This is a genomic window from Dactylosporangium sp. NPDC049525 (genome assembly GCF_040676755.1).
Taxonomy (GTDB): Bacteria; Actinomycetota; Actinomycetes; order Mycobacteriales; family Micromonosporaceae; genus Dactylosporangium.
In genome coordinates this window covers 331590-387925 of sequence record NZ_JBFAPO010000002.1, presented here as the reverse complement: position 1 = coordinate 387925, position 56336 = coordinate 331590, and the positions used below count along the sequence as shown (strand labels likewise).

At 74.4% G+C, this 56336-nt stretch carries 50 protein-coding genes (1 of these 50 only partly in view); 27 read left to right on the top strand and 23 right to left on the bottom strand.

All coding sequences use genetic code 11. The features are described from left to right. The 3 genes from AB0K00_RS06095 to AB0K00_RS06085 form a co-directional block, all read right to left on the bottom strand. Positions 1-231 carry the 5' portion of an alpha/beta hydrolase gene (locus AB0K00_RS06095; RefSeq protein WP_363516085.1) on the bottom strand. It extends 603 nt beyond the left edge of the window, so only the first 231 of its 834 coding nucleotides appear in the window; it begins with the start codon at positions 229-231; the stop codon falls past the left edge of the window. Between the two features lie 101 nt (positions 232-332). Further along, positions 333-1094 carry an aquaporin Z gene (aqpZ, locus tag AB0K00_RS06090; RefSeq protein ID WP_363516083.1) on the bottom strand — a complete coding sequence of 254 codons (762 nt, stop codon included), beginning with the start codon at positions 1092-1094 and terminating at the stop codon, positions 333-335. Positions 1095-1128: 34 nt separating this feature from the next. Continuing rightward, complete coding sequence (locus AB0K00_RS06085; protein ID WP_363516081.1) at positions 1129-1467, bottom strand: DUF3618 domain-containing protein; 339 nt, start codon at positions 1465-1467, stop codon at positions 1129-1131. A gap of 83 nt (positions 1468-1550) precedes the next feature. Between AB0K00_RS06085 and AB0K00_RS06080 the strand changes: the two genes are divergently transcribed. After that, entirely contained in the window at positions 1551-4334 is a 2784-nt protein-coding gene (locus AB0K00_RS06080; protein ID WP_363516078.1) for an ABC transporter permease, read from the top strand. 42 nt (positions 4335-4376) lie between these two features. On the opposite strand, the gene AB0K00_RS06075 is transcribed toward AB0K00_RS06080, so the two are convergent. From AB0K00_RS06075 to AB0K00_RS06060, 4 genes are read right to left on the bottom strand one after another with little or no spacing between them, the layout of a single operon-like run. Further along, the gene (locus AB0K00_RS06075) at positions 4377-6296 is read right to left on the bottom strand and encodes a response regulator (protein ID WP_363516075.1); all 1920 of its coding nucleotides are present in this window, start codon (positions 6294-6296) and stop codon (positions 4377-4379) included. Next, positions 6296-6736 (bottom strand): response regulator, encoded by a 441-nt coding sequence (locus AB0K00_RS06070; protein WP_363516072.1) that lies wholly within the window; start codon positions 6734-6736, stop codon positions 6296-6298. Before AB0K00_RS06070 ends, AB0K00_RS06075 begins: the two co-directional genes overlap by 1 nt. After that, positions 6733-7881, bottom strand: coding sequence for an ATP-binding protein (locus tag AB0K00_RS06065; protein WP_363516069.1), 1149 nt, complete (start codon positions 7879-7881; stop codon positions 6733-6735). Before AB0K00_RS06065 ends, AB0K00_RS06070 begins: the two co-directional genes overlap by 4 nt. Further along, positions 7878-9257 (bottom strand): hypothetical protein, encoded by a 1380-nt coding sequence (locus AB0K00_RS06060; RefSeq protein WP_363516066.1) that lies wholly within the window; start codon positions 9255-9257, stop codon positions 7878-7880. Before AB0K00_RS06060 ends, AB0K00_RS06065 begins: the two co-directional genes overlap by 4 nt. Before the next feature lie 279 nt (positions 9258-9536). On the opposite strand from AB0K00_RS06060, the gene AB0K00_RS06055 reads away from it, so the two are divergent. Both AB0K00_RS06055 and AB0K00_RS06050 read left to right on the top strand, forming a co-directional pair. After that, the gene (locus AB0K00_RS06055) at positions 9537-10841 is read left to right on the top strand and encodes a hemolysin family protein (protein WP_363516063.1); all 1305 of its coding nucleotides are present in this window, start codon (positions 9537-9539) and stop codon (positions 10839-10841) included. Further along, entirely contained in the window at positions 10838-11890 is a 1053-nt protein-coding gene (locus AB0K00_RS06050; protein ID WP_363516060.1) for a hemolysin family protein, read from the top strand. The genes AB0K00_RS06055 and AB0K00_RS06050 overlap by 4 nt, the downstream gene beginning before the upstream one ends. On the opposite strand, the gene AB0K00_RS06045 is transcribed toward AB0K00_RS06050, so the two are convergent. Then, positions 11868-13163 (bottom strand): PP2C family protein-serine/threonine phosphatase, encoded by a 1296-nt coding sequence (locus AB0K00_RS06045; protein ID WP_363516057.1) that lies wholly within the window; start codon positions 13161-13163, stop codon positions 11868-11870. The genes AB0K00_RS06050 and AB0K00_RS06045 overlap by 23 nt on opposite strands. Before the next feature lie 162 nt (positions 13164-13325). Here AB0K00_RS06045 and AB0K00_RS06040 point away from each other — a divergent pair, with 162 nt between their 5' ends. Next, on the top strand, positions 13326-13709 hold the full coding sequence (locus AB0K00_RS06040) for an STAS domain-containing protein (protein WP_363516054.1): 384 nt from the start codon (positions 13326-13328) through the stop codon (positions 13707-13709). Here AB0K00_RS06040 and AB0K00_RS06035 read toward each other — a convergent pair. Then, a complete protein-coding gene (locus AB0K00_RS06035; RefSeq protein WP_363516051.1) occupies positions 13673-14338 on the bottom strand; it encodes a TetR/AcrR family transcriptional regulator in 666 nt (221 codons plus the stop codon). The two genes, AB0K00_RS06040 and AB0K00_RS06035, sit on opposite strands and share 37 nt — an antisense overlap. Positions 14339-14757: 419 nt before the next feature. Here AB0K00_RS06035 and AB0K00_RS06030 point away from each other — a divergent pair, with 419 nt between their 5' ends. The 8 genes from AB0K00_RS06030 to AB0K00_RS05995 all read left to right on the top strand — a co-directional run bounded on the left by AB0K00_RS06030 (position 14758) and on the right by AB0K00_RS05995 (position 23609). Further along, the gene (locus tag AB0K00_RS06030; RefSeq protein ID WP_363516048.1) at positions 14758-15447 is read left to right on the top strand and encodes an alpha/beta hydrolase; all 690 of its coding nucleotides are present in this window, start codon (positions 14758-14760) and stop codon (positions 15445-15447) included. Positions 15448-15565: 118 nt separating this feature from the next. After that, entirely contained in the window at positions 15566-16924 is a 1359-nt protein-coding gene (locus AB0K00_RS06025) for an alpha/beta hydrolase domain-containing protein (protein ID WP_363516045.1), read from the top strand. Between the two features lie 65 nt (positions 16925-16989). Further along, entirely contained in the window at positions 16990-18387 is a 1398-nt protein-coding gene (locus AB0K00_RS06020) for a ferredoxin reductase family protein (RefSeq protein ID WP_363516042.1), read from the top strand. Positions 18388-18405: 18 nt separating this feature from the next. Continuing rightward, positions 18406-18891 (top strand): FMN-binding protein, encoded by a 486-nt coding sequence (locus AB0K00_RS06015; protein WP_363516039.1) that lies wholly within the window; start codon positions 18406-18408, stop codon positions 18889-18891. 39 nt (positions 18892-18930) lie between these two features. Next, positions 18931-19629 (top strand): response regulator transcription factor, encoded by a 699-nt coding sequence (locus tag AB0K00_RS06010; RefSeq protein WP_363516036.1) that lies wholly within the window; start codon positions 18931-18933, stop codon positions 19627-19629. Then, on the top strand, positions 19626-21035 hold the full coding sequence (locus tag AB0K00_RS06005; RefSeq protein ID WP_363516033.1) for a HAMP domain-containing sensor histidine kinase: 1410 nt from the start codon (positions 19626-19628) through the stop codon (positions 21033-21035). Before AB0K00_RS06010 ends, AB0K00_RS06005 begins: the two co-directional genes overlap by 4 nt. A gap of 178 nt (positions 21036-21213) precedes the next feature. Continuing rightward, positions 21214-22326, top strand: a complete 1113-nt coding sequence (locus tag AB0K00_RS06000) for a DUF3500 domain-containing protein (RefSeq protein ID WP_363516031.1) — start codon at positions 21214-21216, stop codon at positions 22324-22326. Then, positions 22323-23609 (top strand): hypothetical protein, encoded by a 1287-nt coding sequence (locus tag AB0K00_RS05995; protein WP_363516028.1) that lies wholly within the window; start codon positions 22323-22325, stop codon positions 23607-23609. Before AB0K00_RS06000 ends, AB0K00_RS05995 begins: the two co-directional genes overlap by 4 nt. Here AB0K00_RS05995 and AB0K00_RS05990 read toward each other — a convergent pair. Further along, positions 23599-24492, bottom strand: coding sequence for an EamA family transporter (locus AB0K00_RS05990; protein ID WP_363516025.1), 894 nt, complete (start codon positions 24490-24492; stop codon positions 23599-23601). The genes AB0K00_RS05995 and AB0K00_RS05990 overlap by 11 nt on opposite strands. Before the next feature lie 69 nt (positions 24493-24561). On the opposite strand from AB0K00_RS05990, the gene AB0K00_RS05985 reads away from it, so the two are divergent. Both AB0K00_RS05985 and AB0K00_RS05980 read left to right on the top strand, forming a co-directional pair. Further along, positions 24562-25434, top strand: a complete 873-nt coding sequence (locus AB0K00_RS05985; protein ID WP_363516022.1) for a LysR family transcriptional regulator — start codon at positions 24562-24564, stop codon at positions 25432-25434. 35 nt (positions 25435-25469) lie between these two features. Further along, positions 25470-26306, top strand: coding sequence for an alpha/beta fold hydrolase (locus AB0K00_RS05980; RefSeq protein WP_363516019.1), 837 nt, complete (start codon positions 25470-25472; stop codon positions 26304-26306). Here the strand turns inward: AB0K00_RS05980 and AB0K00_RS05975 are convergent. Continuing rightward, entirely contained in the window at positions 26282-28426 is a 2145-nt protein-coding gene (locus AB0K00_RS05975) for an MMPL family transporter (RefSeq protein WP_363516016.1), read from the bottom strand. The genes AB0K00_RS05980 and AB0K00_RS05975 overlap by 25 nt on opposite strands. Positions 28427-28622: 196 nt before the next feature. On the opposite strand from AB0K00_RS05975, the gene AB0K00_RS05970 reads away from it, so the two are divergent. From AB0K00_RS05970 to AB0K00_RS05960, 3 genes are read left to right on the top strand one after another with little or no spacing between them, the layout of a single operon-like run. Beyond that, positions 28623-29555: a septum formation family protein gene (locus AB0K00_RS05970; RefSeq protein ID WP_363516013.1), complete on the top strand. Its 933-nt coding sequence runs from the start codon at positions 28623-28625 to the stop codon at positions 29553-29555. A 59-nt stretch (positions 29556-29614) separates the two neighbouring features. Further along, complete coding sequence (locus tag AB0K00_RS05965) at positions 29615-30163, top strand: SigE family RNA polymerase sigma factor (protein WP_363516010.1); 549 nt, start codon at positions 29615-29617, stop codon at positions 30161-30163. After that, positions 30160-31605 carry a hypothetical protein gene (locus AB0K00_RS05960; RefSeq protein ID WP_363516008.1) on the top strand — a complete coding sequence of 482 codons (1446 nt, stop codon included), beginning with the start codon at positions 30160-30162 and terminating at the stop codon, positions 31603-31605. The genes AB0K00_RS05965 and AB0K00_RS05960 overlap by 4 nt, the downstream gene beginning before the upstream one ends. A gap of 87 nt (positions 31606-31692) precedes the next feature. Here the strand turns inward: AB0K00_RS05960 and AB0K00_RS05955 are convergent, their stop codons facing one another. From AB0K00_RS05955 to AB0K00_RS05940, 4 genes are all read right to left on the bottom strand, one after another. Beyond that, positions 31693-33069, bottom strand: coding sequence for an FAD-binding oxidoreductase (locus AB0K00_RS05955; RefSeq protein WP_363516005.1), 1377 nt, complete (start codon positions 33067-33069; stop codon positions 31693-31695). 79 nt (positions 33070-33148) lie between these two features. Then, complete coding sequence (locus AB0K00_RS05950) at positions 33149-36697, bottom strand: BTAD domain-containing putative transcriptional regulator (protein ID WP_363516002.1); 3549 nt, start codon at positions 36695-36697, stop codon at positions 33149-33151. A gap of 67 nt (positions 36698-36764) precedes the next feature. Next, a complete protein-coding gene (locus AB0K00_RS05945; RefSeq protein WP_363515999.1) occupies positions 36765-37772 on the bottom strand; it encodes a serine hydrolase domain-containing protein in 1008 nt (335 codons plus the stop codon). A 139-nt stretch (positions 37773-37911) separates the two neighbouring features. Further along, a complete protein-coding gene (locus tag AB0K00_RS05940; RefSeq protein WP_363515996.1) occupies positions 37912-39291 on the bottom strand; it encodes a phthalyl amidase in 1380 nt (459 codons plus the stop codon). Between the two features lie 111 nt (positions 39292-39402). Here AB0K00_RS05940 and AB0K00_RS05935 point away from each other — a divergent pair, with 111 nt between their 5' ends. After that, positions 39403-40248 carry an expansin EXLX1 family cellulose-binding protein gene (locus AB0K00_RS05935; RefSeq protein WP_363515993.1) on the top strand — a complete coding sequence of 282 codons (846 nt, stop codon included), beginning with the start codon at positions 39403-39405 and terminating at the stop codon, positions 40246-40248. Between the two features lie 3 nt (positions 40249-40251). On the opposite strand, the gene AB0K00_RS05930 is transcribed toward AB0K00_RS05935, so the two are convergent. Continuing rightward, positions 40252-40830 carry an MBL fold metallo-hydrolase gene (locus AB0K00_RS05930; RefSeq protein WP_363515990.1) on the bottom strand — a complete coding sequence of 193 codons (579 nt, stop codon included), beginning with the start codon at positions 40828-40830 and terminating at the stop codon, positions 40252-40254. A 150-nt stretch (positions 40831-40980) separates the two neighbouring features. Between AB0K00_RS05930 and AB0K00_RS05925 the strand changes: the two genes are divergently transcribed. The 3 genes from AB0K00_RS05925 (at position 40981) to AB0K00_RS05915 (ending at position 43874) form a co-directional block, all read left to right on the top strand. Further along, entirely contained in the window at positions 40981-42306 is a 1326-nt protein-coding gene (locus AB0K00_RS05925; RefSeq protein ID WP_363515987.1) for a caspase family protein, read from the top strand. A 7-nt stretch (positions 42307-42313) separates the two neighbouring features. Further along, positions 42314-43021, top strand: a complete 708-nt coding sequence (locus tag AB0K00_RS05920; protein ID WP_363515984.1) for a CHAT domain-containing protein — start codon at positions 42314-42316, stop codon at positions 43019-43021. 391 nt (positions 43022-43412) lie between these two features. Further along, a complete protein-coding gene (locus AB0K00_RS05915; RefSeq protein WP_363515981.1) occupies positions 43413-43874 on the top strand; it encodes a hypothetical protein in 462 nt (153 codons plus the stop codon). Positions 43875-43883: 9 nt separating this feature from the next. Here AB0K00_RS05915 and AB0K00_RS05910 read toward each other — a convergent pair whose 3' ends face one another. From AB0K00_RS05910 to AB0K00_RS05900, 3 genes are all read right to left on the bottom strand, one after another. Further along, positions 43884-44876 (bottom strand): aldo/keto reductase, encoded by a 993-nt coding sequence (locus AB0K00_RS05910; RefSeq protein ID WP_363515978.1) that lies wholly within the window; start codon positions 44874-44876, stop codon positions 43884-43886. Positions 44877-45030: 154 nt separating this feature from the next. Then, positions 45031-45423, bottom strand: coding sequence for a MerR family transcriptional regulator (locus AB0K00_RS05905; RefSeq protein ID WP_363515975.1), 393 nt, complete (start codon positions 45421-45423; stop codon positions 45031-45033). A 3-nt stretch (positions 45424-45426) separates the two neighbouring features. After that, positions 45427-46191 (bottom strand): serine hydrolase, encoded by a 765-nt coding sequence (locus AB0K00_RS05900; protein WP_363515972.1) that lies wholly within the window; start codon positions 46189-46191, stop codon positions 45427-45429. 100 nt (positions 46192-46291) lie between these two features. Here AB0K00_RS05900 and AB0K00_RS05895 point away from each other — a divergent pair, with 100 nt between their 5' ends. After that, positions 46292-47080 carry an endo alpha-1,4 polygalactosaminidase gene (locus tag AB0K00_RS05895; protein WP_363515969.1) on the top strand — a complete coding sequence of 263 codons (789 nt, stop codon included), beginning with the start codon at positions 46292-46294 and terminating at the stop codon, positions 47078-47080. 103 nt (positions 47081-47183) lie between these two features. On the opposite strand, the gene AB0K00_RS05890 is transcribed toward AB0K00_RS05895, so the two are convergent. Genes AB0K00_RS05890 through AB0K00_RS05875 form a run of 4 tightly spaced genes read right to left on the bottom strand, consistent with a single transcriptional unit; the run spans position 47184 to position 51381 of the window. Further along, positions 47184-48074, bottom strand: a complete 891-nt coding sequence (locus tag AB0K00_RS05890; protein WP_363515966.1) for a diacylglycerol kinase family protein — start codon at positions 48072-48074, stop codon at positions 47184-47186. A 30-nt stretch (positions 48075-48104) separates the two neighbouring features. Beyond that, a complete protein-coding gene (locus tag AB0K00_RS05885; RefSeq protein WP_363515963.1) occupies positions 48105-48893 on the bottom strand; it encodes an ABC transporter permease in 789 nt (262 codons plus the stop codon). Beyond that, positions 48890-50455, bottom strand: a complete 1566-nt coding sequence (locus tag AB0K00_RS05880; protein WP_363515961.1) for an ABC transporter permease subunit — start codon at positions 50453-50455, stop codon at positions 48890-48892. The genes AB0K00_RS05885 and AB0K00_RS05880 overlap by 4 nt, the downstream gene beginning before the upstream one ends. Continuing rightward, positions 50452-51381, bottom strand: a complete 930-nt coding sequence (locus AB0K00_RS05875; RefSeq protein WP_363515958.1) for an ATP-binding cassette domain-containing protein — start codon at positions 51379-51381, stop codon at positions 50452-50454. Before AB0K00_RS05875 ends, AB0K00_RS05880 begins: the two co-directional genes overlap by 4 nt. Positions 51382-51467: 86 nt before the next feature. Here AB0K00_RS05875 and AB0K00_RS05870 point away from each other — a divergent pair, with 86 nt between their 5' ends. The 5 genes from AB0K00_RS05870 (at position 51468) to AB0K00_RS05850 (ending at position 56226) form a co-directional block, all read left to right on the top strand. Beyond that, positions 51468-52130: a response regulator transcription factor gene (locus AB0K00_RS05870; protein ID WP_363515955.1), complete on the top strand. Its 663-nt coding sequence runs from the start codon at positions 51468-51470 to the stop codon at positions 52128-52130. Continuing rightward, complete coding sequence (locus AB0K00_RS05865; protein ID WP_363515952.1) at positions 52127-53197, top strand: ATP-binding protein; 1071 nt, start codon at positions 52127-52129, stop codon at positions 53195-53197. Before AB0K00_RS05870 ends, AB0K00_RS05865 begins: the two co-directional genes overlap by 4 nt. A gap of 445 nt (positions 53198-53642) precedes the next feature. Continuing rightward, positions 53643-54521, top strand: a complete 879-nt coding sequence (locus tag AB0K00_RS05860; protein WP_363515949.1) for a hypothetical protein — start codon at positions 53643-53645, stop codon at positions 54519-54521. Between the two features lie 8 nt (positions 54522-54529). Further along, on the top strand, positions 54530-55534 hold the full coding sequence (locus AB0K00_RS05855) for an LLM class flavin-dependent oxidoreductase (protein WP_363515946.1): 1005 nt from the start codon (positions 54530-54532) through the stop codon (positions 55532-55534). 107 nt (positions 55535-55641) lie between these two features. Continuing rightward, the gene (locus tag AB0K00_RS05850) at positions 55642-56226 is read left to right on the top strand and encodes a dihydrofolate reductase family protein (protein ID WP_363515943.1); all 585 of its coding nucleotides are present in this window, start codon (positions 55642-55644) and stop codon (positions 56224-56226) included. Positions 56227-56336 lie beyond the last annotated feature (110 nt).

Here is a 56336-nt window from a genome sequence, read left to right as displayed (position 1 = left end):
GTCCTCGACGAGCCGGTCGCACCGGTAGGTGGCCGGGTCGTCCGGTGCGGCCGACCCGCCGGTGCCGCGCAGGTCCAGCAGCACCAGCGAGTGCTGGGCGGACAGCCCGCCCAGGTCGCCGAGGTAGGCCGAGGCCCGCATCGGCCCGCCCGGCACGCAGATCAGCGGGCTGCCCCGGCCGACGCGGTGGTACGCGAGCCGGGTGCCGTCGGCGGCGTCGAAGACGTCCATCCGTCGATGCTAAGGGTTCACTTCGCCGCGATCGGGTTGACGGGAGCGCCGACGGCGCCGGTGACCGGGGAGCGGGGCGGCGGCGAGCTCGACGTCACCAGCTAGTCGACGTCCTGGGCCTCCGCCTGCGCCTCGACCGTGCCGGTGCCGCCGGTGACGTACCGGTAGCCGAACCCGGCGACGGCGGCGCCGATCAGTGGCGCGACCCAGAACAGCCACAGCTGCGACAGCGCGGCGCCGCCGGCGACGAGGGCCGGCCCGGTCGAGCGGGCCGGGTTCACCGACGTGTTCGTCACCGGGATGCTCACCAGGTGGATGACGGTGAGGGTCAGGCCGATCGCGAGGGGGCCCGTGCCGCGCGGCGCCCGGCGGTCGGTCGCGCCGAGGATCACCAGCGCGAAGATCGCTGTCATGAGGATCTCGGTCAGCAGGGCGGCACCGAGGCCGTAGCCGCCCGGCGAGCGCGTGTCGTAGCCGTTGGTGGCCAGGCCGTCGCGGGCGAGGCTGAACCCGGGCCGGCCCTCCGCGATGGCCAGCAGCACCGCCGCCGCGCCGAGGGCGGCGACCACCTGGACCACCACGTAGGGCAGGACGTCGGCCGTCCGGGTGCGCCGGCCGAGCCACAGCGCGACCGTGACCGCCGGGTTGAAGTGGCCGCCGGAGATGTGACCGAACGCGTACGCCGCGGTCAGCAGCGCCAGCCCGAACGCCAGCGCCACCCCGAGCAGCCCCGCCCCCACGTCGTCGAAGCGGGCGCTGAGCACGGCGGTGCCGCAGCCGGCGAACACCAGCCAGAACGTGCCGATCAGCTCGACCGCGAGTCGCCGGCCGAGCCCCGGCGCGGTGTCCGACGGTTCCTCCACCCGTCGACCTTGCCGACGCCCCGCGGCCGGAGCCTCACCCGCGGCGCGTGAACACCCCGACGATGCTGCCGGCGCCCCAGCGGGCCAGGGCGACCCCGATGCCGACGCCGTCCCGCGCCATGCCCCAGGCCGCGCCGGTCGCCTTCGTCGCGGCCGTGACGGCGGCACCGGTGGTCCTGGCGGCGACCGTGACGGCGCCGCCGGCAAGCTGGCGTACCGGCTCCACCCGCCGGGCCGCCGCCTCCTTGGCCCGGCCGGGCACGTCGAGCCGGGCGGTGAGCGCGTCGACGCTCTCCGCGAGCCGCGCCCTGGTCCGTGCGATGTCGGCGCGTAGCCGGGTCGCCTCGTCGTCCTGCTCGATCCGTGTCGTCACAGGTGCGCTGTACCCACCCGTACACCCATCATCACGGAAAATCTGGTCTTGCATTGCGACAATGTATGGGCGAAGGTGTGGACGTGATCCGATTCGTCTGGGCGCATCTTCGGGGGCGGGCGGGGCGGGCGGTGGCGCTCCTCGTCGGAGTGCTCACCGCCACCACCGGCTTCACCGTGCTGACCGGCGCCACCGCCACCGCGCGGCTGGAGGTCACCGGGGCCGTCGACGCCAACGTGCGGGCCGCATACGACATCCTCGTGCGTCCCAAAGGCAGCCGGCTACCGCTGGAGAACGACCGGGCGCTGCTGCGACCCAACGCGGTCTCCGGCATCTACGGCGGCCTGACCATGGACGACTGGGCGAAGGTCCGCGCCGTGCCCGGCATCGACGTCGCCGCGCCGATCGCGATGGCCGGCGCGGTCAACGCCGCGGTCGCCGCGCCGGTCGACATCACCGACCTCGTCGACCCGGCGCTGGACCGCCAGGTCATCCGGGTCGACCGGACCCTGCTCGCCGACCGCGGCCTCAGCCGGACGCCGGGCACCCCGATCTGGGTGTACGTGACGAAGCACGACGTCTCGTGGCCGAAGCCGACCGGCCCCCCGGACCTCGAGTTCACCGGCGGGGAGAAGATCCCGTTCCAGCAGTTCTGCGGCGGCAACTTCGGCGTGCTGGAGGAAGGCCGGCAGGTGTGCCCGTTCCCCGAGCAGGGCCAGATCACCGACGCCACCGGCCAGGCCGTGTACCTGGCCCGGCTGCGCCCGGACGGGCGGTTCGAGACGGACCTGTGGGGTGGGCCGCAGGCGCAGGACCGCCTGGTCATCTCCGTCGCGTGGCGCGAGCCGATGCTCATCGCCGCGGTCGACCCGGAGTCCGAGGACCGCCTCGTCGGGCTGCGCGGCGCGACCCAGGGCACCTTCCTGAGCGACGCGCCCGACCGCACAACCGACACGGCAGGCGGGATGCCCGCGAAGAAGATCGTGCCCGTCCTGGCCACCTCCCGCAGGTATGCGGACACCACCGCGTCGATCGGCCTGTCCCGGGCCCGGCTCGACACCGCGCTGCCGTCGGGCGCCCCCGGCGCCGTGCTCGCCGCGATGGCGGCCGCGCCGGCCACCCACCTGCGCGACGACCTCCTCGACACGGAGGCGGCCTACGAGCACACCACCGCCACCGAAATCGCCCGCGGCAGCGAGGGCTGGGGCTTCGTGTACGAGCACGAGTGGCTCCTGCAGGTCGGCGGCGTCACCTACCTGCAGGCACCCGACGGCGGCCTCGCCGCGGTCCCCGTGCCCTACGACGAGGTCGCCTACATCCTGCCGAACTCGTTCGGCTTCCCCGCACCCTGGCAGATCGACGACACGTCCTTCCGTACGGTGCGCAACGTGTCGGTGCGCGCCCAGGGCGGCCCGACGATGACCGAGTTCGGCGTCGTCGGCACCTTCGACCCCGCCAAGCTCACCACGTTCAACCCGCTCAGCCGCGTGCCGATGGAGACCTACGAACCGCCCCTGGTCGTCGGCGCCGACCAGCGCACCCGCGACCTGCTCGGCGACCGCCCCCTCGCGCCGAACGGCAACCCGGCCGGCTACCTGTCCTCGCCGCCGATGCTGCTGACCAGCATCGCCGCGCTGCCGAGCCTGCTCGCCGACACGCAGGGCACCGACAAGGCCGCGCCGCTGAGCGCCATCCGGGTCCGCGTCACCGGGGTGCAGGGCTTCAGCGCGACGTCCCGCGAGCGGGTCCGGCTCGTCGCGGAGGACATCTCCGCCCGCACCGGCCTCGACGTCGACATCACCTACGGCTCCTCACCCGCCCCGCAGACCGTGACGCTGGTCGCCGGCAAGTATCAGCGGCCCGAGCTGCGGGTCACCGAGCACTGGGTGAAGAAGGGCGTCGCGGCCAGCATCATCACCGCGATCGACCGCAAGAGCGCCGTGCTGTTCGTGCTGGTCCTGGTGGTGTGCGCGCTGTTCCTCGCCAACGCCGTCGCCGCCGGGGTCCGCGACCGGCGCACCGAGCTGGCGACCCTCGCCGCGCTCGGCTGGCCCGCACACCGGATCTTCGGCGTCGTCCTCGGCGAGGTCGCCACCATCGGCACGGTGGCCGGCCTCGGCGCCCTCGTGCTCGCCGGCCCGCTCGGCTCCCTGCTCGACGTGCGCACCACCTGGACGCAGGCGCTGCTCGCCGTGCCGACCGCGGTCGCGCTGTCGCTGGTGGCCGGCCTGCTGCCGGCGCTCGGCGCGGCCCGCGGGCGCCCCGCGGACGGGCTGCGGCCCGCCGTCACCCGCCCCCGCCGCGCCGGCCGCCCCCGCGGCCCGCTCACCATGGGCCTGCTCAACCTCGTGCGGGTCCCCGGCCGGACCGTGCTCGGCGCCGGCGCGCTCGCGATCGGCATCGCCGCCGCCACCGTCCTCGGCGCGATCACGTTCACCTTCCACGGCGCGATCGTCGGCACCCTCCTCGGCGACGCGGTGTCCCTGCGCGTCAGGGCCGTCGACACGATCGCGGTCGCGGCGACGATCCTGCTCGGCGCCCTCGCCGTCGCCGACGTGCTCTACCTGAACATCCGTGACCGCGCCGCCGAGCTCGCCACCCTCCGCGCCACCGGCTGGACCTCGGCGTCCCTGGCCAGGCTCGTCGCCGCCGAGGGCCTCGGCATCGGCGTGCTCGGCGGCGCGCTCGGCGCCGGCCTCGGCGTGGCCGGCGCCGCCTGGCTCGTCGGCGACCTGACCAGCGGCCTGCTCACCACCGCCGGGTCGGCCGTGGCGGCCGGCGCGCTCCTGGCCACCTGCGCCGCCCTGGTCCCGGCCGCCCTCCTGCAACGGCTCCCCACCGCCCAGCTCCTCGCCGAGGAGACCTGACCACCCTGACCGCGAGGGTCGGCCGCGCATCCGAGACGGGGCCTACGACAGGGTGCGGGTGCGGCGCAGGGCAAGCTGGAGCTGGTGGAGCAGTTCGTCGGTGGTGAAGGGCTTGCGCAGCAGCGGGTCGTCGGTCAGGGTCCGGCCGCCGGGCAGGCTGCCCGCGGTGTAGCCGGACATGTAGAGCACCGGCAGCTGCGGGCGCAGCAGGCGGGCGGCGTTGGCCAGCTGCGGCCCCGCGATGTCGGGCATGATCACGTCGGTGAGGAGCGCGTCGACGGTGAAGGCCGGGTCGGCGCACAGCTCGATCGCGGCGGTCGCCGAGGCGGGTGCGGTGACGCGGTAGCCGGCCCTGGTGAGGATCCGCACGACGATGTCGCGGACGTCCTCGTCGTCCTCGACGACGAGGATGTGCCCGCCGGGCTCGTCGGCGGCGGCGGGCACGACGTCGGCGGTGCCGGGGTCGGGGTCGGGCAGGTCCGCCGACGGCAGCAGGACCGTGATGGTGGTGCCGCGGCCCGGCAGGCTGTCGATGTGGATGTCGCCGCCGGCCTCGGTGATGACCCCGTAGGCGGTGGCGAGGCCGAGGCCGGTGCCGTTGCCGGGGCCCTTCGTGGTGAAGAACGGCTCGAACGCGCGGGCGACGACGTCGGCGGGCATGCCGCAGCCGGTGTCGGTGACGGTGAGGCTGACCGTGCCGGCGCCGGGCGCCGCGTCCGGCGCGGGCGGCGTGAGGTGGGTGGTGGTGACGGTGAGCCGCCCGCCGTCGGTCATCGCGGCGCGGGCGTTGACGACGAGGTTGACGATGACCTGTTCGAGCTTGCTGCGGTCGATCGTCGCCGGCGGCAGGTCCGGGTCGAGGTCGGTGGTGAAGGTGATGTCCTCGCCGATGGTGCGCTGCAGCAGCTGCTCGGTGTCGGCGACGACCTGGTTGAGGTCCAGGACCTCCGGCTGGGACGGTTCGAGGCGGCTGAAGATGAGCAGCTGCCGGGTGAGCGCGGCGGCGCGTTCGGCGGCGTGGCTGATCCGCACGATGTCGGGGTGGCTGGGGTGCGTCTCGCCGAGTGCCTCGGTGATGTCGCTGGCGTATGCGGTGATGATCGCGAGGAGGTTGTTGAAGTCGTGGGCGATGCCGCCGGCGAGGTGGCCGAGGGAGTCGAGCCGCTCGGCCTGGCGCAGCTGCTGGTCGAGGCGCTGCTGCTCGGTGACGTCGCGCAGCGTGCCCTCGACCGCGATCGGCTCGCCGGTCTCGTCGGTGATGAGGATGGCGCGCTGCTCGATCCACAGCTGCCGGCCGTCGGGGTGGTGGGCGCGCACGATCAGCGGTGCCGGGCGGGGGTGCAGCCACGAGGTCTTGAACGCCTCCCGGTCCTCCTCGTCGACGATCGCGACGAGCAGCGACGGGTTCGCGTACACGTCGGCGGGTTGATGCCCGGTGATGGTGGTGATGGCGGGGCTGATGTATTCCAGGCCGCGCTCCGGGCGCAGGCGGAAGCGGAAGATGATGTCGATGGCGTGTTCGGCGAGGAGGCGGAAGCGTTGCTCGCTCTCGCGCAGCGCCGCCTCGGCGGCCCGCCGCTGCCGCCGTTCGTCGGCGTCGCGCAGCTCCCGCTGGACCGCCGGCACGAGGCGGCTGGTGCGGTCCTTGAGGACGAAGTCGCTGGCGCCCGCCTTCATCATCGCGGCCGCCTTCTCCTCGCCGACCTGGCCGGACACGAGGATGAACGGCGCGTCGCCGCTGTGCTCGCGCAGCATCTGCAGCGCTTCCTCGGCGGTGAAGGACGGCAGGTTGTAGTCGGACAGGACCAGGTCCGGCGGGTGGGCGCGCAGCGCGGCGCGGAACTGCTCGGCGGTGGTGACGATGTCGACGGTGAGGTCGAGGCCGCCGCGGTGCAGCCGGGTCACGATGAGGCGGGCGTCGTCGGGGTCGTCCTCGACGATCAGGACGCGGGTCGGTGCCATCAGAGGCTGCCGGGGCGGGCCGGGACGGGTTCGTTGACCAGCAGCCAGTACCTGCCGAGCACGTTCGTGGCGTCGACGAAGTCGGCGAAGACGACGGGTTTGCGGACGTAGCTGTTGGCGCCGAGGCGGTAGCTCTCGGCGATGTCGCGTTCCTCGCTGGAGGTGGTGAGCACCACGACCGGCAGCGGCTGGGTCGCCGGGTCGGCGCGGATGCGCCGCAGCACCTCCAGGCCGTCGTACTTGGGCAGCTTCATGTCGAGCAGGATCAGCACGGGCCGCAGCGGCGCGGTGCCGTCGCCGGGCTGCAGCAGGTCGATCGCCTGCGCGCCGTCGGACGCGACCACGACCCGGTTGCGGATCTTGTTCTTCGTGAGCGCGCGCAGGGTGAACGTCACGTCGTCGGGGTTGTCCTCGACCAGCAAGATCACGCCGTCGTTCATGCCGGCAGTCCCCGCTGCGGCGCCAGGGTGAACCGGAAGACGGCGCCGCCGCCGACGGTGCCGTCGGCCCAGACCCGGCCGCCGTGGCGGGTGACGACGCGGTGCACGATCGCCAGCCCGATGCCGGTGCCCTCGAAGTCGCTGGCGGCGTGCAGCCGCTGGAACGGCTCGAACAGCTTGCCGGCGAAGCGCATGTCGAACCCGGCGCCGTTGTCGCGCACGAACAGGATGCCGCCCGGTTCGGCGCCGACCTCGACGGCGGCGTCGTCGCGTTTCGAGGTGAACTTCCACGCGTTGCCGAGCAGGTTCTGCAGCACCAGCCGGATCAGGTCGGCGTCGCCGGCGGCGGCGAGCCCGTCGGCGACGGACACCCGCACCTGCCGGTCCGGTTCGGCGGTGCGCAGCTCGGCGAGGACGTCGATGGCGATGGCGGTGACGTCGACGGTGCCGCGGTGCAGCTCGATGCGGGTGGCCCGGGACAGGTTCAGCAGGTCGTCGATCATCCCCGCCATCCGGGCCACGTTCGCCTGCAGGCGCTCCAGGTAGTCGCGGCCGTCGGCGTCGAGGCGGTCGCCGTAGTCCTCCAGCAGCAGCTGGCTGTAGCCGTCGAGGGACCGCAGCGGGGCCCGCAGGTCGTGCGACACCGAATACGCGAACGCGTCGAGCTCGCGGTTGGACGCGTGCAGCTCCGCGGTGCGGTGCAGGACCCGGTCCTCCAGTTCGGCGTTGAGCCGCCGCACCTGCTCCTCGGCGCGCTTGCGTTCGGTGATGTCGGTGGAGATGCCGCAGACCGCGTAGGCCGCGCCGTCGGCGCCGATCAGCGGGAACTTGACCGTCACGTACGTGCGCGGGCCGTCGTCGCCGGGCGCGACCTCCTCCATCTGCACCGGCCGCCCGCGCGCCGCCGCCTGCAGGTCGTTGGCCCGGAACTCGTCGGCGATCCCGGAGGGGAACAGGTCGTGGTCGGTCAGCCCGACGATCGTGTCCCGGCTCACCGCGAACAGCCGCTCGTATTCGCGGTTGACCAGCATGTACCGGCCGTCCAGGTCACGCATGTAGATGACCGCGGACGTGTTGTCGATCAGCGCCAGCAGCTGGTCGTGCCCGACCCGGGGGTCGTAGCCGGTGGGTGCGTCGGCGTTCACGACTCCCCCAGCGGGCGGCCCGCCGCGCCGCCGTCCCCGTCGTCGCCGGCCTCGCCGTCCTGGGCGTCGTCGTCGCCGGTGTCGTCGTCGGACGCGCGTGGCCGTACCAACGCCAACCCCGTCGTGAACCGCGCTTCCGCGGTGTGGCCGGCGCGCAGGGCGTCGACGCCGGCCAGGGACTCCAGGTCCGCCGTCGGCAGCCGGCGCAGCGCCGTCAGCGGGTGCCGCCCCCGGATCCTGGTCAGGCGCTCCAGCGCGGCCTCGTCCATGCCGGTGGTGCCGCGCCGGTTGGACACCACGCCGCTGTCGCCCACCCCCGAACGGTCGCGGTGGCGCTGCGGCGCGAACAGGTACTTCTTGGCGAGCATGAGGTGCACGCTGGACACCCGCGCGTGCGCCCGCAGCACCAGGAACAGCCCGGCCAGCGCCGGGCAGGACCCCAGCAGCGCCCGCAGCCCGGCGGGCGACTGGTGGGCGAGGTCGCCGACCGGCCGCAGCCGCGCCAGCAGCAGCTCGGGCAGGCCGGGCCGGTCCATGACCGTGCCGAGCCGGTCCCACTCCCCGGCGAGCAGGCCGGGGCGCAGCCGGGTGAGGTGCCCGCGATAGCCCGGCAGGTCGGTGCCGAGCAGGAAGTCGCGCTCGATGGCCTCCGGGTCCAGCGCGCCGCTCGGCGGCACGTCCCCGGGCCGCCAGTGCACGGCGAACTGGCGGAAGACGTCCATGAAGTGCCCGGCCCGCAGGCCGTCGGCCGGGGGCAGCGCGGCGAAGGCGGTGTTGAGCCGGCGCAGCGCGTCCAGCAGCTCGGCGGCGACCCCGAGGCGGTGCATCGCCTCGGCGCCGCACAGGTCGACGGTCTCGTCGGCGAGGGGCGTGAGGGCGAGGTTCACGGCCCGCTCGTAGGTCTCCGACAGTTTGATCAGCTCGAAGAACCTGATCTCGTCCCGTTCGCCGGTGTACGTGCGGACCAGCCCGTCGTCGAAGACGCCCGGCAGGGTGGCCAGCCGGGTGCCGCCCCACCACACCTCGCTGGCCGGCAGGTTCCAGCGGGTCAGGCAGGCGTACGTGTCGCGCTGCGGGTGGCCGGTGCCGCTCTGCCGGGCGAGCCCGGCGAAGTAGTCGAGGAACGGCACGGACGCCTCGCCGACGGTCAGGTCGAACGCCCCCTCGGGGCGCTGCCGGTGCGCCTGGTCCCGCTCCTGGAAGTGGCGGCCCAGGCCGGCACCGGCGAGGCCGAGGAGGACCACGAGCCGTCGCGCCTCCTGCGGCGTGCACCGCTCCGGGACCGCGGGCAGCGCCGCCAGCGCCGCGGCGACCGCCGCGGGGAACTCCCCCGCCGGCCGCCGCCTGGCGACGATGTCGCGGTTGAGCTCGGCCATCGGGCCGGAGACCCATGCCGCCAGCGCAGACTCGCCAGAATCTATACGCAACGCAGCCACATGACTACGTTCGGTACGCACATGATCGAAGTTACCATGCAGAGACGGCGGGAATCTGGCATCCGGATCCCCGCGCCGCATCAAGGCACCGCCCTCACCCGTCGCCGGTTCCCAGAAACCTCCCAGCGCGGGCTGCTAGTTTCGGGTCATGGACGGCTGTAGTACCGGGCCGGGCGACGCCCCGGCTCCCCTTCGTTCGGCCAGCGGTGGACCCCGGCCGTGTTGATCCTGATCGGTCTGTTCCTCATCGTGGTGCTGACCGCGGCCACCGGCTACTTCGTGGCCGCCGAGTTCGCCTACGTGGCCGTCGACCGCGCGAAGCTCAAGCGCGCCGCCGACGGCGGTGACGTGCCGTCACGACGGGCGCTGCGCATCACCGAGCGGCTGTCGTTCATGCTGTCCGGCGCGCAGCTCGGCATCACCGTGACGGCGCTGCTGGCCGGCTACGTGGCCGAGCCGTATCTCGGCCGCGGCCTGGCCGACCTCCTCGGCGTCGCCGGCGTCCCCCACGCCGCCAGCACCTCGATCTCCGTGGTCGCGGCGCTGCTGACGGCCACGGTGGTGCAGATGGTCCTCGGCGAGCTCGGCCCGAAGAACTGGGCCATCGCCCGCCCGGAGGCCCTCGCCCGCGGCCTGTCCAGGTTCACCCTGCTGTACCTGGCCGCGGCCGGCCCGCTGATCCGCATGTTCGACGCGGCGGCGAACCGGCTGCTGCGCCGGGTCGGCATCGAACCCATCGAGGAGCTGCCCGAGGGCGCCACCCCGGAGGACCTGGAACGCATCATCGCCGAGTCCCGCAGCGGCGGGCTGCTCGACGCCGACACCTCGCAGCTGCTGCAGCGCGGCCTCGCGTTCCGGGCCCGCTCCGCCGAGGAGGCGATGATCGCCCGGGTCGACGTGGTCACCGTCGCCGCGACCGACCCGGCGATCCGGCTCGTGGAGCTGTTCGACACCGGGCACACCCGGTTCCCGGTCGTCGGCGACAGCGTCGACGACGTGATCGGCGTGGTCGGCGGCGCCGACGTCGTGGCGCTGTCCGCGCAGGACCGCCACCGCGTCACGATGGCCGAGATCGCGGCGCCGCCGGTCCTGGTGCCCTCGACCGCGGCCCTGCCGGCGGTGCTGGAGCGGCTGCGCGCCGAACACCGGCAGCTGGCCTGCGTGATCGACGAGTACGGCGGCTTCGCCGGCGTCATCACCCTGGAGGACATCGCGGAGGAGCTCGTCGGGTCGATCCGCGACGAGGACGACGCACCCGAACCTGCGGCGGTACGCCAGCCCGACGGCTCGTGGCTGGTGCCGGCGCGCTGGCGGGTCGACGAGGTCGCCCGGACCACCGGCGTGACCCTGCCGGAGGGCGACGACTACGACACCGTGTCCGGGCTGGTGCTGCAGCGGCTCGGCCGGGTCGCGCGCCCCGGCGACACCGTCGACGTCGCCACCCCGGCGGTCCGCCTCGAGGTCGTCTCGGTGCATCGGCACGTCCCGGACACCGTCCGCATCGGCAAGCGGGTCAAAGCATGAGTACCGGATGGGCTCTGTTGCTTTCGGCGTTGCTGCTGGCCGCCAACGGCTTCTTCGTGGCCGCCGAGTTCGCCCTCGTGGCCAGCAAGCGCCACCGTCTGGAGCAGGCCGCCGCCGGCGGGAGCCGGGCCGCGGCCGCGGCGCTGGCCGGCAGCCGCGAGCTGTCGCTGATGCTCGCCGGGGCGCAGCTCGGCATCACCCTGTGCTCGCTCGGCCTCGGCGCGCTCGCCGAGCCCGCCATCGCGCACGTGCTGGACCCGCTGTTCACCGCCGTGGGCATCCCGGAGCGGTTCAGCTACCCGGTCGCGTTCGTCCTCGCCCTCGCCGTCGTGGTGTTCCTGCACATGGTGGTCGGGGAGATGGCGCCGAAGTCGTGGGCGATCACCGACCCGGAACGCTCCGCGCGGGGCCTCGCGCTGCCGTTCCGGGCGTTCACCCGCCTCGTACGCCCGCTGCTCGCCGTCCTCAACGGCCTCGCCAACGCCTGCCTGCGGCTGGTCAAGGTGCACACGCAGGACGAACTGTCGGCGGCGCACGGCCCGAAGGAGCTGATGATGCTGCTGGAGTCGTCCCGGCAGCACGGCACCCTGGCCCAGGACCAGCATCAGCTGCTCAGCCGGATGCTGCAGCTGCAGGACACCACGATCGCCCAGGTGATGACGCCGGCCGCGAGGATGGTCACCGTGCCGACCGGCGCGAGCGCCCTCGACGTCGAGCGCGCCAACCAGGCCACCGGCCGGTCCCGGTTCCCCGTCATGGATCCCGGCGGGACCGTCGTCGGCGTCGTGCACGTCCGCGACGCGCTCCGGGCGACCACCGCCGGCGTGCCGGCCCACGCCGGCGACCTGATGATCCCCGCGTTCACCCTGCCGGCCCGCACCAGCGTGCTCGCCGCGGTCCGGGCGATGCGGGAGTCCCGGGCGCAGCTCGCCGTCGCCACCGAGCAGGACACGACGGTCGGCCTGGTCGCGCTCGAAGACCTCCTCGAAGAGGTGATCGGCGAGTTCGACGACGAGACCGACCCGGTCACCCCCGGCCGCTCGACCTGACGCCGCTGTCGTCGTCGTTGTGCCGGGTGTACGGCGTGCTGCCGGCGCCGTGGTCGTCGCCGCGGCGGGTGTACGGCGTGCTGCGCCGGGCGGCCGCCGGGGACCACTCGGCCAGCACCAGCGTCGCGTCGTCGGCCGGCGCGCCGCCCTGGTGCGCGGCGACCGCGTGCGCCAGCCGGCGCAGCGTCTCCGGCGCGGGCAGCCCGGCACCGGCGTGCCGTTCGACGAGGTCGATGAGCCGCTTGACACCGAACTGGTCGCCGGCCGCGTCGCGGGCCTCGGTCACGCCGTCGGTGTAGAGCAGCAGCCGGTCGCCGCCCTCCAGGTCCTCCTCGGCGACCTCCACGTCGTCGTGGACGCCGAGCGGCATCCGGCGGCCGGCGGCCAGGTCCCGCACGACCCGCCCGGTACGCAGCAGCAGCGGCCGCGGGTGCCCGGCGTTGATGTATCGCAGCCGCCCCGCGTCCAGGTCGAGCTCGGCGAGGACGGCGGTCACGAACCGGCTGTCGGGGAACTGCTCCATCAGCGCCGTGTCTGCCGCCCGGGCCTGCTCGCGCAGGTCCCCGCCGGCCCGGCGGACGGCCCGCAGCGTGGACATCGCCACCCCGCAGGCCAGGCTCGCCGCCAGCCCGTGCCCGACCGCGTCGAGGATCACGATCCTGGCCCGCGCGCCGTCGATGGCGTAGTCGAACCCGTCGCCGCCGACGTCGTAGCACGGCTCCAGGATCGCGCTGATCACCATCCGCTCGCACGCCGACGTCAACGGCGGCAGCAGCTGCCGCAGCAGCTCCGCCGCCGGCGTCATCGGCCGGGACCGGCGCACCTGGGCGAGGAAGTCACCCTTGTGCGAGGTGACGGTCACCAGGTGACCGATCAGCCCGGCGAGCGTCTCGTACCGGGTCCGCAGCGACCCGTCCCGCAGCTGTGCCTCGTCGGCGGCGACCACGAACTCGACCACCCCGAGCCGGTCGGTGCCGTTGACGATCGGCACGCACCAGCCGTCGTCCCCCGTCGGCGCCGACGTGACCATCGCGAACGCCCGCCCGGCCGGCGTCGTGGCCAACGGCTGCGGCGCGGGCAGCGGATGCCCCGGTCGCGGCACCGGCCGCAGCGTGCGCTGCTCCTCGTCGACCAGGTAGATGGTGGCCCCGATCCCGAGCGGCGCCAGCGCCGCGTCCACCGCCGTGGCCAGCCCGTCGGGCTGGAACAGATGCGATCCGTCCAGGATCGCGCTGAACGCCTCCAGCCAGCGCCCTTCCACCGTCGCCGCCATGTCCCGCTCACCCCTCGGCAAACCAAACACGGTCGCGTCCGCGACCCACCTGTCACACCGGCCGCGCGCGTGCCACCCGCAACCGGTGTAACGGATTCCCATCCGCGCCGCACCGGAAACGACCCTCCTGCGGCGGCCCGGTGGTCCCGCTACGCTCGGGTCGTGGAGTTCTCCCTGGACCGCGACGAGTCCCGTCGCCTCACCGATGAGCGCGTCACCGTCGACATCGGCGAGCGCGACGGCGCCGCCGTCGTCGCCGTGCGCGGCAAGGTCTTCTACGACACCCTCGCCCCGCTCTCCGACGCCCTGGCTCAGCTGGCCGGCCGCCCGGCCGGCCGGGTCGTGCTCGACCTGTCCGGCGTGCCGATGTGCGACTCCAGCGGCCTCAACCTGTTCGTCCGGATCAGGGCCGACCTCGCCGCCACGGGCGGCTGGCTCCGCCTGACCGGCACCCGCCCCATGGTCGACAACGTCCTGCACATCACCAACCTCGACCGCATCCTCCCCGGCTACGCCAGCGTCGAGGACGCCCTCGCCGCGCCCTGACCGCCGGGGTCGGCCCCGGCGCCGAGCAGCTGCGTGTGGAGCGTCTCGGTGAGCCACGCCGCGAACGCATCCCTGTGCCAGCGCCGTTGCGTCACCAGGCGATGGTGGACGTCGGGCGCGGTGAACAGCCACAGCAGGTCCACGGCCCGGTCCTCGGCGACGGCAAGCCCGCCGGTCGAGGCGAGGTGGGCGGCGAAGCGCTCGTTGCCCTCCCGCCGTTCACGCTCGATCGTGGCGACGAACTCGTCCAGGTGCGCGTCAGTGGACTGCGCGCCGAGCAGCACCGCCAGCAGCGGCCCGGTCCGGGTGGCGAGGTCGGTGACCAGCACCGCGTACAGGGTGATTGCCCGCCGCGGGTCACGCTCGGCGAGCAGGCGCCTGGCGGTCACCCGCTCACCGATGGGCACGGCGTCGTCGTCGCCGGCGAGGACCCGGTCGTAGACCTGCTTGACGAGCGCGGGCTTGGAGCCGAACGCCTTGTACACCGTGGGCACCGCAACCCCAGCCCGCCGCGCGACGGCGGTGACGGTGGTGCCGGCATACCCGCCGTCGAGCAGCAACGTATACGCGGCATCCATGACCCGCCGCCGAGTCAACTGCGCATGCTCCTGCCGCAACGGTGACGTCATGCAGGCGCACTCTACTCGGTAGAGCAAACCTCCACCGAGTTGCATGGCGCTGTAATCAGCTGCGCCGCGCCGCGACGAGGACCGCGCCACACGACGAGGGCCGCGCCGCAACGAGGGCCGCACCGCAACGAGCGCCGCACCGCAACGAGCGCCGCGCCGCGATCATGCCGGCGCCCACTCAGCTTCAGCTGCGCCTCCTCCTGCCGCGACCACGCCAAGCCCTGCCACAACGGTGACGCAATAGCGACACACTCTACTCGATATAGTGAACCTATACTGAGTTGCATGGAGTTGTACTCAGGTGCGCGGCGCCATGACCAGGAGCCCCGCCATGCCCAAGAGCCGACCATGACCAGGAACCGCACCACGTCCAGGCGCCGCACCAGGATCAGGACCAGGGGCTCGCCGCGATCGTGCTGGTGCCGGGGCTTGCCGGCAGCGGGGACGAGTTCAGCGCGCAGGTCGCATGGTTCGGCGGAGGCCGGCCGGGTGACGCGCCGGGTGGTCCGGCGCGGCGGCGGGTCGTTGCCGTGGAGCCGTTCACCGGTGGGGATCTCAGCGTCGACGGGCAGGCCCGGCAGCTGGCCGCGCTCCTTGAAGGCCAAGGCGACGCACCGTGTGTCGTCGTCGGGCACAGTCACGGCGGCCTCGTCGCCCTCTCCCTCGCCGTACAGCGGCCGGAGCTCATCGCCGGGCTGGTGCTGCTCGACGTGCCGCTGCTGTTGCCGCCGCTGGCACGGGTCCTGGCCCGGCTGCCCCTGGCGTTGTTGCGGACCCCGCTGCGCAAGCCGCTGCTGCGGCGGTTCTTCCGGACGACGTTCCGCGAGGCAGACGGGTCGGCCTGGCGGGCCGAGGTGCTCGCCAGGCTGGACCGGGTGCCGGCGCACGTCGTGCGGGCCGTCGTCGGCGGGACGTTCACCTACGACAGCACCAGCCGGCTGCGGGCCCTGGCCGTGCCGGCGGTGTGCGTGCGGGCCAACATCCCCGTACGGCTGGACCGGCTGCCGGCCGCGGTGCGCCGGGTCGAGATCACCGGCGTGGGGCACTGGCCGCACGTGCACGCGCCCGAGGCGACGCACCGGGCCGTCGAGGCGCTGCTGTCGGGCTGACCCGCGCACCAGGCTCCGCCGTCGATCTCGACAAGAGCCGATCTCAACGCCCGCGTTCGGGGGTACACCGGCGATTCCACCGATGCCGGCGGCCGGTGGCCGGGCCAAGGTGGCATTCATGGCACCCTATGCATCGGCGCGCCTCGCAGTCGCCGTCACGATGGTCCTTGGCCTTGCCGCCGCAGCTGGGCCCGCCGCCGCGACCGGGCCCGCCGCGGCGGCCGAGCCGGTCAGGACACCGGTGGCCCGGGCGACGGTGATTGGCCCGCTGCCCGGCACCGTCCCCGGCGACCCGCGCTCGCCGGACGTGCGCGACACCTACCCGTTCTTCTCCACCACCGACGACCTCGCCGCCGCGGGCTACGTCGAGCAGGAGTTCGTCGTCTCCGGCGCCGCCGACGCGTACGACACCGCCGGCAACCAGGTCGCGACCGCCGTGCCGTTCCGGACCCGGGTCGTGGTCCGCCGCCCGGCGCACCAGGTGCGGTTCAGCGGCACCGCCCTGGTCGAGTGGCAGAACGTGACCGCCGGCTACGACCTCGACGCGCTCTGGGACGCCGACGCGATCACCCGCGCCGGGCACGCGTGGATCGGGGTGTCCGCGCAGCGGGTCGGCGTGGACCAGCTGCGTGGCTGGAGCCCGGCCCGGTACGGCGACCTGGACGTGACCGGCGGCGGGCGGTTCCCGGCCGACGAGCTGTCCTACGACATCTACGCCCAGTCCGCCGCGGCCGTCACCCGCGCGGCGATGGGCGGGCTGCGGGTCCGCACGACCCTGGCCGTCGGCGCGTCCCAGTCCGCGGCCCGGATGACCGTCTACTACCAGAGCATCCTGCCGAAGGTGGCGCCGGTCTTCGACGGGTACGCGTTCGTCGTCGGCACCGCGCCGACCCGCGCCGGGGCCGAGCCGGTGTTCCAGGTGCTGTCGGAGACCGACGTGCGGACCCCGCAGCGGCCCGCCGACACCGACGGGTTCCGCCGGTGGGAGGTCGCCGGCGCCGCGCACTCCGGGTGGCGGGGCCAGCAGTACCGGGCGCCGATCTCGGTGCGGGACCTGGGCGCGGCCCCGCAGTACACGTGTGGCTCGCCGCCGTTCAGCCGGGTCCCGCTGGACCACGTGGTGGCCGCCGCGTACGAGCACCTGGTGCGCTGGGTGCGGCGGGGCACGCCGCCGCCGGTCGCGCCGCCGCTGCTGTTCAACGCCGACGGCACGAAGACCCGCGACGCGCTCGGCCTCGCCGCCGGCGGGATCCGGCTGTCGCAGGTGTCGGTGCCGACGGCGCTGAACACCGGGGACAACACCGGCGAGACGTTCTGCCGCCTGTTCGGCACGCACCAGCCGTTCGACGCCGCGACGCTGGAGCGGCTCTACCCGCTCCGCACCGGCTACCTCGCCAAGGTCGTCCTCGCGGACCTGGCGAACGTCCGCGCCGGGTACCTGCAGCCCGCCGACGCCTGGCAGAACCTGATGGGCTGACGGTTCTTATGAAACCTTTAGCGTCGCCCGACGGTCCTTTCACGTGGCGGCCCGATCGTTAGGGCATGACGACGACAGCGGCGCCGGCGGCGACGAAGCGGGCCGCCGGCACGCCGTTCTGGTGGGCGGACGCCGCCAGCGCCGCCGCGGCGGTGAGCCTGCTCGTCGTCACCGCGTTGTGGGTCGGTAACGGCGGCGCGCAGCAGGTCATCGACGGCGGCGCCGGCGCGGTGTCGGCGGCCGGGCGGCTCACCGGCCTGCTCGGCTCGGACCTGCTGCTGCTCCAGGTGCTGCTGATGGCGCGGATCCCCCTCGTCGAGCGGGCGTTCGGCCAGGACCGGCTGGCGCGCTGGCACCGGTGGACCGGGTTCAGCTCGCTGCACCTGACGCTGGCGCACATCCTGCTCATCACGCTCGGCTACGCGGCCGCGGCGGACGCGAACGCCGTCGCCGAGTTGTGGGAGATGGTGGTCGACTACCCCGGAATGCTGCTGGCCACCGCCGGGACGGTCCTGCTGGTCGTGGTCGCGGTCACCTCGATGCGGGCCGCCCGGCGCCGCCTGCGCTACGAGTCGTGGCACCTGCTGCACCTGTATGCCTACCTCGGCGTGGGACTCGCGCTGCCGCACCAGCTCTGGACCGGCGCGGACTTCATCGACTCGCCGCTGTCCAGGGTGTACTGGTGGACCCTCTACGCCACGTCGGCCGGCGCGGTGCTGGTCTACCGGCTCGGGCTGCCGGTGTGGCGCAACGCCCGGCACCGGCTGACCGTCAGCCACGTCGTGCCGGAGGGGCCGGGGCTGACGTCGGTGTACCTGACCGGGCGGCACCTCGACGAGCTGCCGGTGCGGGCCGGGCAGTTCCTGCAGTGGCGGTTCCTGGACGGGCCCGGCTGGACCCGGTCGCACCCGTTCTCGCTGTCCGCGACCCCGCACACCGGGATCCTGCGCATCACCGTGAAGGATCTCGGCGACGGCAGTGCCCGCGTCGCCGCCCTGGCTCCCGGCACCCGGGCGATCGTCGAGGGCCCGTACGGGCGGCTCACCGGCGAGACGTACACCGGCGGCCCCGTCGTCATGCTGGCCTGCGGCATCGGCGTGACGCCGCTGCTGGCGCTGCTCGGCGAGCTGCCCTACGGCTACGGCGAGGCCACGCTGGTCTACCGGTCGCGCAGCGCGGCGGAGGTCGCGTTCCGCGACGAGCTGGACTGGCTGGCCCGGCAGCGTGGCGTGCGGGTCGTCCACCTGCACGGCCCGCGCGCCGACCGCCCGTCGTGGCTGCCGCGGGACTTGGTCGGCGCCGGGAACGGCGACGTCACCGCGCTGCGCCGGCTCGCGCCGCGGATCGCCGACGCGCAGGTCTACGTCTGCGGCCCGGACGCGTGGACGGAGGCGGCCCGTGCCGCCGCGCGTGGCGCCGGCGTCCCGGCGCGGCGCGTGCACACCGAACAGTTCGCCTGGTAACCGGAGAGGACCGCCCCGTTGCGACGGATCACCTTGTGGCTGCTGTCGACCCTGACCGCGGTGGTGCTGCTGTTCAGCTACCGCACCAGCACCATGGGCGCCGGCACCCCGTCCACCGCGACCGCCACCGGCCCCGGCTCGTCCACCGGCGGGAACACTGCTGGCGGGAACACCGCCGGCGGGAGCACCGCGGGCGGGAGCACCGCGGGCGGGAGCACCGCGGGCGGGACCGCCTACAACGGTTCGGTCGCGTCGACCCGCTGGGGTGACGTGCAGGTCACCATCACCGTCGCCGGCGGGAAGATCACCGGCGTGACCGTGCCGGTCTACCCGGACACCAACGGCCGGGACCGGCAGATCAACGCCCGTGCCCTGCCGATCCTGACCCGGGAGACCCTGGCCGCGCAGAGCGCCGACATCGACACCGTCTCCGGTGCCACGGTCACCAGTGAGGGCTACAAGACGTCGCTGCAAGCCGCCCTCGACGCCGCCCACATCTCATGACCCGGCGCGGTCGCGGTCGCCATGGGGTATAGCTGGCAGATGCGAATCCTGGTCGTGGACGACGACGCCGCCGTGCGGGACTCCCTCGCGCGGACGCTGCGGTTCGAGGGGTACCAGGTCGACACCGCCCGCGACGGGCAGGAGGCCGTGGACGCCGCGCGCGCCGACGAGCCCGACGCCATGATTCTCGACGTGAGCATGCCGAGGATGGACGGGCTCCAGGCGTGCCGGCGGCTGCGGGGTGAGGGCCTGCTCGTGCCGGTGCTGATGCTCACCGCCCGCGACAGCGTCGGCGACCGGGTCGCCGGGCTCGACGCAGGCGCCGACGACTACCTGGTCAAGCCGTTCGCGCTGCAGGAGCTCCTCGCCAGGATCCGGGCGCTGCTGCGCCGCTCGCTGCTCGCCGCGCCCGCACCGGCACCCGGCGCGCCGGAGACCCTCGCGTTCGCCGACCTGCGGCTGGACCCGGCGACCCGGGAGGTGTGGCGGGGCGAGCACCCGCTGCGGCTGACCCGCACCGAGTTCGCCATCCTCGAGGTCTTCCTGCGCCACCCGCGGCAGGTGCTGACCCGCGGGGTGCTCTTCGAGCTCGTGTGGGGTTACGACTTCGGCGAGGCGTCCAACAGCATCCACGTGTACCTCGGTTACCTGCGCCGCAAGCTGGAGGCCGACGGCAGTCCCCGGCTGCTCCACACGGTGCGCGGCGTCGGTTTCGTCCTGCGCGAGGAGCCGCTGTGAGGCGGCTGTTCGCGCGGTGGTGGCGCCGGCGCACCCTGCACGACCGGCTGTCGCTGCTGGTGACCGGGGCGGTCGCGGCGGCGGTGCTGACCGTCGCCGGGATCGCGTTCGCGGCGGTCTTCCAGATCCAGCGCCAGCAGCTGCAGTCGCAGCTGGACGCCGACGCGCGGTCCATCGCCGCGCAGCCGGACCAGTGGCGCGACGGCCCGCCGCCGGGCCCTGGTGGCCCCCGCCGCGACCCGCGGCACTGGCGCGACATCGGCCCCCGCTGGCAGGTCCTCGGCCGGGACGCCACCGTCGCCGCCGGCTCCACGAACGGGCTTCCCGTCACCGAGGGGGCCCGGCGGGTCGCGTCCGGCCAGACGCTGCGGCAGCAGGAGGAGGTGTACCTCGACGGGCGCAGCTACCTGATGCTCACCGTCCCGGCGGTCCGCGGCGGCGGTGCGGTGCAGGTGGCGGTCGACCAGAGCCCGGCGCACCGGACCCTGACCGTCTTCGGGCTGCTCATGGCCGCGGGCTGCATCCTCGGCATCGGCGGCGCCGCCGCGCTCGGCCGCACCGTCGCCCGCGCCGGACTGGTGCCGGTGCAGCACCTGACGAAGGCGGTCGAGGACGTCGCGGTCACCATGGACCTGAACCGGCCGGTCCCGATCCACGGCGTCGACGAGATCGCCCGCCTCGGCCAGTCCGTCAACACGATGCTCGCCGCGATCGGCGCCGCCCGCCAGTCGCAGCGGACCCTCGTCGAGGACGCCAGCCACGAGCTGCGGACCCCGCTGACCAGCATCCGGACCAACATCGAGCTGCTGCTGGCGGTGGAGCGGCAGCCGGAGCTGGCGCACCGCCTGCCGCCGGAGGAGCGGGCGAAACTGCTGCGGGACCTCGACGCCCAGGTCGGCGAGCTGGCCGCGCTCACCACCGAGCTGGTCGAGCTGGCCCGGGAGGAGACCACCCGGGAGCCGGCCGAGGACGTCGAGCTGACCGACGTCGTCGACGCCGCGGTCGACCGGGTCCGCATCCGCGTCCCGGCGGTCACGTTCACCACCGACCTGCGGCCCGTCACCGTGCACGGCCGGCCGAACGAGCTGGAGCGGATGCTCGTCAACGTCCTGGACAACGCCGCGAAGTGGAGCCCGCCGGGCGGCGTCGTGCACACCGCGCTGTCCCCCGACGGGGCCGGCTGGGCCCGGCTGGTGGTCACCGACGCCGGGCCGGGCATCGACGCCGACGACCTGCCGCACGTCTTCGACCGTTTCTACCGGGCCGTCGCCGCGCGCGGCATGCCGGGCTCCGGTCTCGGCCTGGCGATCGTCGCGCAGACCGCCGCCCAGCACGGCGGCGCGGTGACCGCCGGCCCGAACGACCCCGTCGGGACCGTCATCACCATCCGGCTGCCGTCCGCCTGACCAAGCCGGCCAAGCCCGGCCAAGCCCGGCCAAGCACCGCGGCGCCCCGGCGCGTTCCGGGCGGTCCACCGCCGCCCGCTGCTACCGTGTCCGGAAAAGAGCGGTAATGTCGCGATCAGGAGCTTTGACCGTGTTGCTGCGCCAACCCAGTCCTCGCCGGACGCGCCGGATGTGTCGGATGCGCCGCGCCGCGCCCGGGATCGCCGCCGGGTTGCTCCTCGCGCTCGCCGCCGGCTGCTCGTCCGGCGACGACGGCCCGACCGGCACCGCCGCCCCGGCCACCGCCACCGCCACCGCCACCGCCACCGCCACCGCCACCGCCACCGCAGCTTCGAGCGGCGCGGCGCCGTCCTCGGCGGCGAGCACGTGCGCCACCCCGCCGGCCGCCGCCGCGGGCCCGGACGCGGCCGCCGCGACCCTCACCGCGACGCAGGCGTTCCTCGGCATGCTCGACGCGACCCAGAAGACCGCGGTGCAGGCCGAGCGCACTCAGGAGAACCTGTCACTGTGGTCGAACCTGCCCGACCAACTGTTCAAGCGGGCCGGGCTGCGCCTGGACAAGCTGAGCGCGGCGCAGCGGGCGGCCGCCCAGAACGTGCTGAAGGCGGCGCTCAGCGACGAGGGCTACCAGCAGGTCACCCAGATCTCGACCGCCGACCACTCCTGGATCCGGGTCGTCGGCGCGCCTGCCGCCACCGGCAGGTGGACGGTCCAGTACGGCGGGCACCACCTGGCGGTCAACGTCACCGTGGCGGGCGCGGCGATGACCCTGGCGCCGACACTGTGGGGCGCCCAGCCGGCCTCGTACACCGCAGGCGGCACCAGCGCGGAGCCGTTGTGCGGCGAGACCCGGAAGGCGTTCGCGCTCATCGGCGCGCTCGACGCGACCCAGCAGCGGGCCGCGATCCTCACCGCGCCGGTCAAGGAGATCGCGCTCGGCGCCGGCCAGGACGGCAAGACCCTCGCCGCCGAAGGCGTCAAGGCCTCGACGTTCACCGGCGCGCAGCGGCAGCTGCTGCTCGCCCTGGTCGACGAGTGGATCACCCCGCTGAACCCGGGGCAGGCCGCCGCCAAGCTCGCCGCCGTCGAGCAGGACCTCGGCTCGGTCACGTTCGCCTGGCACGGGGCGACCACCATCGGCCGGCCGATCTACTACCGGGTGCAGGGCCCGACCTTCACCATCGAGTTCGCGCACCAGCAGGGGCAGGGCGCCAACGCCGGCGGGATCACCCACATCCACGCGATCTACCGCGAGCCCGGCAACGACTACGGCGCCGGTCTCAGCTCGTGACGCGCCGGCGCAGGGCGGTGGCGGCCGTCCTCGGCGGGTTCGCGGCCGGCGCCGTGCTGCTCGCCGGGCCGGCCGCCGCGCACCCGACCGACGAGGTCATCCAGCAGGCGTACCTGACCCCGACGACGTCGGGCCTCACCGTCGAGCTGGACCTGACCCCCAGGGTCCTCGTCGCGCCGGCGTTCGCCGCGGACGTCGACACCGGCCGGAACCGGGCGATCAGCGCGCAGGAGGAGGCGTGGTTCGTGGCCGGCGTCGCCTCGGCGCTCACGCTGCGCGTCGACGGCGCGACGGTGCCGCTCACCGTCACCGGGCACACCGTGGCGCCGTACCAGCTGCTCGCCGCGGCGGGCGGCGCCGTGACCATCACCCTCACCGCGCCGCTGCCGGCCGGCGCCCGCAGCATCGAGTTCCACGACGCGTTCGACCCGGGCCGCTCCACGGTGCAGCAGGACGTGCTCGTCGCGCCCACCGACCCGGCCGGCATCGACACGATCAGCCGCGCCGCCGGCGGACGCACGATCACCGTCACCCTCGCCGAGCCGGCCGTGGCACGGGCACCCGCGGCGGCCCGTACCCCTGCGGCAGGCGGCGGATCGGGGCTGCTGCGGGCGTTGCGCGAGCCGTTGAGCTCGCCGTGGGCCCTGGTCGCGCTGCTGGCCACGTGCGCGCTGCTCGGCGCCCTGCACGCGCTGACCCCCGGGCACGGCAAGGCGCTGCTCGCCGCGCACCTGGTGGGGACCCGCGGCACGCCACGGCAGGCGATCGGCCTCGGCGCGGTCATCACGGTCTCGCACACGGCCGCGGTGATCGCGCTCGGGGTGGCGGTCCTCGCGGCCGGCCGGTTCATCGCGCCCGGGGTCGTGGTGCCGGTCCTGGAGGTCGCCGCGGGTGCCGTCGTGGTCGTCCTCGGCGCGCGGCTCCTGCTCCGCCGCCGCGGTCACCCACACGACCACCCGCACCACCACGAGCCGGGCGGCGCGCTGATGGGCGTCACCGGCGGCATCATCCCGTGCCCCGAGGCCCTGAGCGTGCTGCTCCTCGCGATCGGCCTCAACCGCACCGCGCTCGGCCTCGGGATGATCGCGGCGTTCAGCGCCGGGCTCGCCGCCGTCCTGGTCGGGTCCGGCCTGCTCCTCGTCAGCGCCCGGACGACCCTGGAACGCTTCCGGGGCCGGGCGACCGGCCGGCTCGCGCGCTGGGTGCCGGCGGTGTCCGCGGCGGTGGTGACGGCGCTCGGCGTGACGATGGCGGTGACCGGCATGGCGCACCTCACGCGATGAGCGCGGGCCGGTCCTTCCACAGCACGACGCCGGCGCTGGCGGCCACGACGAGCCCGATCGCCGCGATCTGCGCCGGGTGCAGGTCCTGGCCCAGGATCACGAAACCGGCGAGGGCCGCGATCGCCGGGCCGAGGCTCATCAGCACCGCGAACGTCGACGTCGGCAGGCGCCGCAGCGCGGCCAGCTCGAACGTGTACGGCAGCACCGACGACAGCACCGCGACCGTCGCGCCGAGCGCGAGGACTTTCGGTTCGAGCAGCGCGCCGCCCGCGTCGAGAATGCCGGCGGGCAGGGCGAGGAGCGCCGCGACCAGCATGGCGAGGGTGAGCCCGTCCCGCTTCGGGAAGTTCGCGCCGGCCCGCGCCGACAGCATGATGTAACCGGCCCACGCCGTGCCGGCCAGGAACGCGCAGCCGACGCCGAGCGGGTCGAGCTGGTCGAAGCCGCCGCCGCCGAGCAGCACGACCCCGGCGAGCGCGAGCAGTGCCCACAGCCACGCGACCCGGCGGCGGGCGGTGACCACCGACAGGGTCAGCGGCCCCAGCACCTCCAGGGTGACGACCGGGCCGATCGGCATGCGCGCGATGGCGACGTAGAACGCCAGGTTCATCCCGGCGAGGACCGCGCCGAAGACGCCGACGAGGATCCACTGGCGGCGGGTGTACCCGCGCAGCCTCGGCCGCCCGACCGCCACGAGGAGTGCGGCGCCGATGACCAGCCGCAGCGAGACGACCCCGGCCGCCCCGGCGAGCGGGAAGAGCGTGGTGGCGACCGCCGCTCCACTGTGGACCGACGTCTGGGACGCGAGGACCCGCCACACCCCGCCGGTGCGGCCTTCGGCGGGCGTGTCGATCGGTGCGGGCACGGTCAGGACGTCGGTCACCCGCACGACGCTATGCACCGCGGCGGATCTTGTGAAATGCCGCTTCGCCGCTGGTTATGCTGCACACGCATGACCATCGAGCTGCGGCACCTCAGAGGGTTCCTCGCCATCGCGGAGGAGGGCAACCTCACCCGCGCGGCGGCCCGGCTGCACCTGACGCAGCCGGCGCTGACCCGCACCCTGCAGCAGCTCGAGGCGCACCTCGGGGTGCGGCTGGTCGACCGGTCCACCCACCACCTGGCGCTGACCCCGGCGGGCCACGAGTTCCGGCGCAACGCGGCCGCCGCGCTCGCCGCCGTCGAGCACGCCCTGGACCCGGACCGGTTCCGGGGGCTCCCGGTCCGGCTGGGGCACGCGTGGTCGGCGCTCGGGGCGTACACCACCTCCCTGCAGCGGCGGTGGAAGCGGGCGCACCCCGAGACGGTGCTGGAGGTGCTCCGCCTCGACGAGCGCAGCGCGGGGCTCGCCTCCGGCGCGGTCGACGTCGCCGTCCTGCGCGGACCGGCCGGCGAGCCCGGGGTGCGCGGCGTGCCCGGCGTCACCGTGGCCCACCTGATGCGGGAGCCGCGCCTCGCCGCCGTCGCCGACGACAGCCCCCTGGCCGGACGGGCCGAGCTGACCCTCGCCGACCTCGCCTCGCGCCCCGTCGCGCTGAACACGGTGACCGGCAGCACCACCCTCGCGCTGTGGCCGCCGGGCGCGGCGCCGTCCCAGGTCGTGCCCGTGAAGAACACCGACGACTGGCTGTCGGTCATCATCGCCGGCGACGCGGTCGGGGTGACCACCGCCGGGACCGCCGCGATGCACCCGAACCCGGCGGTGCGCTACGTGCCGCTCACCGACGCCCCACCCGTCGACGTGATCCTCGCCTGGCGCGAGCCGGTCACCCACCCCGCGGTCCCGGACCTGCTCCGCCTCGCCCACGACGTCGTCAGGCGCTGACGGTGTACCCCTCGACAGCTTGCGGAGGATGACGGATGCAGCGCTTCACCCCCGGCGGCGGGTGGCCGTTGCGCCGGCGGCGGCTCCAAGATGCGCCGGCGCGGGTCCTCACGTATGACGAGGCCGTGGCCGAAGCCGACGGGCACGGCGCGCTGCTGCGCACCCACGGGCGTCGCACCGCCCGGGCGGTGCTGATGCTGCACGGCTACACGCACGGCCCCGGGCAGGTCGCCGGGCTCGCCGAGCTGTTCTTCGAGCGGGGTTGCACCGTGTACGCCCCGCGAGCCCCACGGCACGATCCCGGCGAACCGGGTGCTCACCAGGGGTTCACGGCGGCGCAGCTGCTGCGGTACGCCGGCGACGCCCTCGACGTGGCGGCCGCCCTCGGTGAGGAGGTCGGGGTCGTCGGGGTCTCCGCCGGCGCGGCCCTGGCGACGTGGCTCGGCGCCCACCGCGGCGACCGGGTCGCGCGCCTGCTGCTGATCACGCCGCTGTTCGCGCCGCACGCGGGGCGGGTGCCGCCGGCGCTCCTGCGGGCGGCGACGGTGCTGTACGGGCTGCGCCTGCCCCCGGACCGGGTCAACGAGCGCGGCTACTCGTTCACGGCCGTCGCCCAGTACCTGCGGGTCGCGGCGAACCTCCCGGCGGCGCCGGTGACCGGTGCGCTGCGGCACGTGGCGGTCGTCACGTCGCCGGGCGACACGGTCGTGGACGCGGCCCGGGCCGAGGCGGTGCCGGCGTGGCTGGCCGCGGCGGCCGGCGCGACCTTCACCCACCACGTCCTGCCGGAGGGTGAGGGCCACGCCCACAACGTCATCGGCGCGCACGCGAGCGCGCTGAACGAGCGCTACCGCGACCTGTACGACGGCTGACGCCTCACCCGGCGTGCCGCCCCGGCGACCCCGTCGCAGCGTGCCGCCCACCGTCGTCCGCGGGCGCACCTGACGGCGGGCCGGGCGGGCCACCAGAACCGCTCGCCGAGCAGCAGCGCGATCGCCGGCACGACGACGGTCCGCACGACGAGGGTGTCCAGCACGACGCCGACGCCGACGATGACCCCGATCTGCGTCAGCACGATGACCGGCAGCACCCCCAGCACCGTGAAGACCGCGGCGAGCAGGATGCCCGCGGACGTGATGACACCACCCGTGGCGCCGAGCGCGCGGATCACCCCGGCGCGGGTGTCGCCGCGCGCCGCCGCCTCCTCCCGTGCCCGGGTGACGAGGAAGATGTTGTAGTCGACGCCGAGCGCCACGAGGAACAGGAAGCTCAGCAGCGGCACGCCCGCGTCCAGCGCCGGGATGCCGAGCCCGTGCCGCAGCACCAGGCTCGCGGCGCCGACGCTCGCGGCGAAGCTGACGATGACGGTGAGCAGGAGCAGCAGCGGCGCCACGACGGAGCGCAGCAGCAGCACCAGCACGAGCAGCACGACGAGCAGCACCAGCGGGACGACGACCCGGTTGTCGCGGGTGTACGCGTCACGCTTGTCCAGGTCCGCGGCGGGCGCCCCGCCGACCAGCGCGTCGCTGCCGGCGAGGCCGGCGAGGCCGGCGAGGGTCGACCGGAGCCGGCGCACCGTGTCGTCCGCGGCGGCGGTGCCGGACGCGGCCCGCAGGTCGACGCGGAGCTTGCCGAGCGTGCCGTCGTCGGAGCGTTCGGGCCGGGCGACCGCGGCGACGCCGTCGAGGCCCCGGACCGCCGCCACGGCCTGGTCGGTGGCGCCGGCGGCGACGATGACGGTCACCGGCTGCGACGACCCGGCCGGGAAGTGCCGGGCCAGGGCCTCCTGCGCGGTGACGGACTCGACCTTGGTCCGGAACTGCTCGGTCTGCGCCAGCCCGATCGACGTGCCGAGCAGGCCGGTGGCGAGGACGGCGAGGACGACCGCCGCGCCGGCGAGGACCCGGGCCGGGTGCCGCCCGACGCCGTGCGCGACCCGGGACCACAGCCCCCGGGTCGTCGGGTCCGGCTCGCCGAGGCGCGGCACGAACGGCCAGAAGATCCCGCGCGGGAGGCTGACCAGCGCGGCCGGCAGCACCACGAGCCCGAACAGCAGCGCCACGCCGACGCCGATCGCGGCGGCGACGCCGAGGGTCCGGTTGGCCGTGAGCACCGCCGCGAGCAGGGTGAGCAGGGCGAGGATCACGGTCCCGGCGCTGGCCACGACCGCCGGCGCCGCGCTGCGCAGCGCCATCGCCATCGCCTCCCGGCGGTCCGGCGTGCGGCGCAGTTCTTCGCGGTACCGCGAGATCAGCAGCAACGCATAGTCGGTGCCGGCGCCGAAGACCAGCACGGACACGATGCCACTGACCGAGGCGTCGGTGCGCTCGCCGACCAGCCCCGCGACCCACGGCAGCAGCTTCGCCACCACCTGGTCGCCGGCGCCGATGACCACCAGCGGGACGATCCACAGCAGCGGGCTGCGATACGTGATGAGCAGCAGCACCGCCACGATGCCGGCGGTGGCCAGCAGCAGCGTGACGTCGGCGCCGTCGAACGCGGCGGCGATGTCGCGCCCGAACGCGGGCCCGCCGGTCACCTGCGCGCGCAGCCCTTCCGGCAGCCCGGCCCGCACGACCTCGCGCAGGCGGTCCACGGTGGACGACAGGGCGTCGCCGGTGCCGCCGAGCGGGACGGCGAGCAGCGCGGCCCGGCCGTCGTCGGCGACCGCGGCCGGTGGCACCTGCCCGCCGGCGGCGGTGCCGGCCAGCGCGGCGCGGGCCCGCTCGACCGCCGCCCGGTCGGCGTCGGTGAGGGGCGCGTCGCGGCGTTCGTACACCACGACCGCGACCTCGGTGCGGCCGCTGGCGAACCGGTCGGCCAGCTCCGTCACCCTGGTCGACTGTTTGCCCGCCGGCAGGCCGTCGCCGGGCTCCGCGGCCGGCTGGGCGGGCGAGGTCAGGAAGACCAGCGCCGTCAGCCCCGCGGTGACGAGCAGGATCAGGACCGCGCCGAGCCGGCCGGTGACGGCGGCTGCCACTCGTGTGCCCACACGCATACCTCTCGAAGACCGAATAGTTCCACGATCGAACTTCTCCTGCCCTCTTGATACCCGCCCCACCCACATCGACGCAAGCATCGACGCAACGCTGCGCGCTCGCGGGATCACGGCCATTGACAACGCGGGATGCGGTGGAGACAGTCGTGACTTCCACCGTCCGGTGGAGCTCACGGGGGAACGAGAGACGATGATGACGCCTGCCCGACCGGCGATCGCTGCCGTGCTCATCGGGATGCTGCTCGCGGTGTCCGGGTGCGGCCTGCGCGCCGCCGGCACCGACGGCAACCTGGTCGACGACTGGACGCCCCTCGGCGCGCCGAAGTTCGACCTGCCCAGCGTCGGGACGTGCCTGAGCAGCCCGTCGAAGACCCCGTTCGACCCGGTGTTCGGGCGGGCCGACCCCATCGAGTGCGACCGCGGGCACACCCTCGAGGTCGTCCTCATCGGCACCGTCGAGGGCAACGCCGCGCAGGCGACCGAGCCGCCGGCGCCCGGCAGCGAGGCCTTCCAGGCGGCGTACACGGCCTGCGGCGCGGCGGTCAAGGACTACGTCGGCGGCGAATGGCACGACGGCATGCTCGGCGTCAACGTGCAGCTGCCGACCCGCACACCGTGGACCGGCGGCCTGCGCTCCTACGTCTGCTCGACCTTCGCGTTGAGCAGCGCCTACGGCGTCATGTCCTTCAGCACCGGATCGCTGAAGGGCGCGATGGCCGGGGACGCGCCGAAGGCGATGCGCTGCATGGAGGTCAACGGCACCAAAGCGTCCGACGGCTGGTGGGACAAGCTCAACGCGCTGACCCCGATCGACTGCGCGCAGCCGCACGAGGGCGAGTTCGCCGGCACCGTGGAGGTGGGCACCGCCGGCGGCGCGATGCCCGCCGCCGACGTCCTGCGCAAGTCGACGCTGGACCGCTGCTGGACCCTCGGCGCCAAGTTCGTGGGCCTCACCGAGTCCCAGTTCGACGCCCGCACCGAGTTCGGGGTCTCCTGGGACGGCATCGACAAGTTCCAGTGGGACGCCGGCGACCATCACGTGCGCTGCTTCGTGCTGACCGGCCCGGGCAAGAAGACCCGCGGCACGATCAAGGGACTCGGCAAGAAGCCACTACCCATCTGAGCGGGCCGCGACCCGCGCCCCTCCAAACGCGGCGGCGTTCGCGTGTCAGAGGTGTGGAGGTGGACGTGGACGCAGAGGAGTCGTTCCTGGCGTACGTGCGGGAGCGGATCGCCGCACTGTCGCGGATCGCGTTCCTGCTGACCGGGGACCGGCATCTGGCCGAGGACCTGGTCCAGGAGACGCTGCTGCGGGTCGTCGGGCGGTGGGCGCGCATCGCCGCCGGCGGCGACCCGGACGCGTACGTCCGCCGGACCCTGTATCACCAGCACGTGTCCGCGTGGCGGCGGCACCGGGGCCGCACCGTGCACCTGGACGCGCAGCCGGAACGGCCACCGGACCGGGCCGGCCCCGACGAGGCGGGCGCGGTCACCGACAGCGTCGCGGTGCGGGTGGCCCTCGCCACCCTCGCCCCGCGGCAGCGGGCGGTGATCGTGCTGCGGTACTTCGAGGACCTCACCGAGGCGCAGACCGCCGACGTGCTCGGCTGCCGCGTCGGCACGGTGAAGAGCCAGACCCGCGACGCGCTCGCCCGGCTGCGGGCGGTCGCGCCGGGGCTGCTGAGCGAGACGGCCGACCCGGAACCCAGCCGAGCGGAGGCACGCCGATGACCCGCGCACACGCACCCGGTCTCGCCGGCCGGCTCACGGCGGCCGCGGAGGACATGCCGGCCGCCCGCGTCCCGGACGACCTGTGGCGGCGCGGGCGGCGGCGGCACCGGACCCGGCGGGCGCTGCGGGTCGCGGCCGCGGCGGCGGTCGTGCTGCTCGTCGCGCTGACCGCGTTCGCCGGCGGCCGATGGGACCGGCAGGCGGTGCCCGCCGCGCCCGGCGCCACCGTCCCGGGGCGGCTGCACCAGCCGTGGCCGTGGCAGGCCAGCGTCGCCGGCGATCCGCGCGGGCCGGCCGCGGTGCTGGTCAGCGGCGGCGGCACCTTCCAGACCCTGGACACGCCGGGCACGTTCGGCAGCCTCATCGGCGTGGTCGGGCGGGACGGCTCCTACCGGATGCTGCGGTACGGGTACACCTACCTGCAGGCGGGGCAGGACGTGCTGCTGTCACCGGACGGCCGGTACGTCGCCGGGCACGGCACCTACGAGCACCTGATCAGCTCCGCCGACGGCACCGTCTCCGTCGTCGACCTCAGCACCGGCAAGGAACGCCGGTATCCGGGCGCGGACGTCGTCGACCCGGTCGCGTGGAGCCCCGACGGCCGGCGGCTGCTGATCAACCGGTACGTCGGGTACCAGCCGGCGGCGGCGGGCAACAGCGAAGCCTTCGACGGGCACGACACCACGACCTTCGACTCCGGCGCACTGTGGCTGCTCGACCTCGACAGCGGCGCCACGACCCGGCTGCTGGACATCGGGCGCGCGGTGCCGGGCCCGGCGGCGTTCGCCCCGGACGGCCGGACCGTCGCGGTGCAGCTGGGCCGGGACGTGACGCTCGTCGACGTGGCCACCGGCGCCCGGCGGGTCCTCACCACGCTGCCGGCGGGCGCGCGGCTCGGCGGCGCCGGGGCGTACACGGCCGACGGCGCCGGTCTCGGCGTGTTCACCGTCGTCGCCGGGTGCACCGCCGACTGCACCAACACGGCGCGCAACGCCCGGTCCTGGCGGCTGACGGTGCTGTCCAGCGCCACCGGTGCGCCCGGCGCCACCTTCGCGACATTCGGCGGGGCGAGCGCCAAGCTGGCCGGTTGGCAGCGCGACGGCACCGCGGTCGTGGTCCGCTACGTCGACGAGACGTCGCCCTACGAGGACCCGGCGTACAGCCCACCGGACGCCTACCGCGAGGTGTCCGATGTGGACCTGCTCGCCCTCGACCCGCGCGGCGGCACGAAACCGTTGCTGGACAAGCCGACCGGCATCGTCTGGGACCTGGACGTGGCGGCGGACCTGGTCGCGGCGGGCGCGTTCGGCGGCCCGTCACCGGCGCCGGGGGTGTTCCCCCTGGCCCGGTGGTTCGCCGCGACCCTGTTGGTCCTCGGGTGTGCCGTGACCGCGGCGGGGTGGCTCAATGTAGTGCTGGTCCGCAGACGCCGCCGGGCGTGACCGTCGGCGGGAGGCCGGGCCCACGCGGCGCCGCCCGGGCGTGACCGTGGGTGGAAGGCCGGCGCCACGCGGCGCCGGCCGGAGCCGTCAGGCGAGGATCGCCTGGTTGGTGGAGAAGACGTTCGTCGGGTCGTAGGAGCGCTTGACCCGCAGGAGCCGGTCACGGTCGGCCGGGGGCCAGTTGGCCTGCAGGGCCTCCGGCCCGGCGCCGCCGGAGAAGTTCATCAGGACGCCGGGGACCGCGGCGTCGCCGGCCGCGGCGAGCACCGCGCCGGTCACGGCGTCGACGACGGGGACCAGGTCGGGCACGCCGAGCCCGATGACGAACAGCGAGTACTCGGCGTCGCGGCCGGTGACCGCGTTCGGCACCGCCGGCGGGCGACCCAGCGCCCCGCCCAGGTGCCGCAGCTCGACCATGATCAATGGCACGTCGACCTGCGGGCCGGCGGCGGCGAGGAGCCCCTCGACGGTCGACGCGGTCAGCTCGCCGAGCAGCACCCCGCGCTCGCGGGTCGGGGTCGGGTCGACCGGGTCCTGGTGGATCGCGTCGACCGCCTGGTACGGCATCTCGCCGACGCCGCCGAGCAGGGCGGGCGCGGCGGACAGCATCGGCGCGAGGAGGCGCTCGGCATCGGTGGCGGCGCCGAGGTACGCGACCCGCAGGTGCACGACGAACGCGCCACGCAGCGGCTCCGGCAGCTGCGGCAGCGGGGGCAGGCGCAGCATGGCCAGGGACGTGTTCATCAGCTCCGGCAGGCCCGGCGCCCACTGCCGGTAGGCGTGCAGGACCTCCGCGGCGTGGGTGGCCGGGAAGTAGATCCCGCCGCCGGTGAGGACCGGCACCTCGAACAGGTCGAACTCGATCGCGGTGACGACACCGAAGTTGCCCTTGCCGCCGCGGACCGCCCAGAACAGGTCGCTCTCGTGGCCGGCGTCGACGGTGCGGGCCACGCCGTCCGCGGTGACGATCTCCACCGAGCGGACGTGGTCGGCGGCGAATCCGAAGGTGCGCCCGAGCGGGCCGAGGCCGCCGCCGAGGGTGTACCCGACGACGCCGACCTGCGACGAGGAGCCGTTCAGCGGCGCCAGCCCGTGCGGTGCGGCCGCCTCGATGACCTTCGACCAGCGCACGCCGGCGGCGGCGCGGGCGGTGCGGGCGGCGGGGTCGACGGTGAGGTCCTGCATGCGGTGGGTGGTGATCAGGACGCAGTCGACGGCGGGGCGGACCGCGCCGTGGCCGGTGGACTGGACGGCGACCGGAAGGCCGTGCCGGCCGGCCCAGCGGATCGCGGCGGCGACGTCGGCGGTGCTGGTGGCGCCGACGGCGACCAGGGGTCTGTGCGGGTTCGCCACGTTCCAGACGGCGATCTCCTCGGCGAAGCCGTCGTCGGTGGGCAGCAGCACCGGTCCGTGCACGGCAGTGACCAGTTCGGCGGCGGCGGACGGGGTGGTGGATACGGTCATGGGTGGTCCCCTCGGGTGGGGCGCCCGCTGAGGTCGGGGCGCCGTGGACCCACCGTGCGCGGTGGCACTTGGCGGCCGGTTAAGACCCGCTTGGCCGCCGCTTCAGTGCCGCCAGCGCCGTGACCTGCGCCACGCTGGCGGCCTCGAGGTGGGCCGCGCCGAGCCGGCGGTGCGCCTCGAGCGCCAGCGTTGCATGCGTTCCGGCGTCGTCGAGGCGGCCGAGGCGCTGCGCGAGGGCGGCGAGGGCGTAGCGCATCGAGCCCCACGACGCGCACCCGGTGCCGACCGTCGACCAGTGGTCGGCGAACGGGAGAATCTCCTCGTACAGCTGCGCCGGGTCGGGCGTGCCGAGCCGCGCGGCGACGAGGGCCCACTGGAACGCGACGAAACTCCAGCACCACAGCATGTCCCGGCCGGTGCCCCAGCGGTCGATGAGCCGCCGGGCGAGGTCCTCGTCGCCGGACTCGCAGGCGGCCAGGACCGCGGTCGGGCGCAGCAGCTCCAGGTGCGGCTCGTCGGCGCGGCGGACCAGTTCGTCGAGCAGGTCGGCGGGTCTGTGCTGGAAGTGGCGGCTGGTGTACAGCAGCGCCAGCCGGATCCACTGGGTGCCCCAGAGACTGGTGTGCGCCTGCAACGCGAACGCCTCGTCGACGAGGCGCTCAGCGTCGGCCCACCGACCGTCGAGCATGGCCCGGCCGGCCCGGGCGTAGGTCACCTGCGCGGCGAGGACACCGGTACGCAGTTCCTCGCCGAGCCGCACGGCGCGGGCCAGGTCGGCGTCGAACCCCGCGACGTCCCCGGCGGCCATCGCGCTGAGCATGCGGTGCAGCCGTCCGGTCAGCTCGACGGTGCGCGGCAGCCCGTCGATCGCGAGCAGTTCGTCGACCGCGGCCCGGCGCCGCTGCTCGCGGTGCGGCACCCACGCGACGTTCCAGTAGTTGTTGAGGGTGCGGGCGAGCACGTCCGGGTCACCGGTGCGCCGGGCGAGCGCGACGGCCTCCTCGGCGTGCGCCTCACCGGCCGGCCGGTCCGGGCTGTGGTACAGCTCGACGGCGAGCGTGCCGAGCAGGACCGCCCGCCGGTGCGGGTCGGTGCCGTCGAGCCGGGCCAGCTGGTCGCGCAGGATGCCGATCATCCGCTCGTCCACGACCAGGTACGGCCGCCACGTCCACAGCGTCACCCCGCCGAACAGGGTCGCCGCGTCCATCGTGAGCCCGTCGTCGCCGAGCTGCCGGGCCAGGGTGAGCGCCTCGTCGAGGACCGCGCGGGTGCCGGCGAGGTCCCCACCGGCGCGCCGGGCGACGCCGAGCTGGACGAGCAGCCGGCACCGGTCGGCGGTGGCCCCGGGCCGGGTCGGGTCCAGCGCGCCGAGCGCCGATTCGAGGTACCCGGCGGCCTCGTCGTACGCCAGCTGCGCCATCGCCAGGTCGGCGGCGCGGCGCGCGTAGCGCACGGCCCGTCCGGCGCCGCCGAGCCGTGCCGCCATGGTGAAGTGGTGCACGAGTCGGCCCAGCAGCGCCGGGTCGTCGGGCCGGTCGAACGCTTCGAGGGCCTCGCCGACCCGCAGGTGCAGCCGGGAGCGTTGCAGCCGGGTGAGCGTGCCATACAGGGTGTCGCGCACGATCGCGTGGGAGAAGCGGTAGTCCCAGCCGTCCGGTACCTCCGTGAGCAGCCCCGCCACGACCGCGGGCTCCAGGGTGCTCATCACCTGCTCGTGCTCGCCGTCGGTGCTGGCCTCCAGCAGCAGCAGCTCCACGTCACGGCCGATGACCGCAGCGGTGCGCAGCATCGCCTGGGTGGTCTCCGGCAGCCGGGACACCCGCCGGCCGACGACGTCGCGGACGCTCTCGGGCACGTCGAGGTCGGCGACCGCCTGCGCGGTGCCCCAGCCGCCCGGGTGTTCGCTGGTGAGCAGCCGCAGCAGTTCCTTGAGGTAGAACGGGTTGCCGCCGGTGCGTTCCAGCAGCGCCAGGACCACGTCGTCGGGGGCGTCGCCGTCGAGGTACGCGGCGACGTCACCGGCGGTGAACGACCCGAGCCGGATCCGGTCGGCGCCGCGCTCGTTGGCGAGCAGGGCCAGGGCCTCCCGCAGCGCCGGGTCACCGTCGGCGAGCTCGGGGCGCAGCGTGCCGAGCAGCAGGATCGGCAGCCGGTGCAGCGCCGGGGCGAGGTGCGCCAGCAGCTGCAGCGACGACGCGTCGGCGACGTGCAGGTCGTCGACGACCAGCAGCAGCGGCTGCTCGGCCGCGCACTCGCGCAGCGTGTCCGCGACCGCCTCGTGCAGGTGGAACAGCGCGGTGCCGGGCTCCTCGGCCCGCCAGCCGCTCTCGCCGCGCCCGGCGAGCACGTCCAGCAGGTGCCGGCGGGATGCGGTGTCCGGCAGCGCCCGCAGGATCTGCGCCCACGGCCAGAACGCGGGGGTCGCGTTGGCCTCGACGCACCGGCTCCAGGCGACCCGCAGCCCATGACCGCCGGCGAGCGTCGCGGCGCGCTCGGCGAGCAGGGTCTTGCCGAGGCCTGCCTCCCCGACGACGAGCACCACCCCGCCCCGGCCGGCGCGGGCCAGGGCGAGCCGTTCGTCGATGTGGCGCTCCTCCCGGTCGCGGCCGACCAGCGCGACCTCGGCGCCGTAGCCGGCGTCGAACCCACCCTCCACGCCGCGAACGAAGCCACGGTCCGGGCCACGGTCCGAGCCACGGTCCGAGCCACGGTCGGGGTGACCGGTCGGCCGTGGTGCGGCCGGGCGATCGGTCGTGGCCGGGCCCGGCGGGACCTGCGCGATCGGTCCACGGTCGACGTGCGGCGGGTGGATCCGGCCGGGCTCGACGGCGCCGCGCCGCGCGAGCTGATCGTGGGCAAGGGCCGGGTCGTGCCGCAGGATCGCCGCCTCCAGGGCCCGCAGCTGCGGGCCGGGTGGCAGCCCCAGCTCCTCGTCGAGGACCGTCCGGGCCCGCCGGAAGGCGGCGAGGGCGTCGGCCTGGCGGCCGTCGCGGTACAACGCGAGCATCAGCTGACCCCAGGACCGTTCCCGGAACGGATGCCGGTCAAGCATGCCCTGCGCCGCCGCGGCCGCCGCGGCGTGCCGCCCGGTGGCGAGGTGGACCTCGACGAGATCCTCGACGGCGCTGTCGCGCACCTCGCCGAGCTGCGCGGCGGTCGCGGCGGCGAACTCCTCGTCGGCGAAGTCCGCCAGCGGCGCGCCCCGCCATTCCCGCAGCGCGGCGGTGAGCAGCACCTCCGCCTCGTCGAAGTCGCCCGCCGCGAGCCTGGCCCGGGCGGCCTCGGCGCCGTGGGTGAGGCGCAGCGCGTCGACCTGCCCGGCGCCGACCGCCAGCAGGTACCCGGGATCTCTGGTCACCAGCACCGTCGCCGGGGTCCGGGGTGGACGGTCCGGCTCCAGGATCCGGCGCAGCTGCGAGACGTACACCTGCAGCGTGCTGGTCGCGCTCGACGGCGCCTCGCCGGCCCAGAGGCCGTTGATGATCCGGTCCAGCGACACCACCCGGCCGGGATCCAGCAGCAGCACCGCCAGCACCGCGCGTTGCTTGCGGGCGCCGAGTTCCAGCGGCGCGCCGTGCGGCGGCTGGACTTCCAGCGGGCCGAGGATCCGGAAGTCGAGCCGTGTCACGCGGGTCACGATATCCGCCGGTCGGCGCCTCGCGGACCGGTCGTCGGATCTTGGACTCGCCGGTCCGTCAGACGGTCAGCAGCTCGCCCAGGCGGCGGGCGACGGGCCACGCGCCGTCGGACGTGTTCGACACGACGGTCCACGTCAACGCCGTGGCAGGGTTGTGCACGCTGCGGAACGACACGCCCGCGTCGTAGCCTTCGAGGATCACCGCCGGGCCGGTCTCCGGCAGCCAGAAGCCGAGGCCGTAGCGGCGCTGCTCGCCGGGCACGTCGCTGCGCGGCCGGACCATCTCCGCGACCCGCGCCGCGGGCAGGAGCCGCCCGGCGAACAGCGCCCGCCAGAACGCGCTCACGTCCGCGACGGTCGAGCTCATCCCGCCGTCGCCGCTGCCGCGCACCGGCAGGTGCAGCACGTTGGTGCGGTCGGCGCCGGGCACCGGCAGGTAGCCGGTGGCCAGGCCGGCCGGTGGCTCGTCGGAGCGGTGGAACCCGGTCGCGGTCATGCCCGCCGGCCCGCACACCCGCCGCCCGACCAGGTCGTGGAACGGCGCGCCGCCGGCCCGCTCGGCGATGAGGGCGAGCACGACGTAGCCGCTGTTGCAGTAGCAGAACCGGGTGCCGGGCGCGAACTTCGCCGGGTGGCCGCCGAGGACCTTCAGGTAGTCCTCGGTGTCCAGCAGTTCGTGGACCGGCACGGGCAGCACGTAGTCGGTGATGTCGCCGCCGGCGTCCTCGTCGTAGTAGTCGCCGATCCCGGACGTGTGCGCGAGGAGCTGCTCGACGGTGACGTCGGCGCCGATGAGCGGCAGGTCCGCGCCGAGCACCTGCCGCGCCGGGGTGTCGAGGGCGAGCAGCCCGTCCTCGACGAGGCCCAGCACGACCACGGCGGTCATGCCTTTGGTGCCGGACGCGATCCCGAACCTCGTGCCGGGCGTGTTGGGCAGCCCGGCGGCCCGGTCGGCGAGCCCGTGCGCGGCGACGACCTCGACGGTGCCGCCCCGCTCGACGCTGACGACGCCGGAGAACCCGGTGCGCCGTGCGACCTCGTCGACCTCGTCGGCGATGGCGTCCACGGGCGGCTCCCGAGATCGGAGTGGTGACGGCGGTCGGCCCGGAGGCCATCTTTTTTACTGAAAGAAGGAGCCGTCACCGGCGCACCGGAAGCTGCCCGGGTCACCGTAACGCGACCCGGGCAGCGACGCCGCCGAATATTCACGCCGGGCAGGCGGCCCCGAACGACGGCCGGTCGGTCATGGTGAACCGGCAGCCGAAGTCCGCGGCGGCGACCGCGCGGCGGTCCAGGATCGCGTCGCCGGCCGGCCGGTGCCCGGTCCGCACCCACGAGACCAGGTCGTCGAAGCCGCGCGCCAGTTCCGGCCCGGTGAACTCGCAGTGCCCGAGGGCCCGCACCGCGCGCGACACGAACAGCTTCCCGCGGCCCTGCAGCGCGGCGCGCCGGGCGTACTCCTGCTCCATCGACAGCGGCACGAACAGGTCGCCGATCGTGTGCATCGACAGCACCGGGACGCGCGGGCGCCCGTCGACGCGCGGCACCCCGGACAGGTCCCGGGACGGCCGGTCGGTCCGGTCCACGCGCAGGACGTCGCGGTTGAGCCGCAGCTCGTCGCGCGACAGCCACGGGTTGTCGTCGCTCTGATACAGGGTGAGGCGGTTGGACGTGATGTTGCCCTTGGCGATGTTCGCGGTGCCCCCGGACAGGCCCGGGTAGACGCCGAACAGGAACGGCACCGACGTCAGCGGCGGGATCGCCGGCAGCGCGCTCCAGTAGGCGATCGCGGCGTCGAAGCCGGGCCGGGTGCCGCCGCTGCGCTGCTCGACGTAGTCACCCCACTGCCGGCCCAGCGCGGTCAGCCCGGCGCCCGTGCCCAGCAGCGGCACCTCCTGCGCGACCTGCTGGCGGTACACCTCCAGGAACGAGGGATCGACGGGTGCCTTCGGGAACGTGATGGCGGTGCCGGTGAGCGCCGCGGCGGTGACGTTCGCGTCCAGGAAGTAGTCGAACAGCTCCCCGTCGCCGAGGACGCCGCAGACGGGCATCGCCCCGACGAACGCCGACGGGTGCTCCTCGATGGCAACGGCCGCGACGTGCCCGCCCATCGAGGCCCCGGTCATGTAGACGGCCCGGGCGGATTGCCCGGTGCGCTCCTTGAAGCGCTGGATCAAGGTGTACGAGTCCCGCACGCCCTGCCCGACGTCGTAGCCGTTGGTCTGGTAGCTCGACGCCGCCCAGGCGAACCCGCGCGACAGGTAGTGGGCGCGCAGCGACGGGCTGTCGACGAACACGCTCGTGCCGCTGCCGCGGAAGCCGTGCGCGTAGAGCACCAGCTCGCCGTTCCACGCGGCGGGCCGTTCGAGGCGGTAGGCGGCCCCGTCGACGATCCCGGTCCACACCGAGGACCCGCCGACCGGCGTGAACGGTGTGCCGTTGACGTCACAGTCAGGGTCGGCGACGGTGTAGCCCGGCTGGGTGGTGCTGACGACCGGCGGCCCGCACACCGGCGGATCCGCCGACGCGGGCGAGGGGACGGCGAGGATCCCCACGACAAGTACCAACGACGCAACGCTGCGCATCCACACATGGAACGCCCGTCGATGCCTTCATGTCAACGAGAAGTATGCACTCACCGTGCGACTTGTCTCGATTTCCCTGAAACCCGAAAGGGCTTCTAGACTCCCGGACCCATGGACCGCCGTCACCTGCGTTGGATGATCCCCGCCGCGGGCGGCGTCCTCGCCGTCGTCGTCTCGATCGTGCTCGTCGTGCAGGACGGCGGCAACGCCGCCTGCGCCGCCGCGCCGCCCGTGGCGCGGGACCCCGTGGTGGAGAACGTGCGCGGCGGCAGCGCCTCCTACTACAGCACCAACCGCAACGGCATGTGCAACCTCGGCGCCCCGTCCAGCGACGGCTACGCCGCCATCGGCCCGGCCGAGTGGGCCGGCGGCGCGGCGTGCGGGTCCTATCTCGCCGTGACCGGCCCCAACGGCCAGACGACCCCGGTCCAGGTCGTCGACCAGTGCCCGTCCTGCCCCGCCGGGAAGATCGACCTGAGCAGGGCCGCCTTCGCCCGCATCGGCTCGGTGAGCGCCGGCATCATCCAGATCACCTACGGCACGCTGCGCGACCCTGCGCTGCCCGGCCCCCTGAAGGTCCGGGCGAAGGGCGGCAGCGGCTACTCGTCGCTGTCGGTCGTCCTGGACAACCACGGCAACCGGCTGTCCACCGTGGAGCTGCAGGCCGGCGCCGGCTGGACCGCCCTGAAGCACAACGCCGACAACACCTGGACCGGCCCGTCCGGCCTCACCGGCCCGATCACGCTGCGGGTCACGGACACGGCGGGGCACCAGGTCACGGTCCCGGGGGTGGCGCTGGGCTCGTCGGCGTTCCAGCAGACCGGCACGCTCATGTACAGCCCCACCGCGGCGTCGCCGTCGCCGTCGCCGTCCCCTTCGCCGTCCGCGCCGCCGTCCCCGTCCGCCGTGGCGAGCCCGGTCGGGGCCGCCGCCAGCGCCGGCGCGCCCGTCTGCTGACGCTCAGCGCGGCGTGTCCGGGGTCGGGGTGAACGCGGGGCCGTGGCCCGGCACCACGACGTCGGCGACGGCGAGCACCCTGGCGCGGCCCACGTGCAGGGCCGCGAGGTCGGTGGCGTAGTCGTCGCCGACCGACGTGGCCGTGTTCCACAGGTGCGTGAAGGCGACCACGCCGCCGGCGGTGCCGACGAGGGTGGTGATGTCCTCGGCGGTGTGCCCCGGGGTGCGGATCAGCCGGATCGACGGGGTCAGCTCGAACCCCTCGGCGTCCCGGTCGTCCCACTGGTCGCCGTGGTACACCGCCCAGTGGTCGTGGAAGCGCGCGTTGGGGAACAGCGCGGCGTTGAGCGTGTGGTCCGGGTGATGGTGGCTGAAGATAACGTCGGTGACCGTTGCCGGATCGACGCCGAGCGCGGCCAGGGGGTCGAGGATCAGCGACCGGTCGCGGACCATGCCGGGGTCGGTGACGAGCAGGACGTCGCCGTCGCGGACGAAGCCGACGGTCGAGGCGACGCCGGCGCCCGCGTAACCGGTGTGCAGCAGCTCATACGTGGCGGTCGCCGCCCTCGGGTGATCACTCATGGCACCAGCATCGCCGGTCGGGCGCCGCCGGGCGAGACGAAAAACGGAGTCTCATCGCAAGATTCACGCCACGATCCGGCGGGCGTGTCCGTCAGCACTGTTTGTCAGCACTGTTTGTCAGCACAGAACGCTGGACCGGAGGGACGGGGCATGCGGCGTACGGCCGTGCTCATCGGTGCACCGGCCCACGACCTCACCGGCGTGGGCAACGACGTCGACGCGATGGCGGAGCTGCTCGCCGGGCGCGGCTTCGCCACCGTGCGGTGCGAGGGGTCGGAAGCCACCCGGGCGGGGATCCTCGACGCGTACGGGCGGCTGATCCGCGACGCCCGCCCGGACGACGCCGTCGTCGTCTACTACAGCGGGCACGGCGGCCTGGCCACACCGCCACCGCAGCTGAGGACGCCCGGCCGGGCCGCGCCGCCGCGGCTGCAGTTCATCGTCCCGGTCGACCACCCCGGGCCGGCGGCCACGGACTTCCGCGGCATCACCGCCCCCGAGCTGTCGGTCCTGCTCCTCCGGCTGACGAACACGACCCGCAACGTCACCGTCATCATCGACGCCTGCCACGCCGCGCACGTGTTCCGCGACGACGGGCTGCGGGTGAAGGCGCTGCGGCAGCCGGCGTACCTCGACGTCGCCGAACACCTCAGCCGCCTGCGCCGCCAGGGCCTGGACACCGCCGCCCTGCACGCCCTGGGCAACCAGGACGCGGTGCGGGTGGTGGCCTGCGGCCGCGAGCAGTCGGCGTACGAGTACACCAACGACGCCGGGCGGCCGGCCGGGCTGTTCACCGAGGCGCTCACCCTGACCCTGGCCGAGACCGGCGACCGGCCGGTCAGCTGGGCCGACCTGCTGCCGCGGGTGCGCGAGCGGGTGCGGGCGGTGGTGCCGTTCCAGCGTCCGGAGGCGGAGGGGCCCGCGCTGCGGCCGCCGTTCCAGCTGGATCCGGTCCGGCCCGGGCTGGGGCTGGAGGCCGGGCCGGATCGGGCGGCGCTCGGCGCCGCGGTGACCATCGGGTGGGGCCGGGTGGTGGGCGGCCGGGCGCACCCGCTGCCGGCGCAGGACGCGCTCGTCCACGCCGGCGAGGACGTGTACGTACGCGTCCGCAACGACGGCCGGGCGACCGTGCACGTGTCGCTGCTCGCGTTCGACCCCCTGGCACGCGGCTCCGTCGTCACCTCGCTCGACCCGTCCGGCGTCCCGGTCCGGCCGGGCGAGGAGCACGTGATCGGCCGCGACGAGTTGCACGGCCGGCTGGACGGCATCCCGCTGCGGTGGCCGGCCGGGGCGGGCGACGCGCCACGACCCGCGGCGTTCGTCGTGCTGGTCTCCTCGGCGCCGGAGGCACCCGCCGAGGTCTTCCGGGACCTGTCGATGCACGGCGACGACGGGTTGCGCCGCGACGCACACCGTATCCGTTTCCGGCTCGATCCCGGGCCGCGTTCCCCAGCGAACAGTACGAGCGAGCAGTGAGGTGGTCATGGGCGACACGATCTACGGCAACAAGTTCGGCGGCGACAACATCCACGGCGACAAGATCGTCACGCACGGGTCACCCCGGCCGCGCCGGCCGGTCGAACCCGCGGTCGTCCTGGTGATGAGCGCCGGCACCGACCAGCAGGCGCCGCTGCGCGTCGACGAGGAACGCCGGGAGATCAGCCACGCGGTCCGGCTCGCCGGCGCCGGCGAACGCATCGACGTCCGCACCGCCGACGCCCTGCGCCTGGACGACCTGTCCGACGTGCTGCCGCACCACCGCCCGGTGATCGCCCACTTCAGCGGCCACGGGGTGGCCGGCGCGGGCATCGTGGTCACCGACGACCTCCGGCAGCCCCAGTCGGTGCCCCCGGAGGCGCTGAGCGAACTGTTCCGCCTGGAGCGCGGCCGCCTGCAGTGCGTGGTGCTCAACGCCTGCTTCACCGAAGACCAGGCCTGGGCGATCGCCGAGCACGTACCGTTCGTCATCGGCATGCGCGGCCGCGTCCTGGACGACACCGCCATCCGTTTCGCCGCCGGCTTCTACCGCGGCATCGCCTACGCCCGCTCGGTCCGGGACGCGTTCGACCTCGGCTGCAACCGGCTACGGCTGCACGGCCACCTCGACGCTGACGTGCCGCGCCTGGTCGACCGGCAGGGCACCCCGGACCTTCCGGTCGTCGACCGCCCAGCGGACCCGGACGCCCGGTAGCGGACCGCGGACCCTGCCCCGTCCGGTGTCACGGCCGCCCCGGACCGCGCGACGGTCCTGGCCTCGCCGTGGTGCCCCGGTGAGCACGCCACCGCCGGCCCGGTGCCGCCGGGCGGGCGCACGCAGGCGACCGAAGCCCGGGCGCGAAACTCGTGCGGCACGGGGTCCGGCGGGGCGCCCTCGTCGAGGTCCCAGACCCCGACGCGCCCGTTGTCGTGCGCGAACGACCGCGACCCGCCTGCCGTCGGCGACGGTGGTGCAGGCGGCCGCGAGGGCGTGGCGACGGCACAGGCGGCGACCCAGGCTCGACGTCCCACACCCCCGACGACACCGTCCCGCCCGCCGCTGAACGCACCCGCACCGACGGCCGGGGCGTGGCAGGATCGGGGCCGTGGAGCTGAGACCGGAGCTGCTGCCGCCCGCCGTCGCCGCCCGGCACGTCGCGGCGGTCCAGGCGCGCATCGAGGCGATCCGGGACCTGCTCGACCGGTCCGACCCGCGGGCCGCCGAGGCGATCGCCGCCCTCAACGACGCCACCGGGCACGACTACACCGTCGAGGACCTGCGCGACCTCTGCAGCCGCGAGCCCGACGAGCTGGCCGCGGAGGCCGCCGCTCCCCCGATCCGGCGGACCCCGGCCGCCAGCACCGTCACCCGCGACGAGCTCGTCGAGATCGTGTGCCGCATCCTCGCCGGCGACCGGCACACCGACTTCTACGTGGCCCTGTTCGACGCGAACGTGGTCATGCCCGGCGCCTCCGGCCTCATCTTCTATCCGCCCGCCGAGCTGGCCGGCGCCGGCCCGGAGGAGATCGTGGACGCGGCACTCGCGTACCGGCCGATCGCCCTGTGACGTGCGGCGTCAGGCCAGGGCGGCGAGGGTCGCGGGGTCCAGGGTGATGTCGAGGGCGGCGACCGCGGCGTCGTAGTGCGACAGGGTCCGCGGGCCGATCAGCGTGACCCTGGCCGGATCCTGCTGGTGCAGCAGCCACGCGAGGACGAGCTGGTTGCCGGTGACGCCGAGCTGCGCGGCCACCCGCGACACGGTCGCGAAGCGGGCCTCGGTGTCGGCGCCGCGGTAAGGTCGCATCACGTGGTGGGTCTGCCGCTTCGCCGGGTCGTCGTACACACCCTTGAGGATCGGCGAATACGCGACGAGCGTCATCTCCGGGTGTGCCCGCAGGTGCGTCAGCTGCGCACTGTCCACGATGGACACCGTTGGCTCCGCCGGGCGCAGGTACGAGTGCTCCTGCTGCACGGCGACGGGCGCGGGCCAGCCGTGCTCGGCGCAGAGGGCGGCGATGCGCTCCAGCCGGGCCGTCGACACGTTGGACCAGCCGAGGTGGCGGGTCTTACCGGCGGCGACCAGCGCGGCCAGCGCCTCCAGCGTCTCTTCGAGGGGTGTCGTCAGGTCGTCGACGTGGACGTAATACAGGTCGACGTGGTCGACGCCGAGCCTGCGCAGGCTGGCGTCGAGGGCGCGGCGGAGCGTGTCGCCGCCCGCCCCGGCATACTGCGACGCGGCGCTGCGCCGCCCGTCGCGGGCCGCGGCCGGGTCGGCGACCCAGGCGCTGCCCTTGGTCGCGAGGAACACGTCGTCGCGCCGCCCGGTCCTGGCGAACCAGCGCCCGAGCAGCGTCTCGCTCTCCCCGCCGGTGAACGGCGCCGCCCCGGCCGGCGCGTCGGGCCACCACGCGTAGCAGTCGGCAGTGTCCAGGAACGTGCCGCCGGCGTCGAGATACCTGTCCAGGATCAGGGTGGATGTGGGCTCGTCGGTGCTGGTGCCCATCAGCATGCAGCCGAGGGCGAGGGCGCTGACCTGCTCGCCGGTGCGGCCAAGTGGAACTGTTCGCATGCCGGCGACGCTATGACCTGGAGCGCGCACCAGGTCAAGCCGAGACAGCCACCGTCGCGCCGAGACGGGCGCCGTCACGCCCAGCTGGCCGCCGTCACGCCGGGACGGCCGCCGTCACGCCGGGACGGCCGCCGTCACGCCGGGACGGCCGCCGTCACACCGGTGCCTGCGTGTCGGCAGGCTCGGCGCGGGCGAGCTCCTGCCGATACCAGCCGATCTTCTCCTTGATCCTCACCTGCTCGTCGCGCAGCTCGGCGATCTTGCGCTCGATGTCCCGGTCGTGCTCCTCGAGGAGCTCGGCGCGCTCGGCGAACGTGCCCTCACCGTCGCGGGCGAGCTCCGCATATCGGCGCATCCTGGCGATCGGCATGCCGGTGTCACGCAGGCAGCGCAGGACGCCGAGCCAGTCGAGGTCGTCGTCGGTGAACAGGCGCTGCCCTCCGGCGGTGCGGTCGATGCCGTCGAGGAGGCCGATGCGCTCGTAGTAGCGCAGCGTGTCGAGGCTGAACCCGGTCTTCTGGACGGTCTCCCGTGGCGAATACGGCATGCCTCATTTTCCCACGTGCGCGCGGATCGCATTGCCCAGCGCACGCATGGTTGCCAGCACCTCACCGACCGTCGCCACTGGAGACACGGGAGACGTGGGAGATGTGGGAGATGTGGGAGACGCCGGAGACGCGGCGGGAGACCAGTTGGCCAGGGCCGCGTAGCTGACGGCGCCCGCGGTGCCGGTGACGACGCCGACGTCCGCGCGCACCCCGTCGTCGGTGCCGGTCTTGTTGCGCAGCAGGACACCGTCGTGCGACAACGGGTCCAGGTCGAACGCCGACGCCACCATCGACAGGTCCACCGACGTCCGCATCCAGTCCAGCACCTGCGCCCCGCCCTCGATCCCCGGCAGCCGGTGCAGCAGCAGCGACAGTTCGCCGGCGCTGCCGGACGACAGCCGCGGCGGGTGCGCGGCCGTGCGGACGTCGCGGACCACGTCGTGCAGCGCCGTCACGGTGAGGCCCAGCGAAGCGGCCAGCGCCGCGACCCGGTCCAGGCCGGCCCGGCGGAGCAGGACGTTGGTGGCGAGGTTGTCGCTCACCGACGCCACCAGCACGGCCAGGTCGCGGACGGGGAGCACATCGGTACCGAGGTGCTGCCACAACCCGGAGTCCGCGACCGCCGCCACGTCCCGCCGGTCACACGGCAGGTCCGGCGGGAGGCTCCGTGCGACCTCGAGCAGGAGCAGCAGCTTGCCGACGCTCGCGGTGGACAGGACCAGATCGGGCCGGTGTGCGTGGACGACACGGCCGTCGGCGTCGCGCACGCACACGGACCACGTGACGGCGGTGTCTGTCCCCTGACCGGGCGGCGCATTCCACCGGACCGTCAGATCAGGCCAGTCCACGCCCGGTCGATGGCGAGGCATGCGACACACCCCCCGCACCGTGCTCGTGGCCCTGGCGGCCCTCGCCGCCGTCGTGATCTCCACCGTACCGGCCGCCGCTGCCACCGCACCGGCCACCTGGTGGAAGCCGGCCGCCGGCGCGACGTGGCAGATGCAGTTCACCGGCGCGCTGGACATGTCCGTCACCGCCGACGTGTACGACATCGACGGCGCCGACGCAACGAAGGCCCAGGTCACCAAGCTGCACGCGGCCGGCCGGAAGGTGCTGTGCTACGTCGACGCCGGCTCGTGGGAGAACTGGCGCGCCGACGCCGCCCGCTTCCCGGCCGCCGTGCGCGGCAACGCGCTGGACGGCTGGGCCGGCGAGCAGTGGCTCGACATCCGGCAGTGGGACACGCTGCGGCCGATCCTCACCGACCGCTTCGCGACCTGCAAGGCCAAGGGCTTCGACGCCGTCGACCCGGACAACATGGACGGTTACGCCAACGCGTCCGGGTTCCCGTTGACCGCCGCCGACCAGCTGCTGTTCAACCGCCGGGTCGCGGACCTGGCGCACTCCCTCGGCCTGGCCGTCGGGCTGAAGAACGACCTCGAGCAGATCACCAAGCTGCAACCGTCCTTCGACTTCGCCGTCAACGAGTCGTGCGTGCAGTGGAAGGAGTGCGCGATGCTCAGCCCGTTCGTCACCGCCGGCAAGCCGGTCTTCCACGTCGAGTACAAGGCGTCGCTGTGCCCGACGGCGGCGGCGCTGCGGTTCAGCTCGATCCGCAAGAACCTCCGCCTGGACGCCTTCCGCGCCGCGTGCTGACCGCCGGCGCGGGTCAGGCCGCCGGCGCAGGTCAGGGCGCCAGCGCAGGTGAGGGCGCCAGCGCAGGTGAGGGCGCCGGCACGGGTGAGGGCGCCGGCACGGGTCAGGCCGCCGCCGGCGCGGGACCGGGCACGGCGATGCTCACCGCGGCCCGCACCGCCCTGGCCTTGAGCTTGCGGACCGGGGTACGGGCGCCCCCGTCGAGCTCGAGCAGCACCGGCGAGGCGAAGCGCACCTTGACCTTCCGTGCGCTGCCCACCTGGACGAACGGGGAGTCGTCGGTGCGGCCGAACGCCATGCGGCCCAGGGTGCGGGCCCACTGCAGTGCGCCCTGGGCGGTCGACACGCCGACCTCGAGGCGGCCGTCGAACGCGCTGGCGTCGTCGAAGGCCTCGATGCCACCGGCGATGGTGCCGATGTTGCCGAGCAGGACACAGGTGGCGGGGCCGGAGAACCACTCCTTGCCGTCGAGGGTGACGGTCGCCTCGACCGGGTCGTCGCCGACGTGGCGGACGGCGGTGCCGAAGTAGGCGAGCTTGCCGGCGCGGCTCTTCATGCCCCGGTCGGCGTCGTCGATCATCTCGGCGTCGAAGCCGGCGCCGGCCATGACGGCGAAGTGCTCCCCGGCGACCTTGCCGAGGTCGAAGCGGCGGCGGGTGCCCGTCAGGCCGATGCGCACGGCGGCGGCGATGTCCTGCGGAATGTCCAGCGACGACGCGAACAGGTTCGCGGTGCCGGCCGGGATCACCGCCAGGGTCACGTCGGAGCCGGCGAGGGTGTCGACGCAGCGCTGCACCATGCCGTCGCCGCCCCAGACGAACACCAGGTCGGCGCCCGCCTCGACGGCCTTGCGCAGCTGCTTGGGTGCCTTGCGGCTCTTCGGCACCTCGCGCCAGTCGGGGGTCTCGACGCCTTCGCGGGCCAGGACCCGCCGCAGTTCGTCGAGACCCCCGCCGAGGGACTTGCCGGCATGGGCGATGACAGCGACATTCACATCCGCCTCGGTACCCATCGGCGCTGTCCGCTAAGCGTCCCGCGCGGCCAGCGCGACACCCCCGACGAGTAATGCGCCGAACGCCCAGGCGGCGGTGACGCCCAGGCCGGCCCACGGGCCGATCGGCAGCTTGTCCAGGCCGGTGGTGGCCTGCACGGCAAGCCCGGCGGTCATCGGGCCGATCTGCAGCAGGTGCCGTTCCCAGTGCGGGTCGGGCGCGGCGGCGGCGAGGATCGGGAACAGGAACAGCAGCGCCAGCACCACCCCGATCGCCGCGGCCGCGTTGCGCACGACGGCGGCGACGCCGAGGGCGAGCAGCCCGATCAGCAGCAGGTAGAGCACCGAGCCGCCGGTCGCCCGCAGCAGCGTCGCCGTCGACACGCCGGCGGGCAGGATGTGCCGGCCCACCAGCGCGGACACGGCGACCGCGACCACCGCGGCGGGGGCGGTCACGGCGGTGACGACCACGGCCTTCGCCGCGAGGACGCCGGTGCGGCGCGGCATCGCCGCCAGGGTGGCGTGGATCATGCCGGTTCCGTACTCCCCGCCGACGGCGAGCACGGCGAGGATCGCCACGACCGCCTGCCCGAGTTGCACGCCGGTGAGGACGGCCTTCGTCGGGTCGCCGCCGCAGACCGCGGTGGCGCAGCGCATGTTGACCGCGACGACGACGCTGACGGCGGCGGTCGCCGCGACGATCCCGAGGACCAGCCACCAGGTCTCCGGGGCGGTGCGCAGCTTCGTCCACTCCGCGCGCAGGTACCGCGCCCCGGACTCGCGGGTGCGGGTCCGGTCCCGGAGAGCCAGCACGGCGCTCACACGTCCCTCCTGCGGAAGCGGTACGCGGCGAACGCCAGCCCGACACCGGCCCAGGCGAGCAGGACGGCGAACCCAGCCCACGGCGCGAGGGGGAAGAAGCCGTTGGCGGGTGTGTACACGCCGTCGACCTGCGCGTACCGCGGCGTGCTCTGCTGGATCGCGAACGCGGCGGCCGGGGTGACCCGCAGCAGCCACTCGCCGGCGGCGATCGGCAGGACGGTCATCGACAGCAGGTACGGCAGGACCGTCGCCACGATCGCCAGGGTGACCGCCGTGGTGCCGCGCCGCAGCAGGACCCCGAACGCGAGCGCGAGGACCGCGGCGAGGGCGAGCAGCGCCCCGGTGCCCACGACGACCCGCAGTTCGGTCATGGTGGAGGCGGGGTGGACGTAGATGCCGTTGCCGCGCATGATGTCCGGCCCGAACCCGACGACGACGGCCGCCGCGGCGAGCCCGGCCACGAACGCGACGCCGCCGAGCACGGTCGCCTTCGCCGCGAGCGCCGTCAGCCGGCGCGGTGCGGCGGTGAGCGAGGTGCGGATCAGCCCGCGCCGGTACTCCCCGGTCATCGTCATCGCGCCGATCACGACGACGAACACGAGACCGGCGAACGTGCCGATGAGCGTCTGGCTGATGGTGGTGCCCAGGCCCGCCGCGCCCGCCACGGCCGGGCCGATGTCGCCGGAGCCGGTGACGGTGAACCCGCCGGCGGTCTCCTCGGCGCCGTTCGGCCGGCCGTCGCCCGCCGGTCCCCGGTTGCCGGCGGGCCCACCGATGTCCGGGCTGCCCGGCCCGCCCGGACTGCCCGGACCTTCGACGGGCCCGCCGGTGGCAACGGCCCAGGTGCCTTCCGGCCAGCCGCCGGTCGTGCTGATCTGGTCGAACCCGGCCGTGGCCTTCGACGGGCCGCCGGACGCCGAGGCGGCGCCGATCGTCTCCGTGAACTGTGGCGAGGTGACGAACAGCCCGACCTCCGCGGTGGCCGGCAGGTCGGTGAGCCGCACGGTGCCGATCCCGGTCCAGCTGACGCCGTCGGCGGACTCCAGCGCGGTGATGCGGTCCCCGCCCCGGGTCAGCCGCAGCCACCGTGGTGCCGTGGCGGCGGCGGTACTTCCGGCGCGGTCGTGCACGTAGTTGTGCTGCAGCCGCACGCCGTGCCCGCCGGTGAGCATGACCGCGGCGTAGGTGGAGCCGCTGCGGGTGCCGTCCTTGACGATCAGCCCGGCCTTCGCCCACGGGACCACCCCCTCGATGTCCCCGTGGGCGCCGTCGGCGAAGTTCGGCCGGAATCCGGTCATCGACGCGATCCGCGCGGTGATGGTGCCGTCGCCGGTGAGCGGGCGGTGCACGAACGTGAACGCGTCGGTGACCTCCTGCCCCTCGGGGCCGACGGGCACGACGCACTCGGAGCCGGTGCCGCGCTTGCCGCAGGTGCCTTCCATGCCGGGGAACAGGCCGAACCCCACGATGGCGGCGGTGGCGACCAGCATCCCGATCACCCAGCCGCGCACGGTCCTGAATTTCGTCCATTCCGCGTGTACGAGCCGCGCGTAGCCGTTCATCGCGCCTCCTCCGGCCCGGCCGTGGCGCGGAACTCGACCGCGTCGCGGGTCAGCTCCAGGTACGCCTCCTCGAGAGTGGCCCGGTGCGAGGAGATCTCCGCGAACGGCACCCCGCCCGCAGTGAGCGCCGCCACGACCTGCTCGGCGGCCATCCCGGTGACGGTCAGCGTGCCCTCGCCGGCGCGGCTCACCACGGCGCCGGCGGACTCCAGTACACCTGCCGCGGCGTCAACGAACGGCGCGCCGGTGCGCAACGTGACCCTGCCGGCGGCGGCCGTCCGCAGCAGCGCGGCGATGTTCGTGTCGGCGATGACCCGGCCGCGGCCCGCGACCACGACATGATCGGCGGTGTCCTGCAGCTCGCTCATCAGGTGGCTGGACACGAGCACGGCCCGGCCCTCGGCGGCCAGCGCCCGCAGGTGGTGGCGCATCCAGATGATGCCCTCGGGGTCCATGCCGTTGAACGGCTCGTCCAGCATGAGCGCCGGCGGGTCGCCGAGCAGCGCGGCGGCGATGCCGAGGCGCTGGCGCATGCCGAGGGAGAACCCGCCCGCGGCCCGGCGGGCCACGCCCTGCAGCCCGGCCCCTTCGAGGACCTCGTCGACCCGGCGGCCGGGCAGGCCCTGGGAGTGCGCGAGCCACAGCAGGTGGTTGCGGGCGGTCCGCCCCGGCTGCAGCGCCCCCGCGTCGAGCAGCGAACCGAGGTGGCACAGCGGGCGGCTGAGACTGCGGTAGGGCCGGCCGGCGACCAGTGCGGTGCCGGCGTCCGGTGCGTCGAGGCCCAGGATCACCCGCATCGTGGTGGACTTGCCGGCGCCGTTGGGGCCGACGAAGCCGGTGACCTGGCCGGGTTCGACGGTGAACGTCATCCCGTCGAGGGCCGTTTGCGACCCGAACCGTTTGCGAAGTCCGTTGACGACAATCATGGGTCCTGTTGTACGGGCGGCGCGGTGACACCACGGTGACAACGGCGGACACCTCACTGACACCTCGGACCTGGCATCGTGGTGGCATGCGGGTGCTGGTGGTCGAAGACTTCGAGGTCCTGGCCAGGACCGTCGGGACGGGGCTGCGCCGGGAGGGCATGGCGGTCGACGTCGTCCTGGACGGCGCCGAGGCCTTGGAGCGGCTCGCCGTGAACCGGTACGACGTGGTCGTCCTGGACCGTGACCTGCCCGGCGTGCACGGCGACGAGGTGTGCCGCCGGATCGTCGCGGCCCGCTCCAGCAGCCGGGTGCTGATGCTGACCGCGGCCAGCACCGTCAAGCAGCGGGTCGACGGCCTCGGCCTCGGCGCCGACGACTACCTGCCGAAACCGTTCGACTTCGAGGAGCTGGTCGCCCGGATCCGGGCCCTGGCCCGGCGGCCCGCCTCGTCGCTGCCGACGGTGTACGAGCTCGGCGACCTCACCCTCGACCCCGCCCGCCGGGTCGCGTCCCGGGCCGGGCAGCGCCTGGAGCTCAGCCCGAAGGAGTTCGGCGTCCTGGAGTGCCTGCTCGCCGCCGACGGCCGGCCGGTGTCCGCGGAGGACCTGCTGGAGCGGGTGTGGGACGAGGCGGCGGATCCGTTCACCACCGTGGTGAAGACGACGATCCGCCGGCTGCGCGGCAAGCTCGGCACCCCCGACCTCATCCACACCGTCCGCGAGGCCGGCTACCGCATCGGCTCGCTGTGAGCCGGCGCAACCGCCGGCTGCAGTGGCGGCTCACCGCGCTCTACGCGGTCCCGTTCCTGCTCGCGGTCGTCGCCGGGATCGGGCTGTTCTCCTACGGCTCGTCGTCCACCGCTCCCGTGGGCCAGGGGCCGGCGCCGACCCCGCACGAACCCCCGCCCGACGACCGGATGCTGCGCGTCATCGTCGTGACGCTGCTGATCGCGAGTCTCCTCGCGGTGCTCGGCGGCTGGGTCATCGCCGGCCGGGTCCTGCGCCCGCTGCGCACCATCATCGCCAACGCCCGCGACATCTCCGCGACCAGCCTGCACCGCCGGCTCGGCCGGACCGGCTCCGGCGACGAGTTCACCGAGCTCGCCTCGACGCTCGACAGCGTCTTCGAACGCCTCGAGGCCGCGTTCGCCTCGCAGCGCCGCTTCGTCGCCAACGCCTCCCACGAGTTACGGACGCCCCTCGCTGCGGAGCGGGCCCTGCTGCAGGTCGCCCTCGCCGATCCTGACGTCACGGTCGACACGCTCCGCGAGGCGTGCCGCGAGGTGCTCGCCCTCGGCGCCGCCCAGGAGCGGCTCGTCGACGCGCTGCTGACCCTCGCCAGCGGCGAGCAGGGCGTCGAGCAGGACGAGCCGGTCGACCTGGCCGCGATCGCGGCCGCCGCGCTGCGCCGGCGCTCGGTCGAGGCGAAGGTCCGCGGCGTGCGGGTCGGGTCTTCGCTGGGCCCGGCCGTCGGTGCCGGTGATCCCCGGCTGGTGGAGAGCCTGGTGGCGAATCTGGTCGACAATGCGGTGCGGTACAACGTCGACGGCGGCTGGATCGAGGTGGCCACGGGTTCGGTGGAGGGCGCGGCCCGGTTGGTGGTCCGTAATACCGGCCCGGTTGTGCCGGCGTCGGAGGTCGGGCGGTTGCTGCAGCCGTTCCAGCGCTTGGAGGGGCAGCGGATCGGGCGGAGCGATGGGCATGGCCTGGGGCTGGCGATCGTTCAGGCGATTGCCACGGCGCATGGGGCCGGGCTGCGGGTGCTGCCCCGCCCGGATGGCGGTCTCGACGTCACCGTCGACTTCCGGCTTGGGTGAGCGCTTTGTTCACCCCCCAAGATCCTCTGGTCGTCTTTCCGTTGAGGTTCGCGTGGGGGTACGCCGCTTGGAGTGATTCCTGGTGCAGGTCCTCGTCGGTCGGTGGTTCCGCGCAGCCTCCGGCCGCGCGAATGGGTGGCGTGGGCGCGGTCGGTGCCGTGTCGAGGTGATGCCAAGCCAGGTCCGCGCTCACATGGTCCAGCGCCGTCGGGGTCATCATTCGGTGGTGCCACACCGTCGCCAGTTTCAAAAAACGAACAACCCGAAAGATCTGAGGGGTCAGGGCACCGCGGATCCTTCGGGTTGTTCGGTGGGGGCGCCGTTGATGTTCCGTGGTCACGCAAACCGGGGGGTGGGGGAGGAACCGGGGCGGGTGGTGGGGCGTCGAAGGTGCGACGATGCGGCGGCGCCGGAGGTGGACGTGAGGGCTCGATGGGCTTTGGGCATGCTGGTCGGGGTCGTGGTGCTGGGTGGGGGGTGTGGGGCCCGGCCCGCGCCGGCGCCGGCGCCCGTCGGGGACAGCCCGGAACGGCTGCGGCAGCAGGCACGGGACGCGTTGGACCGGTACGACCGGGCGGTCGCGGCGGCCGGGGGTAGCCAGGGCGTCGTCGTCGTCGGGGAGCGGACCGGGCAGGTCGGCACCTGGGAGGACGACAACGTCATGTTCAAGGCGGCGCTGTCGGCCGGGAAGGTGACCGCCACCGGGCCGTTGCCGGCCGCGCCGCGGGCCGAGGGCGAGGTGACGTGGGACGGGGGCGGGAGCCGTACCGTGGCGATCGTCGCGGCGGCAGAGGCCCTTGCCGAACTCGTCGGGGACGGGGCCGGCGACTGCCCGCAGTGCGCGCCGATCGAGGTGACGGGGGCGCGGCTCGGCACCGCCCGCATCCGCACGACGCGGGGACCGGCGACGGCGCCGGCGTGGGAGTTCACGGTGCGCGGCTCGGCGGTCGTGGTGACGCGGGTGGCGTTCGCGGCGTCGAGTGGCGTGCAGGTCGAGCCACCCCCGTGGGACGCGAACCACCCGCCCGGCGGGCTGAGCATCGACACCGCGACGGTGACGGGGCCGGGGACGACGCTGACCGCGCAGTTCGTCGGTGCGCCCCGGCCCGCGACCGGGCCGTGCGGGGTCGACTACACGGCGGAGGCGGTCGAGTCGGCGAACGCGGTCGTCGTCATCGTCGTCGAGCACCCGTTCCCGGGTGAGCACGCGTGCAATGCGCTCGGCGGGCAGCGCACCGCTACCGTGCAGCTCGCCGCGCCGCTCGGGGAGCGGGCGGTCCTGGAGGTCAAGCAGGGAACGCCGGTCCCGGTGACTGTTGAATAATCAACAACATGGCATTGCAGAAGCTGGGGTTCCTGACGATCGGGTTGTTCGACGAGGCGGACCCGCGCCGCGGGCACGAGTCGACGCTGGAGGTGATCCAGCTCGGTGAGCGCCTCGGGTTCGACAGCGCCTGGGTGCGGCACCGACACCTGCAGTTCGGGATCTCCTCGCCGGTGGCGGTCCTGGCGGCGGCGAGCCAGCGGACCAGCCGCATCGAGCTCGGCACCGCCGTCATCCCGCTCGGCTGGGAGAACCCGCTGCGCCTCGCCGAGGACCTGGCGACCGTCGACGTGCTGTCCGGCGGGCGGCTCAACCCCGGCGTCAGCGTCGGCCCGCCGATGCACTTCGACCGGGTGAAGGAGGCCCTGTACCCGGACACCGCCGACGCCGAGGACTTCAGCTACGAGCGGGTCCGGCGGCTGCTGGACCTGGTGCGGGGTGTCCCGGTCAGCGACGCCGGCGTGGAGGGGTTCGAGGTGTTCTCCGACCGGGTGCAGCCGCACTCCCCCGGTCTCGGCAGCCGGATGTGGTACGGCGGGGGCAGCCTCGCCTCGGCCCGCTGGGCGGGTGAGCACGGGATGAACTTCCTGACCAGCAGCGTCGTCAAGGCCGAGGAGTCCGAGGACTTCGCCGAGATCCAGCGCTCGCACATCCGCGCGTTCCGCGCCCATCACCCCGACGGCGACCGGGCCCGCGTGTCGCAGGGTCTCGTGGTCATCCCGACCGACTCGGCGTCGGCGTCGCAGCGCCGCCGGTACGAGGCGTACGCGCAGCAGCGCACCCCGCGCACGGCGACCCCGCAGGGCCCGGCCCGGCTGATGTTCGCCGCGGATCTCGTCGGCTCGTCGGAGCAGATCGCGGAGCGGCTGCACGCGCACGCCGGGTATCAGGAGGTCGCCGAGGTCGCGTTCGCGCTGCCGTTCAGCTTCGAGCACGACGACTACGTGCAGATCCTCACCGACATCGCCACCCGGCTCGGCCCGGCGCTCGGCTGGCAGCCCAAATTCTCGTGACGGCGGCCTTTTTCGTGCCGGCGCGATGTCGATCCGGGGGGACGTACTTCGTGTAGACGGTGAACGGGCCGGCACCGGGCCGGCCCGAGCACCGGAGGTGGACGAGGATGCGCACGCTGACCGTCATCGAGTTCGTGACCCTGGACGGGGTCATGCAGGGGCTGGGGTCGCCGGACGAGGACCGCGACGGCGGGTTCGAGCACGGCGGGTGGGGCGGCCCGTACTTCGACGAGCGGCAGGCGGCCGCCGCGGTCGAGGGACTGGCATCCACGACGGCGTACCTGTTCGGGCGCCGCACGTACGAGAAGATGATCGGGTTCTGGCCGGCGCAGCCGGACGACAACCCGATGGCCGCGCACCTCAACGCGACCCCCAAGTACGTGGCGACCGGCACGCTCACCGACCTGACCTGGCACAACGCGCGGGTCCTCGACGGTCCACTCGGGCCGGCGGTGCGCAAGCTGAAGGCCGACGGCGACGGCACGGTCGCGGTGCTCGGCAGCGGTGTCCTCGTGCAGGAGCTGATCGCCGAGGACCTCGTCGACGGGTACCGGCTGTTCCTGCACCCGCTGCTGCTCGGCACCGGCAAGCGGCTGTTCCGCGGCATGGCCGCGCCGGTGCGGCTGCAGCTCGTCGACTGCACCCCGACCAGCACGGGCGTCGTCATGCTGTCCTATGACCTGCTCAGATGACGTGTTTACGGGCGGTGTGGGGGGCCCGCGACACCGCCGGCATCCCGGAGAGCCGCAGCCACGAGTAGGGGAGGCAGACCCGGCCGGTGCGCACGGCGCCGACCGGGACG

What these genes read in the sequence shown, in the direction of transcription:
- AB0K00_RS05970 (WP_363516013.1), top strand. Translation starts at nt 28,623, where the DNA reads ATGATGACGCCTGCCCGACCGGCGATCGCTGCCGTGCTCATCGGGATG.
- AB0K00_RS05955 (WP_363516005.1), bottom strand. Translation starts at nt 33,069, where the DNA reads ATGACCGTATCCACCACCCCGTCCGCCGCCGCCGAACTGGTCACTGCC.
- AB0K00_RS05960 (WP_363516008.1), top strand. Translation starts at nt 30,160, where the DNA reads ATGACCCGCGCACACGCACCCGGTCTCGCCGGCCGGCTCACGGCGGCC.
- AB0K00_RS05935 (WP_363515993.1), top strand. Translation starts at nt 39,403, where the DNA reads ATGGACCGCCGTCACCTGCGTTGGATGATCCCCGCCGCGGGCGGCGTC.
- AB0K00_RS05855 (WP_363515946.1), top strand. Translation starts at nt 54,530, where the DNA reads ATGGCATTGCAGAAGCTGGGGTTCCTGACGATCGGGTTGTTCGACGAG.
- AB0K00_RS06070 (WP_363516072.1), bottom strand. Translation starts at nt 6,736, where the DNA reads ATGAACGACGGCGTGATCTTGCTGGTCGAGGACAACCCCGACGACGTG.
- AB0K00_RS06060 (WP_363516066.1), bottom strand. Translation starts at nt 9,257, where the DNA reads ATGGCCGAGCTCAACCGCGACATCGTCGCCAGGCGGCGGCCGGCGGGG.
- AB0K00_RS05905 (WP_363515975.1), bottom strand. Translation starts at nt 45,423, where the DNA reads ATGCCGTATTCGCCACGGGAGACCGTCCAGAAGACCGGGTTCAGCCTC.
- AB0K00_RS06020 (WP_363516042.1), top strand. Translation starts at nt 16,990, where the DNA reads ATGACGACGACAGCGGCGCCGGCGGCGACGAAGCGGGCCGCCGGCACG.
- AB0K00_RS05860 (WP_363515949.1), top strand. Translation starts at nt 53,643, where the DNA reads ATGCTGGTCGGGGTCGTGGTGCTGGGTGGGGGGTGTGGGGCCCGGCCC.
- AB0K00_RS06075 (WP_363516075.1), bottom strand. Translation starts at nt 6,296, where the DNA reads ATGGCACCGACCCGCGTCCTGATCGTCGAGGACGACCCCGACGACGCC.
- AB0K00_RS06000 (WP_363516031.1), top strand. Translation starts at nt 21,214, where the DNA reads ATGCGCCGCGCCGCGCCCGGGATCGCCGCCGGGTTGCTCCTCGCGCTC.
- AB0K00_RS05920 (WP_363515984.1), top strand. Translation starts at nt 42,314, where the DNA reads ATGGGCGACACGATCTACGGCAACAAGTTCGGCGGCGACAACATCCAC.
- AB0K00_RS05870 (WP_363515955.1), top strand. Translation starts at nt 51,468, where the DNA reads ATGCGGGTGCTGGTGGTCGAAGACTTCGAGGTCCTGGCCAGGACCGTC.
- AB0K00_RS05880 (WP_363515961.1), bottom strand. Translation starts at nt 50,455, where the DNA reads ATGAACGGCTACGCGCGGCTCGTACACGCGGAATGGACGAAATTCAGG.
- AB0K00_RS05875 (WP_363515958.1), bottom strand. Translation starts at nt 51,381, where the DNA reads ATGATTGTCGTCAACGGACTTCGCAAACGGTTCGGGTCGCAAACGGCC.
- AB0K00_RS05910 (WP_363515978.1), bottom strand. Translation starts at nt 44,876, where the DNA reads ATGCGAACAGTTCCACTTGGCCGCACCGGCGAGCAGGTCAGCGCCCTC.
- AB0K00_RS06050 (WP_363516060.1), top strand. Translation starts at nt 10,838, where the DNA reads ATGAGTACCGGATGGGCTCTGTTGCTTTCGGCGTTGCTGCTGGCCGCC.
- AB0K00_RS05930 (WP_363515990.1), bottom strand. Translation starts at nt 40,830, where the DNA reads ATGAGTGATCACCCGAGGGCGGCGACCGCCACGTATGAGCTGCTGCAC.
- AB0K00_RS06045 (WP_363516057.1), bottom strand. Translation starts at nt 13,163, where the DNA reads ATGGCGGCGACGGTGGAAGGGCGCTGGCTGGAGGCGTTCAGCGCGATC.
- AB0K00_RS05850 (WP_363515943.1), top strand. Translation starts at nt 55,642, where the DNA reads ATGCGCACGCTGACCGTCATCGAGTTCGTGACCCTGGACGGGGTCATG.
- AB0K00_RS06035 (WP_363516051.1), bottom strand. Translation starts at nt 14,338, where the DNA reads ATGACGTCACCGTTGCGGCAGGAGCATGCGCAGTTGACTCGGCGGCGG.
- AB0K00_RS06025 (WP_363516045.1), top strand. Translation starts at nt 15,566, where the DNA reads ATGGCACCCTATGCATCGGCGCGCCTCGCAGTCGCCGTCACGATGGTC.
- AB0K00_RS05980 (WP_363516019.1), top strand. Translation starts at nt 25,470, where the DNA reads ATGCAGCGCTTCACCCCCGGCGGCGGGTGGCCGTTGCGCCGGCGGCGG.
- AB0K00_RS05925 (WP_363515987.1), top strand. Translation starts at nt 40,981, where the DNA reads ATGCGGCGTACGGCCGTGCTCATCGGTGCACCGGCCCACGACCTCACC.
- AB0K00_RS05940 (WP_363515996.1), bottom strand. Translation starts at nt 39,291, where the DNA reads ATGCGCAGCGTTGCGTCGTTGGTACTTGTCGTGGGGATCCTCGCCGTC.
- AB0K00_RS05985 (WP_363516022.1), top strand. Translation starts at nt 24,562, where the DNA reads ATGACCATCGAGCTGCGGCACCTCAGAGGGTTCCTCGCCATCGCGGAG.
- AB0K00_RS06010 (WP_363516036.1), top strand. Translation starts at nt 18,931, where the DNA reads ATGCGAATCCTGGTCGTGGACGACGACGCCGCCGTGCGGGACTCCCTC.
- AB0K00_RS05895 (WP_363515969.1), top strand. Translation starts at nt 46,292, where the DNA reads ATGCGACACACCCCCCGCACCGTGCTCGTGGCCCTGGCGGCCCTCGCC.